Here is a 57,671-nt window from a genome sequence, read left to right as displayed (position 1 = left end):
GGCGGCCGGCTGGTCCTCGACTGGCTCCAACAGGGCACGCACGCCGACCAGTTGCTCGCCGGCGAACTCCTCGGGGCACGCTGCCCGGCGGACGAGCGGCACTACCGCAAGCTGATGGAGGTGGCGCTCTCGCGGCGCAGCGAGGACGTCGAGCCGCTGATCCGGCAGCTCGGCACCGTCCGCTACGACCTGGTGAAGGACCAGATGCGCCGGATCACGGACGACCTGCGGTCCCCGTACTGGAGCACGGGCCTGCTCGCGCTCGCGGCGCACGAGCCGGGGGCGGCGGCGGAACTCCTCGAACGGGTCGCGGCCGATCCGGACGCGGCGCCGGGGCAGCTGTACCGGGCGGCGACGGGCCTCGAAGAGGCGCACCCCGGGCACCGGGAGGCGATCACCACGGCGCTGCGGGCGGTGGCGCTGCATCCCCGGACCGAATCCTTCGACCGGGAGGCGGCGGCCGACGCCCTCGCGGAGGCGGGCGGCGAGCACACCGCGGCGGCCGCGTGGGCGTACCGGGAACTGGCCCGCAGCGGAGCGCCGTTCGAGCAGATCCGCCATGCCGAGGCGCTGGTGCGGCTCGGCGGTCCCCACGTCGCCGCGGCGGCGGCCGTGCTGCGTGCCGCACTCACCGGCGACGGCGCCGGGTGGATGTACCTGGGGAACGTGGCCCGCGCCCTGGCCGAGCTGGGAGCCCCGTACGACGAACAGGCCGCCGAAGCGCTGCTGGCGCTCATCGGCGACCCGGACCAGGACTCGATCACCGTCCGGCATGCCGTCGAGGCGTTGATGGAGCTCGGGGACAGCCACCGGGGCCGCGCCGCGGACCAGCTGCGGGCGGCTGTCGAGGCACGGAAGACCTTCGACTTCGACCGGGAGGCCGCGGCGCGCCTGCTGTCGTGGCTGGGCCCGCTCCACGAGACGCGCGTGGCCGAGGTGTGGCGGCGCGTCCTCCACGACGAGGGCGCCGCCCCCACCGCCCGGATCACGGCGGCCCTCGGCCTGTCGGGTCTGGGCGCGCTGACGCCGGAGACCCAGGACTTCCTGCGCCGGCTCACGGACCGACCCGGGTTCCCGCGCAGACAGCGCTCCCGGGCCCGGCATCTCCTGGGCGGCGCTGTCCCGTTCGAGCTCCGGCCCGAGCGCGACGAGGCGGCGATGCTGGGGGAGGTCCTGCGCGACGCGGCCTTCCTGCGCTCGGGCCGTGCCGCCCGCAGGCTCCGGCGGAGGGCCCGCAAGGACCCGGTCAGGGCCGTCATCGCCGCCCTGGGGGACCGGGACGCCGACCAGTACGACGTGAGGAACCTGCTCTCCCGTCTGCACCGGACCACGGGATCGACGGACTACGTCGTGCGGGCGATCACGGAGGTGCTCGGCGCACCCGACGCCGGATCGCAGGCCTTCCGCGAGAACGCGCTGCGGGCCCTCCTCCGCCTGGAGCCGGACGACTTGCCCACCATCCCTGACGCCCCGGAGCTGCTGCGCGCCCTGCTGCTCGACCCGGATTCCGGGGTCGGCAAGGCCGGCGTGACGGCGCTCCAGCGGCTGGACGCGGCGGGGCAGGAGTCGGCGCTGGCCGGCCTGCGCCGGCTCCTGCGCGCCGAGGACGCCGGGCAGCTGGAACGCAGACACGCGGCGGACACCCTGCGCTTCCTGGGCGCGGCCGAGACCGCGGTGGCCGAGCTGCGCGCGACCGCGGCGGCCGACGCGGAACCCGCCGAGCGGATGTGCGCCGCACGCGGGCTGCTCGCACTCGACAGCAGGCACGTCCCCATGGACGTGGCCGTCCTGCGCCTCGTGGCGGCGGACGAGAACACGGGCCCCGACGAGCGCGTCCTGACCTGTCAGATCCTGGTGGGCCTCGACCGGAGCCTGCTGCCCGAGGCCGCCGCCGAGCTGAAGCGCGTCGTGCTGAGCGCCCCCGCGGCCTACGGCGCCGCGGACAAGGCCGCCACGGCACTCGCCGACTTCGGCGGCCCCTACGTCGACCAGGCGGCACAGGCCGTACGCGAAGTGGCGGCGCGCCGGTCCACCTACGTCGGGGAGGTCCCGGCCCTTGCCGGGCTCCTGGCCCAGTGGGGCCCGGCCCACACCCGCGCGGCGACGGACCTGCTGTGCCGTCGCGTCCTGTCCCGCCGGTCCGCGCGGGCGCAGTGGGCAGGGGCCGTGCCGCTGGTGGCCGACCTGGGCAGCCCGCACACCGACGAGGCCGCGGCGGCCCTGCGCAAGGCGGTCGCGGTCCGCTGGGCCGGCGATGCCGCACGGCGCGAGGCGGCCAGGCTGCTGCTCACCCTGGGCCATGTCCGCCCCGCCGCCGAGATCCTGTGCGGGGTCGTCACCCGCTGGGGCACGGCGGAGTGCGCGGCGGCCCTCAGCGACCTCGGCGAGGAGTACGCGGACAGGGCCCTGGAGGCCTACCGCGCGGGAGCCGGGAAGGGGGGCCGGTACCGACGGGGACGGCACGCCCTGGCGATGGCCGACTTCCTCATCGCCCGCGGCGGCCCGCACCGCACCGAGGCGGCGGCCGTCCTGCGCGGACTTCTCGACGGGTCGAGGGTCGACCCCGCCCATCGCCGTGAGGCAGAGGACAAGCTCCGCGCTCTCTGACAACCAGAAGACCCCGCCGCACCGAAGTGCGACGGGGTCCTTCAGGGCGCAGGGCCGACGTGTCAGTGCACGTCGCCCATGAGCTCCTTGACCTTGTTGCGGTACATGTAGATCGCACCACCGGCGATGACCGCGAGCGCGGCCTCCAGGGCGACGACACCCGTACCGTTCAGATCCACGCCGTAGGTGGAGATCAGGCCGGTGACCGCGTCACCCGCCGTCACGGCGAGGAACCAGACACCCATCATCTGGGAGCCGTACTTCGCCGGGGCCATCTTGGTCGTGACCGAGAGGCCGACCGGGGAGAGCGTCAGCTCACCGACGGTCTGGCAGAAGTAGATCAGGACGAGCCACCACGGGCTGACCTTGCCGTCACCGGCGGCCGTGAGCGGCAGCAGGAAGACGAAGAAGGAGATGCCGACGAGGACCAGACCGAGCGCGAACTTGACGACGGTGCTCGGCTCCTTGCCCTTGCGGGCGAGCGCCAGCCAGATGGTCGCGGCGACCGGCGCGAGCGCCATGATCAGGACCGGGTTGACGGACTGGAACCAGGAGACCGGGAACTCCCAGCCGAACACGCTGGTGTTGACGCTGCTGTCCGCGAAGATCGACAGGGTGGAGCCACCCTGGTCGTAGATCATCCAGAAGACGGCGGCGGCGACGAAGAACCAGATGTAGCCGGAGACCTTCGTCTGCTCGGTGGCGGTCAGCTCCTTGTCGCGCTTGATGCGCGCCAGGACCATGATCGGGACGACCAGACCGATGATCATCAGCGGGACCATGACCCAGTTCAGGGTGTAGGTGCCGGTGCCGACGACGATGGCGTAGAAGACGGCCGCGATGAGCAGCCAGATCATCGACTTCTTCAGCGTGGCGGCGCGCTCGGCGGCGTTCAGCGGCTTGGGGACCTCGCTGGAGACCGGGCTCAGGTGGCGCGTGCCGAGCAGGAACTGGACCAGACCGAAGCCCATGCCGAGCGCGGCGAGGGCGAAGCCCAGGTGCCAGTTCACGTTCTGGCCGACCGTGCCGATGATCAGCGGGGCGGCGAAGGCGCCGAGGTTGATGCCCATGTAGAAGACGGTGAAGCCACCGTCACGACGCGGGTCGTCCGGGCCGTCGTAGAGCTGTCCGACCATCGTGGAGATGTTGGACTTCAGCAGACCCGAGCCGACCGCCACGAAGAGCAGACCGACGTAGAAGATCGCGTCCGACGGGATCGCGAGGAGCAGGTGGCCCGCCATGATGATCGCGCCGGCGATCGCCGTGGTCTTGCGCGGCCCCCAGACGCGGTCGCCGAACCAGCCGCCGGGCATGGCGAGCAGGTACACCGTCGAGACGTAGACGGAGTAGATGGCGATCGCAGTACCGGCGTCGAGGCCGAGCCCTGCGGGCGCGACCAGGTACAGCGGGAGAAGAGCGCGCATGCCGTAGTAGGAGAATCGCTCCCACATCTCGGTCATGAACAGAGTGGCCAGTCCGCGGGGGTGGCCGAAGAAGGTCTTCTCGGAGCCGGGGGTACCGGCCGAGTCCTTCGTCAGGCTGGACGCCATGGTCGTTCCTCGTGGGGTGTCGGGACGCACGTGCGCAGAGCGGTTGCGCGCCCGGTGGGGCGGCCGGCACCGGAGTCCTACCGTCCTCCCCACGCCCGGGGGTTGGGGTACGGCGGACCCGAGATCCACACCTCGCACGCGTCTTCACGCGCGGGGCCCGGCCACAGGTCATTCCTTTCAAAGCTGACGGACGTCAGCCGCACATAAAAGGGACCTTCGGCGGTATTACGCTCCGAAGGTCCCCCGGTAGTGCATCAGGCGTTCGGTCACCATACGACACGACAGTGCGGCATATGGAAGGACTTGAGAGATGGATCACAGGGCTCCGTGGAACCACCGCGCTGATTCGAAGGCCGCTTCCAGGATCGCACCCCACACTTGGAGGGTGTAACCGCGGAGGCAAAGATTCCGTTTCATTGCCCGGGCGGCGCCGGGACCGCTGTTGCCGATCACCCGGCAGTCCTCGTACGGCGCGGACTACCATCACCCCATGACCCGTGTACTGCTCGCCGAGGACGACGCGTCCATCTCGGAGCCGCTGGCCCGCGCCCTGCGCAGGGAGGGTTACGAGGTCGAGGTCCGCGAGGACGGCCCCACCGCCCTCGAAGCCGGACTGCAGGGAAACATCGATCTCGTCGTACTCGACCTGGGCCTGCCCGGGATGGACGGCCTGGAGGTGGCCCGGCGGCTGCGTGCCGAGGGGCACACGGTGCCGATCCTGATCCTCACCGCCCGCGCCGACGAGGTGGACACGGTGGTCGGCCTCGACGCCGGCGCCGACGACTACGTGACGAAGCCCTTCCGCCTCGCCGAACTCCTCGCCCGCGTCCGGGCCCTGCTGCGGCGTGGCGCCGCCGAGCCCAAGGAGGCGCCCGCGACGCACGGCGTGCGTATCGACGTCGAGTCGCACCGGGCCTGGATGGGCGAGGAGGAACTCCAGCTCACGGCGAAGGAGTTCGACCTGCTGCGGGTGCTCGTGCGCGACGCGGGCCGGGTCGTCACGCGCGACCAGCTGATGCGCGAGGTCTGGGACACGACGTGGTGGTCGTCGACCAAGACGCTGGACATGCACATCTCCTGGCTCAGGAAGAAGCTCGGCGACGACGCGGCCAACCCGCGCTACATCGCGACGGTGCGCGGGGTCGGCTTCCGCTTCGAGAAGAGCTGAGCAGATCAAGCCTTTGCCGGGGCCCCTCCCAGCGTTGGCTGGGGGAGATTGAGCAGCGGGGTCCGGGGCGGAGCGCCGTGGCCTTCGCGCCGTAGGGGCTGATGATTCGTTCGCGGCTGCGGCACCGTCGTGGTTGCTCGCGCGGTTCCCCGCGCCCCTGAGGGGGCGCGCCCGCGTATCCGGGACACTAAAGGGATGCGCCGCCGACTGATCAACAGCACGCTCGCCGTCGTCCTGGTCGTGATCGCCGTGTTCGGGGTCTCCCTCGTCATCGTGGAGACCCGGACCATCACCAACAGCGCCCAGGAACGCGTCGAGTCCGAAGCCGTGCGGCTCGCCTCCATCGTGGACAGCAGGCTGCTCAGCGAGGAGCAGATCACCGGCGACATCCTCAGGGACCAGGTCGCCGCCGAGCGGTACGCGGTCATCGAGATGCCGGACCGTGCCCCGATCCACATCGGTGCGAAGCCCGACGGCGACGTCATCAAGTACACCGCCACCGGCGAACAGGGCGAGAAGGTCACCGTCGAGGAGCCCCGCTCGACCGTCACCCGCGAGGTCGGCCGCACCCTGCTGATCATCGCGGGTGTCGCGCTGCTCGCGGTCGTCGCCGCCGTCCTGCTCGCCGTACGGCAGGCCAACCGCCTCGCGTCCCCCCTCACCGACCTGGCCTCCACCGCGGAGCGCCTCGGCTCCGGCGACCCGCGCCCGCGGCACAAGCGCTACGGCGTCCCCGAGCTGGACCGCGTCGCCGACGTCCTCGACGGTTCGGCGGAGCGCATCGCGCGCATGCTCACGGCCGAGCGGCGCCTCGCCGCCGACGCCTCGCACCAGCTGCGCACGCCGCTGACCGCGCTCTCCATGCGTCTCGAAGAGATCACCATGACCGACGACCTGAACGAGGTGAAGGAGGAGGCGACCATCGCGCTCGCGCAGGTCGAGCGGCTCACCGACGTCGTCGAGCGGCTGCTCACCAACTCCCGTGACCCGCGCACCGGTTCGGCCGTCACCTTCGACCTCGACGAGGTGATCAAGCAGCAGCTGGAGGAGTGGCGCCCCGCCTACCGCGGCGAAGGGCGCGCCATCGTCTCGTCCGGCAAGCGCCACCTCACGGCGGTCGGCACCCCCGGCGCGGTCGCCCAGGTGCTCGCGGCGCTGATCGAGAACTCCCTGATGCACGGCGGCGGCACGGTCGCCCTGCGCACCCGCGTCACCGGCAACCAGGCCGTCATCGAGGTCACCGACGAAGGCCCCGGCGTCCCGTCCGAACTGGGCTCGCGGATCTTCGAGCGGACCATCAGCGGCCGGAACTCGACGGGCATCGGCCTCGCCGTCGCCCGCGACCTCGCCGAGGCCGACGGCGGCCGCCTCGAAATGCTCCAGGCCGCACCGCCCGTCTTCGGCCTGTTCCTGTCCCGTACGCCGATGAAGAAGCCGTCGGACGACGACGAGGGCCAGATGATCAGGTAGCTCAGCCGGTCAGGCGGCTCGGCCGGCGCGGGTCACTTCGGCGGCCGGCTCGTCGAGGAACGATTCCGCACTCGCGACGGCCTCCCGCGCGGGCAGCGCCTTGAACACCCACGAGCGGTACGACCAGAAGCGGAACAGGGTCGCGAGACCCATGCCGAGGAACTTGAAGACGTTCGACTGAAGCGGGCTGTCCCAGCCGAAGCCGTACGTCGCCGCGTACAGGACACCGTTCTCGATCACGAGCCCGACGACGCTGAACAGCAGGAACAGGGTGAGTTCCTTGGCGCGGCCGCTCTTGTCGCGGTCGCGGTACGTGAAGTAGCGGAACCCCACGTAGTTGAAGGCGATGGCGACGACCGTCGCGATCACGCTGGCGCGCACGACCTGGAGGTCGGTGCCGTGCCGCATGAGGTTGAACACCGCGAAGTTCACGAGCACGCCGAGCGCGCCCACGACGCCGAACTTGGCGATCTCCCTGGCCAGCGCGTCGAAGCGCAGCCGCAGCGCGGCAAGGCGGGAGGGGGTGGGAGGGGTGTGCGGGCCGCTGGTCCCTGTCATGGTGGTCGCCTCAGCCCCCGTCGTCCCCGTCGTATGGTCAGCCGGTCCGCTCCCGCATCCGCGGAGCGACCGACCCAGCCATGCTAACCAGGGCTCCTCTGCGGCGCCTGTGCGCGGACCGGCCGGATGGGCCGTATGGACTTTCGTACGAGAAGAGGCCCGTGCGGGAACCGGTCAATTGGCCGATACCCTGAGGGAGTGACGTTCCCGGTAGTCGGCATGGTCGGCGGTGGCCAGCTCGCTCGTATGACACACGAGGCAGGCATCCCGCTCGGCATCAGGTTCAAGCTCCTCAGTGACACTCCTCAGGATTCCGCGGCGCAGGTCGTCGGCGATGTCGTCGTGGGCGACTATCGCGACCTCGAGACGCTGCGTGAGTTCGCGCGCGGCTGTGACGTGATCACCTTCGATCACGAGCACGTGCCGACCGAGCACCTGCGGGCCCTGGAGGCGGACGGCATCCCCGTGCGCCCCGGCCCCGACGCTCTGCTCTACGCCCAGGACAAGGGCGAGATGCGCGCGAAGCTCACGTCGCTCGGCGTGCCGTGCCCGCGCCACCGCATCGTGAGCGATGCGGCGGACGTGGCGGCCTTCGCGGCCGAGGGCGACGGGTTTCCCGTCATCCTCAAGACCGTGCGCGGTGGCTACGACGGCAAGGGCGTGTGGTTCGTGCGCTCCGAGGAAGACCTCGCAAACACAGCTGAGCCGTTCAAGGCCGGTGTGGCGGTCCTCGCCGAGGAGAAGGTCGACTTCGTACGGGAGCTGGCGGCCAACGTCGTGCGCTCCCCGCACGGCCAGGCGGTCGCGTACCCCGTCGTCGAGTCCCAGCAGGTCGACGGCGTCTGCGACACGGTGATCGCGCCCGCGCCCGACCTCGACGAGACGCTCGCGGGCGAGGCCCAGGAGCTGGCGCTGCGCGTCGCCAAGGAACTCGGCGTCGTCGGCCACCTCGCCGTCGAGCTGTTCGAGACCCGCGACGGCCGCATCCTCGTCAACGAACTGGCGATGCGCCCCCACAACTCCGGCCACTGGACGCAGGACGGGGCGATCACGTCCCAGTTCGCCAATCACGTCCGCGCCGTCCTCGACCTGCCGCTCGGCGACCCCCGCCCGCGCGCCCCGTGGACCGTGATGTGCAATGTCCTGGGCGGCGACTTCCCGGACATGTACAGCGCGTACCTGCACTGCATGGCCCGCGACCCGCAGCTCAAGATCCACATGTACGGCAAGGACGTGAAGCCCGGCCGCAAGGTCGGTCACGTGAACACCTACGGTGACGATCTGGACGAGGTCCTGGACCGCGCCCGGCACGCCGCCGGGTACCTGAGAGGCACGATCACCGAATGAGTCCTGTGGTTGGAATCGTCATGGGGTCGGACTCCGACTGGCCCGTCATGGAGGCCGCGGCGAAGGCCCTCGACGAGTTCGAGATCCCGTACGAGGTCGACGTCGTCTCCGCGCACCGGATGCCGCACGAGATGATCGCGTACGGGGAGCAGGCCGCCGAGCGCGGGCTCAAGGCGATCATCGCCGGCGCGGGCGGCGCCGCCCACCTGCCCGGCATGCTCGCGTCCGTGACGCCGCTGCCGGTCATCGGCGTCCCCGTGCCGCTGAAGTACCTCGACGGCATGGACTCGCTGCTCTCCATCGTGCAGATGCCGGCCGGTGTCCCGGTCGCCACGGTCTCCGTCGGCGGCGCGCGCAACGCCGGTCTGCTCGCGGCCCGCATGCTCGCCGCCCACGACGAGGAACTCCTCGGCCGTATGCGGGAGTTCCAGCAGGACCTGAACGACCAGGCCACCGAGAAGGGCAAGCGGCTGCGCGCCAAGGTCGAGGGCGCGGGCGGCGGCTTCGGCTTCGGGACCGGCTCGGGTTCGGGGAAGTGAGCGGCGTGCAGGACCGGGTGGCACAGGCCCGCGAACTCCTCGCCGAGTTCCCCGTCGTCGACGGGCACAACGACCTGCCGTGGGCGCTGCGCGAGCAGGTCACGTACGACATCGACGCGCGCGACATCGCCGCCGACCAGAGCGCCCATCTCCACACGGACCTGCGGCGGTTGCGGGCCGGAGGCGTGGGCGCGCAGTTCTGGTCCGTGTACGTCCGTACGGATCTGACGGGTGACGCGGCGGTCAGCGCCACGCTCGAACAGATCGACTGCGTCGACCAGTTGATCGCGCGGTACGCCGGTGACCTGCGCGAGGCGCGGACGGCGGCCGACATGGAAGCGGCGCGCCGCGAAGGCCGTATCGCGTCGCTGAAGGGCGCCGAGGGCGGCCACTCCATCAACAACTCCCTCGCCACGCTACGGGCGTTGTACGCGCTGGGCGTGCGCTACATGACGCTCACGCACAACGACAACATCGCGTGGGCGGACTCGGCGACCGACGAGCCCGGCGTCGGCGGCCTCTCCGCCTTCGGCCGCGAGGTCGTACGCGAGATGAACCGCGAGGGCATGCTCGTCGACCTGTCGCACGTCGCCGCCACGACGATGCGCGCGGCCCTCGACGTCACCGAGGCGCCGGTGATCTTCTCGCACTCGTCCGCGCGGGCGGTGTGCGACCACCCGCGCAACATCCCGGACGACGTCCTGGAACGGCTGCCCGGGAACGGGGGAGTGGCCATGGCCACCTTCGTCCCGAAGTTCGTCCTCCAGGCGGCGGTCGACTGGACGGCGGCCGCCGACGAGAACCTGCGCGCGCACGGCTTCCACCACCTCGACACGTCCCCCGAGGCGATGAAGCTGCACCGCGCCTTCGAGGACGCGCACCCGCGCCCGGTCGCGACGGTCTCCACGGTCGCCGACCACCTCGACCACATGCGCGAGGTGGCGGGCGTCGACCACATCGGCATCGGCGGCGACTACGACGGCACGGCGTTCCTGCCGGAGGGCCTCGGCGACGTCTCCGGTTACCCGAACCTGATCGCGGAGCTCCTCGACCGCTCCTGGTCCCGCGAGGATCTGGCGAAGCTGACGTGGGGCAATGCGGTGCGGGTCCTTGGGGACGCGGAATCCGTGGCCCGGGATCTTCAGGGGCGGCGCGGGCCGTCGAACGCGACGTTGGGGCAGTTGGACGGGTGACGCGGCTGCGGCTTTCGTCGTGGCTGGTCGCGCAGTTCCCCGCGCCCCTGAGATGCGCACCTTCGGTGCGGCATCTCCCCGATGAAGGCTGAGCGGCGAAGCCGCTCGCCTTCAGGGGCGCGGGGAACTGCGCGACCAGCCCCCACTCACCCGCACCCGACGACGAAACACCCCACCTCGTACCCCCGAACGCCCCGCCCACCGAGAAGCCCGGCGCAGCCCGTGGGACGGTGGTCCGAACGCCGCCCCACCGACGTCCGGAGCCTTGCCATGGCCGACCTACAGGACGAACTGCACGCCCCCGCCGAAGCGGGCGTAGTCGACACCCCGGCACAGGCCGTCGACGTACCCCCGGGCGCACCCGACCCGGCCGCCGCCCGCGACCTGCTCGCCCGGCACCCGGTCGCGGACGGCTACTGCGGCCTGCCGGAGACGCTGCGGACCCTGCCGTGGCACGACCTCGAACTCGGTGAGAGCGCCGTCGAGACCGACCTGCCCCGGCTGCGCGCCGGCAGCACCGGGGCCCTGCTCTGGGCGCTGCACGTCGACCCCGAGCACCCGGTCACCACGGCCCTGGAACAGATCGACCTCGTCAACAACGTCGTCGCCCGCTACCCGGACGGCCTGCGCCTGGCCCGCTCCGCGTCCGAGACCGCCGACGCCCGCGCGCACGGCCGCGTCGCCGTCGTCATCGGCCCCGCCCCGGCCACCGCGATCGGCGACTCCCTCGGCACGCTGCGCGCCCTGCACGCCCTGGGCCTGCGCGCCCTCACCCTCAGCGGCACCGCATGGGCGTCCGACGCCGGCCTGAGCCGGTTCGGCGAAGAGGTCGTACGGGAGATGAACCGGCTCGGCATGCTCGTCGACCTCACGGGCGCGTCCCCGGCGACCGCCGTCCGCGCCCTCGCCGTCTCCAAGGCCCCGGCCGTCCTCACCCGCTCCGGCGCCCACGCCCTCAACAGCCACCCGGACAACGTCGGCGACGACCTGCTCGCCGCCCTCGGCGCGGGCAAGGGCCTGTGCCTCGTGCCCTGCTCGGTCGCCCGCACCGGGCTCGCGCTGCGCGACGTGGCCGACCATCTCGACCACGTACGCCGGGTCGCGGGCCCCGAGTCGGTCGGCCTCTCCGGGATGTACGACACCGGCGACCCGCACCCCGAGGGCCTCGCCGACGCCTCCGGCTACCCGGCACTCATCTCCGAACTCCTGGACCGCGGCTGGCCCGAGGCGGACATCGCCCTGCTCACCTGGGGGAACGTCCAACGGGCCCTGCGCGGCGCCGAGTTCACGGCCCGCGCCGCCCGGCAGCGCCGCGGCCCGTCGACGGCGACCCCCGACCGGGACAGGCCCTAGGCGTTGGGCCTGATCAGACAGAAGGGGTGGCCGGCCGGGTCCGCGTAGACCCGGAAGTCGCGGGCGCCGCCCTCGTCGTCCAGGTCCAGCGGGCGCGCGCCCAGCGCGAGCACCTGCTTCTCGGCCGTCTCCATGTCGTCGACGTCGAGGTCCAGGTGGAGCTGCTGCGAGTCGTGGTCGGCGGCAGGCCACTGCGGCGGCTTGTGGTCCGGGACGCGCTGGAACGACATCCGCCCGCCCGGCGTGTACAGGTCGTACCAGTCACCCCTGCCCTGGAAGTTCTCGATCCGGCCGCCGAGCATGCCCGCGTAGAACTCGGCCAGGGCGGCCGGGTCGGGGCAGTCCACGGCGACGGTGCAGATCCTCGCGAAGGCCATGACGGGTCACTCCACTTCCTGTTCGCCCGCTTCGGTTCAGCAGGCGCAGAGGCAGAACGGGTGCCCCGCCGGATCGGCGTAAACCCGCCACGTCCGCGACCGGTCCTCCGCGTCGAGCACGGTCGCCCCGAGCGCCAGGACCTCCTTCTCCGCGGCGTCCAGGTCCTCCACCGTCAGGTCGAGATGGAACTGCTGAGAGTCCCGCTCGGCGGCGGGCCAGGCCGGCGCCCGGAACCCGGGGGCCTTCTGGAACGCCAGCGGCCGGGCCCCCGGCACCTCCAGGTCCACCCAGTCCCCGTCGTCCCCGGTGACGCGGCCGTCGAGCACCGCCCCGTAGAACTCGGCGAGTGTGCGCGGCTCGGGACAGTCCAGGACGACGACGCCCAGTTTCGCGATGGCCATGACTCCTCCTCGGGGTTACCCCTATACGGGGTCTACGGGTAACAACGGCGTTACCGCATGGTCCCGCACAAGCGGTAACGTCGCAACCATGAACGCACGCGAGCCCGCACCCGGCGGCCTGGCCCTGATCGAGGCCCTGGTGAACACGCTGCTCGACATCACGACCGGCGAGGACGCGCTGGACAGCGCCGAGGTCCGCGAGCGCTTCGGCGTCACGAAGTCCGGCCTGGACGACGCCCGCGCCCTGCGCGAGTCGCTCCGCGCGGTCTGCCTGGCCCACGCCGGCCACCCGCCGCACCGCGCGGTGACCCCGCTCGGCGACCTCCTCGCCGACGCGCCGCTACGGGTGGCCGTCGACGACCGGGACGGCTCCGCGACCCTCGTCCCCGTGGACGACGCCCCGCTCGCCTCCCGTGTGGCCGCCGCCATCGCCGACGCCCGCGCCGCCGGCACCTGGTCCCGTCTCAAGGCCTGCGAGGCCGCCGACTGTCACTGGGCCTACTACGACAGAAGCCCCGCAGGCCGCGGTCGCTGGTGCGACATGGCGGTCTGCGGGGCCCGGGCCAAAATGCGCCGTTACAGGGCGAAGTAGCCCGAAAAGAAAGGGGGGTCAGGCCGACGGGCGTCCCATGGCCCGGTACGTCCACCCGGCCTCGCGCCAGACGGCCGGGTCGAGCGCGTTGCGGCCGTCCAGGATCACCCGCTGCGTCGCGGCGGCGCCCAGCTCCGCCGGGTCCAGCTCGCGGAACTCCCGCCACTCCGTGAGGTGCAGCACGACGTCCGCGCCGCGCACCGCCTCCAGCGCCGAGTCGGCGTACCCGAGCGTCGGGAACAGGCGCCGCGCGTTGTCCATGCCCTTCGGGTCGTAGACCGTGACCTGGCCGCCCTGGAGGTGGATCTGCCCGGCGACGTTCAGCGCGGGCGAGTCCCGTACGTCGTCGGAGTCCGGCTTGAAGGTGGCGCCGAGCACGGCGACCCGCTTGCCGAGAAAAGCACCCCCGCCGAGCGCCTCGCGCGCCATCTCGACCATCGCCCCGCGCCGCCGCATGTTCACGGAGTCGATCTCGCGCAGGAACGTCAGCGCCTGGTCCGCGCCCAGCTCGCCGGCGCGCGCCATGAACGCCCGGATGTCCTTCGGCAGGCAGCCGCCGCCGAAGCCGATCCCGGCCCGCAGGAACTTGTGCCCGATGCGGTCGTCGTAGCCGATCGCCTCGGCCAGCTTGGCGACGTCGCCGCCGGCGGCCTCGCAGACCTCGGCCATGGCGTTGATGAAGGAGATCTTCGTGGCCAGGAAGGAGTTCGCGGCCGTCTTGACCAGCTCGGCCGTCGGGAAGTCCGTCACGACGAGCGGCGAGCCCTCCGCGAGCGGGGTCGCGTACACGTCCCGCAGCAGCTTCTCGGCCCGCTCGCTGCCCACGCCGATCACGATCCGGTCCGGGTGCAGCGTGTCGCCCACGGCGAAGCCCTCGCGCAGGAACTCCGGGTTCCACGCCAGTTCCGTGCCCTCGGGCAGCAGCGCGGCGAGCCGGGCCGCGGAGCCGACCGGCACCGTCGACTTGCCCACGACGAGCGCGCCCGGCTTCAGGTGCGGCGCCAGGGAGCCGAAGGCGGCGTCCACGTAACTCATGTCGCACGCGTACTCGCCGTGCCGCTGCGGGGTGTTCACGCACACGAAGTGGACGTCGCCGAACTCCGCGACCTCCTGGAAGTCCATCGTGAAGCGCAGCCGCCCGGTCGAGCCCTCGATCCCGGCGACGTGCTTGCGCAGCAGCTCCTCCAGACCGGGCTCGTACATGGGGACCTCGCCCCGCGTGAGCATCTCGATCTTCTCGGGGACGACGTCCAGACCGAGCACCTCGAAGCCGAGCTCGGCCATGGCCGCGGCGTGCGTGGCGCCGAGGTAGCCGGTGCCGATCACGGTGATCTTGAGGGCCATAGCGGGGCTCCAGAGGTGTGGGTGCTGCGTGCGCTGCCCGAGCATAGTCGGGGCTTCACCGCGCCTCTCACCGGGCAACTTTCCCTCTGTCGCGTAGCTCACGTATCCCCTGGGTGAGCAGACACCTAAAATTCGGGTTACTTAACGGTAATTAGCATCGCTTGGAGCGTGAGACACCTTGGCCGGATCGGCTTCCACCCCGGAGTTCGACCTGTACCGCCCGTCCGAGGAGCACGATCTGCTCCGGGAGACCGTGCGTGCGCTGGCCGACGCGAAGATCGCCCCGCACGCCGCGGCGGTCGACGAGGACGCCCGCTTCCCGCAGGAGGCCCTCGACGCGCTCGTCGCCGCCGAGCTCGCCGCGGTGCACGTGCCGGAGGAGTACGGCGGCGCCGGCGCCGACGCGCTCGCCACCGTCATCGTGATCGAGGAGGTCGCCCGCGCCTGCGTCTCGTCCTCCCTCATCCCGGCCGTGAACAAGCTCGGCTCCCTGCCCGTCATCCTCTCCGGCTCCGAGGAGCTGAAGAAGAAGTACCTCGGCCCGCTGGCCAAGGGCGACGCGATGTTCTCGTACTGCCTGAGCGAGCCGGACGCCGGTTCGGACGCGGCCGGCATGAAGACGCGCGCGGTCCGCGACGGCGACTTCTGGGTCCTCAACGGCGTGAAGCGCTGGATCACGAACGCGGGCGTCTCCGAGTACTACACCGTCATGGCGGTCACCGACCCCGAGAAGCGCTCGAAGGGCATCTCCGCCTTCGTCGTCGAGAAGTCCGACCCGGGCGTCTCCTTCGGCGCCCCCGAGAAGAAGCTCGGCATCAAGGGCTCGCCGACCCGCGAGGTCTACCTCGACAACGTCCGCATCCCCGCCGACCGCATGATCGGCGCCGAGGGCACCGGCTTCGCCACCGCGATGAAGACCCTCGACCACACCCGCATCACGATCGCCGCCCAGGCGCTCGGCGTCGCGCAGGGCGCCCTCGACTACGCCAAGGGCTACGTCCAGGAGCGCAAGCAGTTCGGCAAGGCCATCGCCGACTTCCAGGGCATCCAGTTCATGCTCGCCGACATGGCGATGAAGATCGCCGCCGCCCGCCAGCTCACGTACGCGGCGGCCGCCGCCTCCGAGCGCGGCGACAAGGACCTCACCTTCCAGGGCGCCGCCGCCAAGTGCTTCGCCTCGGACGTCGCGATGGAGGTCACGACGGACGCCGTCCAGCTCCTCGGCGGCTACGGCTACACCCGCGACTACCCGGTCGAGCGCATGATGCGCGACGCCAAGATCACGCAGATCTACGAGGGCACGAACCAGGTCCAGCGCATCGTCATGGCGCGCAACCTGCCGTGACCCCGCGCCTCGTCCGCCTGGTCCCGCTCACCGCAGGACCAGGCAGACGAAGCCGAAGCAGTCCCGGTACGTCCGGAGCCATTCCGTGCGGCGCAGCCCGGCCGTCGCCAGCGCCTCGGCGCTGTCCGGGTGCTCCGGGCGGTCCAGGGCCCAGCCCGCCAGCGACCCCCAGCACGCCCACTCGTACGCGTCCAGCTCCTGCCGCGTACTGATGTGGCCGTGGACCGGCGTCCAGCCGTCGCCCGTGACCTGCTCCACGGTGTCGGCCAGGGGCGCGAGATCCCCGAGCATGTCGATCGCCTCGGGGGAGGGGTCCTGCCCCCAGAACCCGTCGCCGACCAGGACCCGGCCGCCGGGCGCCAGATGCGCGCGGGCCGCCGCGAGGGTCGGCAGCAGCCCGCCGAACGCGTGGGCCGCACCGACGCTGATCACCAGGTCGAACGCCTCGTCCGCCGCGAACTCCGCCGCCGGCCGCTGGTGCAGGGTGAGCCGGCCCTCCACCGCGCGCCCCTTCGCCGCGGACCTCGCCTGCGCCAGCGCGTCCGCCGAAATGTCCACGCCCTCGGCGCGCACCCCCGGATGCGTCTCCAAGGCGCGCAGCAGCCACTCGGCGCTGCCGCACCCGAGGTCGAGGACGCGCTCGTCACCGCGCGGCAGCGCGTGCCGCAGCAGGTCGCGTACGGAGTCGTCGCCGAGCGGCGCCTTGATCGGGTGACCGGAGTGGGCGATACGGGACATCTCTTCTCGCTGCATCGGCGCAGCGTGTCAGCGCCGCGGCTCGCCCGCATCCCCTTTACCGGCCTCCGGCACATGCACCTCGGGCAGCACCGCGAGCGACCCGCCGTCGACCGGCAGGCAGACCCCGTTGACGTACGAGGACGAAGGCCCGGCCAGGAAGGCGACGACCTCGGCGATCTCCCGCGGGGTGCAGATCCGGTCCAGCGGGTACGCGGCCCGGACGCGGGCGCGTTCGGCGGGGTCCCGCCACCGGTGGGCGTTGCGCTCGATGGCGACGAACCCGGGCTCGACGACGTTCGTCCGCACCCCGAGCGGCCCCCACTCGGCGGCCGCCGCCCGCGCCAGCGCCCCGAGCCCGGCCTTCGCCACGGCGTACGCGCCACATCCCGGCGCGGCCCCGCGCGCGTGCACCGAGCCGACGAAAACGATCGAGGCGGGCCCGTCGCCCTTGCGCCGTACGAGCTCCGTGGCGGCCTGCCAGGCGGACACGAGCCCCACGTCGAGCACCCGGTGCCACTGATGCGGCGTCAACTCGCCCAGCGGTGAACGCAGTTCCCACAGCAGCGCGTGCACGAGGACCGACGGTGTCTCGGGCGCCGCGTCGAAAGCCCGGGCGAGCACGGCTGGTTCGGTGGCGTCGCCTTCCAACGCCGCGGCCACGCCCGGGAGTTGGCGCACCCCCGGTTTCAGGTCCACGGCGACGACGCCGACACCGTCAGAGGCCAGCCGCTCCACGACGGCGCGGCCGATGCCACCGGCGGCGCCGAGCACGAGTGCGGTGGTCATCGCCGGAGCCTTCCGTCAGTCGCTGGTGACCGTGACCTTCTCGTCGTTGTTGAACTGCTCGACGAGCTGCTTGACCTTCGTCTTGTCCCAGAGCAGGTTGCCGCCGACCGAGCCGGCCGTCGGCATGTTCATGGACTTGCCGTCACCGCCGGAGACCGACTTCATCGCGAGGAACATCGAGCCGAGGTCCCACAGGCTCATGTCCTTGTCGACGACGAGCGAGTCCAGGCCCGCGCCGAGCGTCGGGTAGAGCTTGAACGGGTTCATGACGGTCGTCGGGGACGCCACCTTGTGGGCGAGCGCCGCGAGGAACGCCTGCTGGTTCTTGGTGCGCTGAAGGTCGGACGCGGCGAAGGCGTGGCGCGTACGGACGAAGGCGAGCGCCTGCTGCCCGTTGAGCGTCTGCTTGCCCGCCTTGAAGTCGGCCCCGGACCACTTGTCCTTGAAGCCGTCCTTCAGGTTCATCTCGACGCCGCCGACCGCGTCCACGATGCTCGCGAAGCCGCCGAAGCCGATCTCCGCGTAGTGGTCGATGTGCAGCCCGGTGTTGGACTCGACGGTGCGCACGAGCAGCGTCGGGCCGTCCTCCGCGTACGTGGCGTTCAGCTTCGTCTGGCGGCCGGTGCCCGGGTACGTCTTGCCGGACTCGGCGCCCTTGTACGTGGGGATCGTCACGTTCGAGTCGCGCGGCAGGGAGACGAGCGTGTCGCCGTTGTCCCCGACGTGCAGGATCATCATCGTGTCCGTGCGCTTGCCCTTGGCGGAGCCGGTGTGCAGCTCCTTCTTCTGGGCGTCGGACATGCCCTCGCGGCTGTCGGTGCCGACGATCAGGTAGTTCGTGCCGTCGCCCGCCTCGGGCCGGTCGATGACCTTGGACAGGTCGACGTCCCGGTGGAGCTTGGAGTCGGCCCAGAAGTACGTGCCGATCGACGTCACGACGAGCACCGAGACCACGGTGATCGCGGTCCACTTGATGCGCTTGCGCCAGTTCGGCGTACGCGCCGGACGCCCGGTCGGCGGCCCGAAGTCGTCACCGCCGCCGGACCCCTGGCCCCGGGCGGGCTGCCCGTAGACCTGGCCCGTGTTGTAGCCGCTGTCGTACCCCGGCTGCGCGGGCTCGCGGCGGTACAGGTCGTCGTACGCGTCGTCGTACGAGGACGGCGGCTGCTGCTGCGGGACGGGGCGCTGCACGTGCGGCATGACACGGGCACCTTCGGGGCGTGCGCTCGCGCTGCCACGGCCGTAGCCGCCGCGGCCGACGCCGCCCTGCCTGTCGCTCCGCCCCTCGGGCCAATCGCTCATTGAGCCAGTGTGCCGTGCTCGGCTGTGTGCCTTACAAGGGCAGGTGGGAAATCGGGCCAGGGCTGTTGCAGAGCTGACACAATCGCGCCGCGCATATGGTGGGTGCCATGACAGACCAGGCCCACGGCACGGAATCAGATATTCCGGGCAAGCCGACTTCCGCTTCCCGCACGACGTTGTCGCACATCATGACGCACAACGACACCAACCTCCTGGGTACGGTGCACGGCGGCGTGATCATGAAACTGGTGGACGACGCGGCGGGCGCCGTGGCAGGCCGGCACTCGGGCGGACCCGCGGTCACCGCGTCCATGGACGAGATGGCGTTCCTGGAGCCGGTCCGCGTCGGCGACCTCGTCCACGTAAAAGCCCAGGTCAACTGGACGGGCCGCACCTCGATGGAGGTCGGTGTCCGGGTCCTGGCCGAGCGCTGGAACGAGTCGACCCCCGCCCAGCAGGTCGGCTCCGCCTACCTGGTCTTCGCCGCGGTCGACGCGGACGGCAAGCCCCGCACCGTCCCCCCGGTCCTCCCGGAAACGGACCGCGACCGCCGCCGCTACCAGGAGGCCCAGATCCGCCGCCAGCACCGCCTGGCCCGCCGCCGCGCGATCAAGGAACTGAGGGCGCAATCGCAGCCCAAATCAAGCCCCTCCGGCGATTGAGGAGCGGGGTCCGGGGCAGAGCCCCGCGACCTCAGCTACATCTCAGGGACACACGACCTGGTCCCCAGTAACGGCCCCGAACTCCCCCTGATACGCATCCTCGGCCCGCACCGCCCGAACCCCCTTGAAGTCCGCCCCGGCAACGACCTTGAGCACAGCCCCCTGCCCCTTCACCGCCTTCAGCTGAGCCCCGGGCAACGCCGTGACCAGCGACTTGGCCGACCGATCCCAGCGCGGGTCATAAAGAACCACCGTCCGCCCGGCGCTACGCCGCTCCGCGTTGACCGGCGCCCCCGTCGTACGGAAGCCGGTCTTCCGCAGCGCCGAGTCGACCTTCTTCCCGAGCCCCGCCGTCATCGTCCCGTTCTGCACCTGGACCCGGATCTGCTGCGGTGAGACCCCGACGACGGTCGCCTTCTTCCTCGGGCGGTGCGCGGCGAGCGGCTTGTCGTCGCGCAGCGCCCGGAAGAGCTTCTCGGACTTCTTCGGGTCCCACTTCACGGTCGACCCGATGCCCTTGACCGGGAAGCTGATGTCCCCGATCGGCACGGTCGTGAACTCCGACGAGGACGGCGTGAAACTGCGCATGGCGCGCGCCAGGTCGACCATCTCGTCCGTCCCGAACCCCTTGTCGGCACGGACCGAGCTGAGCAGCGTACGGGCGACGTCGCGGAACCTGACCGGGTTGAGGAGCACCCCCGACGACGTCGTCTTCGCGATCAGGGACGCCATGAACCGCTGCTGGCGCTGCATCCGGCCCAGGTCGCCGGCGCCGTCGACGTGCCGCGCCCGTACGTACTGAAGCGCCTGCCCGCCGTCCAACTGGTGCGTGCCCACGGACAGGTCGAGGCCGGTGTTGGGGTCCTTGAGCGGGCGGGCCGTGCAGACCTCGACGCCGCCGAGCACGTCGACCGTCTTCATGAAGCTGGTGAAGTCGACCTCCAGATAGTGGTCGATCTTCACGTGCGTCATGTTCTCGACGGTACGGACGGTCAGCTGCGGGCCGCCCTCCGCGTACGCCGCGTTGATCTTCACGGGGTGCTCGTGGTGCTTCTCGCCGCTGTTCTGGTCGGTGTGCGGCGGCATCATCGCGTACGAGTCGCGGGGCAGGGAGACGACGGACGCGCGCTCGTGGTCGTCCGAGATGTGCACGATCATGATCGTGTCCGTGCAGTGGCAGGGGGCGCCGCCGAGCCGGTACTTCTTCTTCTCCTCGGCGGAGATCTTGTCGCGGCCGTCGGTGCCGACGAGCAGCACGTTCATGCCGTGCCCGGCGGCGGGACGGTTCTTCATGTCCTTGAAGGGGTCGATCCGGTCGATGCCGGTGTCGAGCCCCGTGACGAGCGCGTGCCCGATCCCGGCCGCGGCGAGGACCGTGACGGAGAACGTGGTCGCGACCCGCATGGCCCACCGGGGCTTCTTCCTGCGCGGCGGACCCGCCGGGCGGCGGCCCTGCCCCGGCTCCTGGGGACGGCTCGGACGAGGGGGACGGGCAGGGGAGCGGGGCGGCGTGGACACGAGGGGGACACCTCCGCGGCGGCGGGCGTGGGACAGGCCCTGGCACCGTAGGCCGATACGATCTCCTGCCCGCGGTAGCGACCCGGGCGGGGCGCGCTGGTGTCCCCCATTAGCGGTAACGTGACCACCGATGAACGCCAACGCCAACACCGCCGAGCCGCTGCCCGCCGTCTCCGTGATCATGCCCATCCTCAATGAGGAGCGGCACCTGCGCGAGGCCGTGGAAGCGATCCTGGCGCAGGAGTACGACGGCGAGATGGAGGTCGTGCTCGCGCTCGGCCCGTCCAGCGACCGTACGGACGAGATCGCCGCGCAGCTCGTCGCCGAGCACCCCAGCGTCCACACGGTCCCGAACCCGACCGGCCGTACGCCCGCCGCCCTGAACGCCGCGATCAAGGCCTCCCGCCACCCGGTCGTCGTCCGTGTCGACGGGCACGCCGCGCTCTCCGCCGGCTACATCGCGACCGCGGTACGGCTCCTGGACGAGACCGGCGCGATGAACGTCGGCGGGATCATGCACGCCGAGGGGACGAACGCCTGGGAGCAGGCCGTCGCCGCCGCCATGACGTCGAAGATCGGCGTGGGCAACGCGGTCTTCCACACCGGCGGCGAGGCGCAGGAAGCCCTCACGGTCTACCTCGGCGTCTTCCGCCGCGAGGCGCTGGAGCAGCAGGGCGGGTACAACGAGGAGTTCATCCGCGCCCAGGACTGGGAGCTGAACTTCCGGATCCGCGAGGCCGGCGGCCTCATCTGGTTCTCGCCCGACCTGAAGGTCTCGTACCGCCCGCGGCCGACCGTGAAGGCGCTCGCCAAGCAGTACAAGGACTACGGCCGCTGGCGCCACGTCGTCGCGCGCTACCACGCGGGCTCCATCAACCTGCGCTACCTCGCCCCGCCGGCCGCCGTCCTCGGCATCGCCGCGGGCCTCGTGGCCGGCGCGGCCCTCACCCCGTGGGGCTTCGTGATCCCCGGCGGCTACCTCGCGGCGATCGTCGCGGGCTCCGTCCCGGCGGGCAAGGGGCTGCCGCTCAAGGCACGCGCCCAGATCCCCGTCGCCCTCGCCACGATGCACATGTCGTGGGGCTGGGGCTTCCTCACGAGCCCGAAGTCGCTCGCGAAGAAGGTCATCGCGTCGCGCAGGCCCGCGGTTCTGGCGTCCAACTAGCGTGCCGGGCGCGGGAGTTCACCTCCCGCGCCCTCGTTCACGTACGACGCGTGCGGGCTACCAGGTGTAACCCTGCTGCACCTTCATGCACGTGGAGTCGTCGGCGCCGTTCTGCGTCTGCTCCTTGTCCAGGGCCTTGCTCGGGTCGTCCTCGGCCGCGCCCTTCGGGTAGGCGGTGCCGGTCTTCCAGTCGGCGCCGACGGTCAGCGTCACGCTCTTCACGTCCGCCGACTTCTTCACCGAACTCACCGGAATCCCGAGGGACTTGGCGACCGCCCGCGCGTCGCCCGCCAGATCGTCGGACGGGTAGCTGATGACCGTCCTGTCTGCGACGAGCGACTGCGCCTGATCGGCGACCGCCTGCGTGAAGCCCTTGCCGGTGAGGACGCGCGCCACGTCCGAAGCCCGGCCGGGCACCGCCGCGGTCGTCGCCGTGCGCGTGCCGTTGCGCACCTGCACCGCGATCTCGCCGTCGGCCGCCGCCGGATCGTCCGACGCCTCGGCCGTCGGCTTCTTCTTCTTGTCCTTGCCGTCCAGCGCCTCGTCCTCGCGGAGCATGCGCCACAGCGTGTCGGCCTGCGGCGTCGCCTCCACGCGCGCACCCACGTACCGGAACGGCATGGTCGTCATCGTGATCCGGTCCGGGTTGGGCTTCTTCAGCTCGTTGCTCAGGTCGTACAGCTTCTTGATGGTGTCGAGGCCCTCGTCGACCTTGAGCGCGTCCGTCGCCTTCTCGGCGAGCTGGCGCAGCTTGTTGGGGTGGCTGAACGTCGCGTTCTTGCGCAGCTCGCGCACCATCGCGCTCATGTACATGTGCTGCGCCTTGGCGCGCGCGATGTCGGAGCCGTCCTCGAAACCGTGCCGGGTGCGCAGCCATTGCAGGGCCTGCTCGCCCTTGACGTACGTCGTGCCCTTCTCCAGCTTCAGGCTGGTGCCCTCGCCGTTGCTGCTGCGCCCGGAGAAGTTGGCCTTGACGCAGACCGGCACACCGCCGACGGCGTCCGCCATCGACACCACACCGGCGAAGTCGACCATCATGTAGTGGTCGATGTGGATGTCGGTGATCGCCTCCCACATGGCGACCGTGCAGCCCGCGCCGCCGCGCGTCAGCGACTCGTTCACCATCCTCCGGTTGACCGTCGCCTCGTACACCTCGCCGCTCTTCGGGTCGGTGCACTTGGGCAGCACACTGAGGGTGTCGCGCGGCATGCTCACCACCGACATGTTGGTGCGGTCCGCCGACAGGTGCAGCAGCATCTGCACGTCGGCCAGCGGGGCCGCGCCCACGCTCGCCTTGTGGCCGCCGAGCTTCAGGTTCTCCTTGCTGTTCCGGTCGTCGGAGCCGATCAGCAGGATGTTGAGCGGGGTCTGCCCGGCCGCGTTCGGCTTGGCCTTCGGGGCCTTGTGCTCGCCGAGGTTGAGCTTGCCCGTCGTGATGTTGCCGTTCAGATGGCGGTAGTAGAGATAGCCCGCGCCGGCCGTGCCGAGCACGAGGACCGCGAGAACACCCGCGATCCAGCCCAGTATTCGGTGTCTGCGCCGCCTCGGACGACTGCCCTTGCGCCGGTGTCCCCGGGCAGGCCGGTCCGCCGGATCGCCGCCGTCACCGGCCGGCGCGTCCTCGTACAGGGTCTCGTCCCACCCCAGATCACCGGCGCGGGCCGACGTGCCCCCGCTGCCGCCCGGCTGTGAACGCTCCCCGCGCACACCGCTACGCCCCATGTCCTGCCCCACCCTCCCCGCCCCTTGGCCATGACTCGGCCGCCCCGCTGTCACATGGTTAGACAGTCGAGAGGCGGCCGAGGTTGGTCACTGAGCACACACAGACTTGTCCGCTGTTTGTTTGTCGACGGTCGGCGCCTTCGCCGAGGCACCGTCGATGGGTGTCCCCGCACCCTTGAAGTCCTTGCCGAGGATCAGCACGATCGCCGGAAGGCCCTGGTCGTTCGTCTCGCTCTTGCCTTCCTTCATCGCGGAGGCGGGAAGCCCCATGATGTCCGCGAGCCGCCGGGCCTGGTCGGCCTGGTCGGGCGAGTACTCCAGCGTCGTCCTCGCCTGCGTCGGCTTGTTGCCGAGCTGCGCGGACTTGGTGACGCCCTCGCTGTTCTGGAGCCAGGTCAGGGTCGCCTGCGCGGCGCCGACCTGCTCGCTGCCGTTGTACACGTCGACGCGCACCTCGGAGGCGGCCGACTTGGAGCCCTTGAGCTTCGCGGCCTGCGCGGCCTTCTGCTTCTTCTTCGTCTCCGTCAACGACACGTCGTTCTTGATGGCGTTGAAGACCGGCGGCGCGGCCGTCTCGTTCACGACGACGGTGGCGTGCACCTTCTCCGCCGGGTTGTCGATGACGGGCACGGTGACGAACGACAGGTTCTTCGGCGGCACCTTCTTGAGCTCGAGGGCCACGTCCTTGAGCTTCGTCAGACTCCCTATGCCCTGGTCGACCGTGAGCGCCTTCGTAGCCGCTTCGGCGAGACCGGTCAGCTTGCGCGGACTGGTGAGCGTGTCACTCGAACTCATCTTGCGGGCAAGGGAACCGAGGAACTGCTGCTGCACCTTGATCCGGTCCAGGTCGCCCTGGTTGCCGAAGCTGTGCCGCGTCCGCAGGAACGCGAGGGCCTCCTCGCCCGCCAAGGTGTGGTGGCCCTTGGAGAGTTTGAGATGCGAGTCAGGATCGTCGACGTTCTTGGCGACACACACATCCACCCCACCGACGGCGCTGGTCAGCGTCTTCACGGCGTTGAAGTCGGCCATCATGAAGTGATCGGGGGTGATCCCGGTGACGGCCTTGACCGTCTTCATGGTGCAGCCGGCGTCACGCCCGTCCTGCCCGAGACTGGTGTTGAACCGCACCTGACTGGTCCCGGCGATGACGTTGCCGTCGGCGTCCTGACAGTCCGGGACGTCCACGATGAGGTCGCGCGGAATGCTCAACGCGGTCGCGTTCGTACGGTCCTTGGAGACGTGCAGCAGGATGTTGGTGTCGGCGTGACCGACGCTGCCCTTGTCGCCGTACCCCTCGTTCCCCTTACCGGTCCGCTTGTCGGTGCCGATGATGAGGATGTTGAAGGCGTCGCCCTTGCTGAAGCTGTTCTTCGCCTCAGGGGTGTTCGTGACGGTGATGTTGCCGTTCAGGTGCTCGTAGTAGAGATAACCGCCGACCGCAGTGAGCAGCACCACGAAGGACAGCCCACCGGTCGACCACAGCAGCACCTTCTTGGCCGTGGACTTCTTCTTGGGCTTCGAGCGCCGCCGCCCGGGCCCGGAGGCCGGTTCCTGCGCCTCGCGCCGGCGCCGCTGCGGCGGCACGTCCTGCGACTGTCGCCTCGAGGCACCCCGACGGGGACCGGGCACCTGCGACTGCCCAGCGGAGGGGCTCAGTCGCAGTTCGTAGTCACCGGTCTGCGGGTTCAGTACCCACTGGTCTGCGGGGTCGACATTCTCCGCCCGCCCACGGCCTTGCGCGTCCACGGTTTTTTGAGTCCTCCGTCGGGGCCACGCGGCGCCCCACCCCCCTCAAAGCGGGCGCCCGATCAGTCGGTGTGCAGTGCGCGACCGCCCCAACGCAACAGGGCCGGGTGCACCGGATCGCTCACACTATCCGCCCAGTTCAGCGTCGAGCGACGACGGTGACAAATTCCACTCCCCTACAACTGGGCAATCCGGACCATTCCTTTGAACCTCCGGGGCCACTGACAGCTTCTGATGACTTCTTCTTTACCCACAGCTGTCCTGGGCGGCCGTGTTGCCCCGGAAAGTGGGCGCGGGGGAGGGGCTCCCACCGCTCGACGGAGCCCCCGCTTTCCCGTCACTCCACTCGTCGCCCCCGTCCTCATAGCCGTATTCCTCGCCCTCACTCTCACTCTCACTCTCGGCGACGGTGGCCGGCGCGGCGGGAGCCTTCTCGGACACCACGACGGGGGCATCGGTCCGCAGCCGGGTGAAGAGCTCATCGGCGGCGGGCTGCACGAGCTGGTCGCGGTTGGCGTTGTAGACGTACGACTCGCGCGGCACGGTCAGGAACTGCAAGCGGTCGGTGGAGATGCCGCGCAGCCCGCGCACCAGGTCGTACAGGCCGCGCAGGCTGGCGAGCCCGGGGTCGGTGGTGAGCGACGACGTGGCGGCGTCGAGCACGGGATAGAGCCGGGCGGGGTTCAGGAGCACGCCGTTGCTCTGCACCTTCTCGACGAGCGCGCCGAGGAACTGCTGCTGCCGGTCCATCCGATCGGTGTCGCTGCCGTTGCCAAGAGTCTTACGGGCCCGCACATACCCCAGAGCCTGCTCACCATCCAGCAGATGCCGCCCAGCCCCCAGCCGCAGATGCGAATCAGGATCATCAATCGCCTTGTCGAGACACACCTCAACCCCACCCACGGCATCGACCATGCTCTTGAACCCCTGAAAATCAACGACCAAATGATGGTCGATCCGCACCCCGGTCATCTTCTCGACCGTGCGGATGGTGCAGGCCGAACCGCCCACCTCGAAGGCGTAGTTGAACATCGCGAACATGGGTTCGGTGCGCGACCCGTCCGAGGTGCGGCAGGACGGCACGTCCACCATCAGATCGCGGGGGAAGGAGACGGCGGTCGCGCTCTTCCGGTCGGCGGCGACGTGCAGCAGGATCGTGGTGTCCGAGCGCTGGGTGCCGTCGTTGTGGCCGTACTTGCCGTTGTCACCGGCGCGCGAGTCGGACCCGATGAGCAGCAGGTTCTGCGCGCCGTCGACGAGGACGGTGGGCCGCTCCTTCTCGTAGCGCGCGAGCTCCGATGCGGTGTCCGTGTCCTCGTGGATGTTCCCGTTGAGCTTCTCGTACGCGGCCCAGCCCACCCCGCCCACGACGAGCACGAGGAAAGCGGCCCCGATCGCCGTGTAGCGCAGCCATCTCCTACGGCGCCGGGTGCGGCCGGCGCCGGTGGGCGAGGAGCCGTTGCCCGGCCCGAGCACGCCTGCGGAGTCGGACACGTACGTTCCCCCTCATGGTCGAGACATCCGGGCCTCCGACGAAAGAGGACCTCTCTATGACCATGGACTCCCCACCGGCGGGGGGCCGGGAGAGCTGGGCCGAACGGGTGGCTACCGGGCCGTTGCGGTGACCCGCTCGGCCTCGATGCGCTTGGCGAGCGCTTCCTCGCCCACCTGATCGAGCCGCGGACACAACACCACAGACCCCCCGGTCGCCAGAGGCGCGTACAACCCGGCGCTCAGCCCGCGCCAACTCCCGTAAGGAAGACCGGAGAGCAGCCGGGAACCCGGCCCGACAAGCCCCAGCCCCTCGGCATCACCGGCGGCCTTCTCCACCACCTCGGCCCCGGTCCACTCGGCACCGGCGACGACCAGCGCGAGCGTGTCCGGATCGACAGGAGCGAACGGAGCGAACCGATCCCCTTGCCCCGGCACCTCCACGGCGTAATCGACAAACCCGGAGGGCACCTGCGGAAACCGCCCCCCGAGCGGCCGCAACGCCAAAGCAACCCGCTCCCCGGAACAAGCCCGAGCAGCATCAAGCGACTCAGGCCCACTGACCACCACATCGGCAGCGCCAGCATCCCCACCCACATCGGCAACAACCCCGACCGCCGAACAGGCGAGCAGCCACACAGCACTCTGCCAATGGGCGGGCAGCAACAGGGCGAGCCGGTCACCGGGTTCGGCGCCCAGATCCCCCTGGAGCAGATTCGCGGTCTTGGCCACCCAGTTGGAGAACGTGGCAACGGACAGCTCCACACGCTCCCCGGTGGAGTCGTCGTAGAAGGTCACGAGAGGCCGCCCCGGATCAGCGGCGAGAGCGGCGTTCAGCAGAGCGGCGGGGGTACGGGGCGCGGCATTCACGCCCCCAGCGTATGTCTCCGGGGAAACCCACCACGCACCCGCGGTCGCAAGTCAACGGGAGGGGACGTGTCGGGGTGCCCCGCAGGACACCGCAGGCACTCAGCTCGCCCGAACCGACATTGGTCGTCCGGAGACGAGGACACCAATCCGGCCGAGGAGGTACCCCGACACGTCCCCGCCCCGCCCACCGACCGACGGCGAACGACGGCCCCCGACCCCCGACACCCCGTCACCCCCCAACACACGCCCACGACTTCCGGCGGGCACCCGTATGACCCACTCCGATGGCCGGACAGGACCCCATATGCCCACGATCGTGGGCATGCGTGGATTCCTTGCTTCCTCGATCGGCGTCACCTGCGCGGCCGCCCTGGCCCTCCCGCTCACCCTCCCCACAACGTCGCACGCCGCCCCGACCGTGGCGCAGGACGTGCTCCCGGGCAGCACCCAGTCGCTCCCCCTCACCAACCTCACCGCCACCCGAGCCGCGGGCGCGCCCCAGGAACAGGGCCTGCCGCAGCGCGACGTGCGCCCGTTCTCCCTGGTAGGCGTCGTCTGGGACGACCCGAACGTCGAACTCGACGGCCACGTACAGGTCCGCACCCGCACCACGGGCACCACCACCTGGTCCGCCTGGCAGGACGTGGAGTCCCACAACGACGACGCCCCCGACCCGGACACCCCCGAGCGCACCTCGGGCCACGTCCGCGGCTCCACCGCCCCGCTCTGGGTCGGCGACTCGGACGGCGTGGAAGTACGCGTCAAAGCAGAGACCACCCGAGCGGCCCCGCAAGGGGAAGGCGCGGTACTCCCCGAGGGCCTGCGCCTGGAACTGGTCGACCCGGGCGACGAACCCTCGCAGGGCGCCCCCGCCGACGGCCCCCGTGGTGCGGCGCTCACCGCAGAATCCGCCGCCGCCTCCGCCGTGAACGCCGAACTCGCCCCGCTGGGCGCCACCGCCATCCCCGCCCTCACGAAGAAGTCCACCGAGGACGAACTGATCGAGGCCCGCGGCGGCGAACCCGACGCGACCAAGGTCCGCCCCTACGTAGGGGCGCGCCCGCGCATCGTCACGCGCAAGGGCTGGGGCGCGAACGAGAAGCTCCGCGAGCGCGACTTCGTCTACACGAAGACGGTCAAGGCGGCCTTCGTCCACCACAGCGCATCGGGCAACAACTACCGCTGCTCACAAGCGCCTTCAGTCATTCGCAGTATCTACCGCTACCACGTCAAGAGCAGTGGTTGGCGAGACGTGGGCTACAACTTCCTCGTCGACAAGTGCGGCACCATCTACGAAGGCCGCGCGGGCGGGGTCGCCAGGCCGGTCATGGGCGCGCACACCCTCGGCTTCAACACCAACAGCATGGGCATCGCGGTCCTGGGCACGTTCGGCCGCTCCAACCCGCCCAAGGCCGCGCTCAACGCCATCGCGAAGCTCACCGCCTGGAAGCTCGGTCTGTACGGGGCAAATCCGCGCGGTACGACATATCTCAAGTCGGGCGGTGGCAATCTCTACCGCAAGGGAAAGAATGTGCGACTGCATGTAATCTCCGGCCACCGGGACGGGTTCGCAACCGAATGCCCGGGACGCCGTCTCTACAACAAGCTCGGCAAGGCCCGTACCAGCTCCGCCCGCCTCCAGGGCCGCTGAGACCGGCCGGCCCGGGCGCCTCGCACGGTCTGCATACACTGGCCGGCCGAAAGAAAGTTCGGCCGGCCCCAGCAGGAAGCAGAGACGACAGGTGACAGAAGCGATCCTCCTGGTCGGCGGCAAGGGCACCAGACTGCGCCCGCTCACGGTGAACACACCGAAGCCGATGGTGCCGGCGGCGGGCGTGCCGTTCCTCACGCACCAACTGGCCCGCGCCAAGGCGGCCGGGGTCGACCACATCGTCCTCGCCACGTCGTACCTGGCGGAGGTCTTCGAGCCGTACTTCGGCGACGGCTCCCGCCTCGGCCTCCACCTCGAGTACGTCACCGAGGCCGAACCCCTCGGCACCGGCGGCGCGATCCGCAACGTCGCCGAGCGCCTCCACTCCGGCCCCGACGACCCGGTCCTGATCTTCAACGGCGACATCCTGACGGGCCTCGACATCAAGGCGCTCGTCCACGAGCACGAGACGACCGGCGCGGACGTCTCCCTGCACCTGTCCCGCGTCGAGGACCCGAGGGCGTACGGCCTGGTCCCCACGGACGCGACCGGCCGCGTCCAGGCCTTCCTGGAGAAGCCGCAGACGCCCGAAGAGATCGTCACGGACCAGATCAACGCGGGGGCGTACGTCTTCCGCCGCTCGGTCATCGACACGATCCCCACGGGCCGCCCGGTCTCGGTCGAGCGCGAGACGTTCCCGGACCTCCTCGCCTCCGGCGCCCACCTCCAGGGCATGGTCGACTCGACGTACTGGCTGGACCTCGGCACCCCGCAGGCGTTCGTCCGCGGCTCGGCCGACCTGGTCCTGGGCCGCGCACCGTCCCCCGCGGTGCCCGGCCGCTGCGGCGACCGCCTGGTCCTGCCGACGGCGACGGTCGCGCCCGACGCGAAACTCACCGGCGGCACGGTCGTCGGCGACAACGCGCGCGTCGGCGAGGGCGCCAGGATCGCGGGCTCCACGATCCTGTCCGGCGCCGTGATCGAACCCGGCGCGGTCATCACGGACTCCCTGATCGGCAAGGACGCCCACATCGGCGCCAGGACGATCCTCAACGGCGCGGTGATCGGCGACGGCGCGCACGTGGGCGCCGACAACGAACTCCAGACCGGCGTCCGCGTCTGGTGCGAGGCGACGCTCCCCGCGGGCTCGGTCCGCTTCTCGTCGGACCAGTGATTCCGGGCCGGGAAGGGGCGGCCGAGGGGAAGGAACCCCTACCCTCGAACCACACACCCGCCCCACCCGCTCTACCCGCCCCACCCCCCGAAGGACCCCGTGGCAGGCCGCCGATACGTCCCGCGTACGCAGACACCCCCCACCCGCACCACGGTGCGCGGCGGCGATGTCCGCACGCCCGCGGCAGCGGTACCTCCCCAGGCCACGCCCACCACGACGCACACGCGGACGTACACGCACACCCCCGCAACCCCCCTTCACCTGGGCCTGACCCTCGGCCCCCTGCGCAGGGGGCCCGCGGACCCCACCTTCCGCACCACCCCCGACGGCTCCGTCTGGCGGGCGAGCCGCACCCCGGACGGCCCGGCCACCCTGCGCGTCACCGAGCACGGCGACACGGTCCGCGCGCAGGCCTGGGGCCCGGGGGCCGACTGGTTCCTGGCCCGTCTGCCGCACCTGCTGGGCGAGACGGACGACGCGACCCCGTTCGAACCCCGCCACCGCCTCGTCGCCCAGACCGCCCGCCGCCGCCCCGGCCTGCGGCTGACCCGCACGGGCCTGGTCCTGGAGTCGCTGATCCCGTCGATCCTGGAGCAGAAGATCACGACGGACGAGGCGTACCGCGCCTGGCGTCGGCTCCTGCACGCGTACGGTGAACCGGCCCCGGGCCCGGCCGGCCAGGAGCTGCGGATGCGCGTCATGCCCGACCCGCGCACCTGGTCCCTGATCCCGTCCTGGGAATGGCACCGGGCAGGCGTCGACAACAAGCGCGCGTCCACGATCCTGCGCGCGGTCAAGGTGGCCCGCCGCCTGGAGGAGGCGGCGGACATGGCCCCGGCGGCCGCCCGCACCCGCCTCGAACTCGTCCCCGGCATCGGCCCCTGGACCTCCGCCGAGACGGTGCAGCGCACGCACGGCGCGGCCGACGAGGTCACCACGGGCGACCTGCACCTGCCGGGCATCGTCGGCTACGCCCTCGCGGGCAACCGCGACGCGACCGACGACGACATGCTGGAGCTCCTCGCCCCGTACGCGGGCCAGCGCCACCGCGCGGCCCGCCTGATCCTCCTCAGCGGCGTCTCACCGCAGCGCAGGCAGCCGAAAATGCGCAGGGTCGACATCGCGAACTGGTGAAACCCACCGACAGAGAACTCACCGGCAGAGTCCCGACCGGCAGAGAACTCACCGGCAGAAGGCCCACCGGCGGTAGGCCGACCGGCAGAGTCCCGACCGGCAGAGAACTCACCGGCGGTAGGCCCACCGGCGGTAGGCCGACCGGCAGAGTCCCGACCGGCAGAGAACTCACCGGCGGTAGGCCCACCGGCGGAGAACTCACCGGCGGTAGGCCCACCGGCAGAGTCCCGACCGGCAGAACTCACCGGCAGAAGGCCCACCGGCAGAGTCCCGACCGGCAGAAGGCCCACCGGCAAAGACTCCCCACAGAGACCCCCGACAGAGAACCCACCGGCGGAAGGCCCACCGGCGGAAGACCCCCCGGCATCAGCCCCCGTCACCGAACCTCGACGAAGTCCTCCACAACCCGCTCCGGCCGCACCCCAGGCTCCGCCGCCGCATGCCCCACGGCGACGGCCCCCATCGGATCCCAGGTCTCCGGCAGCTCCAGCACGTCCCGGACGACATCGCGGCAGAACATGGTCGACGACACCCACGCGGACCCGAGCCGCTCACCGGCCAGCGCGACCAGGAAGTTCTGCACCCCGGCCCCGGTGGCGACGACGAACATCTCCCGCTCGGCGGCGTCCCGCCGCGGATCCCCGTACGTGTGCGACCCGTCCATCACCAGACAGGGCACGACCAGATACGGCGCGTTGCGCAGCACGTCCCCGCGCCGCACCCGCTTCGCGATCGACTCCTCGCTCTTCCCGTCCCGCCGCAGATCCGCGACCCACGCGTCCCGCATCGCGTCGAGCAGCCGTACGCGCGACTCCTCCGACTCGAGCAGCACGAACCGCCACGGCGTCGTGTGATGGGGGGCGGGCGCGGTGACGGCGGCGGCGACCGCGCGGCGCACGGCCCCGGGATCGACCGGCTCGTCGGTGAAGGCCCGCACGGTACGCCGCTGCGTCACGGCCTCCCGCACCGCCTCCGACGTCCCGAGCCGGAACATGTCGTCCCGCGCGCTGCGCACCAACTCCCGCGCGGAGCCGTCCTGTCGCACGACCACGGCCTCGCCGAGCCCCCGAACGACGGCAACCGGCAGCCCCCCGGACTTGCCCTTCACGAGATCCCCGGCGGCGGCCAGCTCGTCGGCGGTCGCCACGACGGTCGCGCTCAGCGGATTGCCGTACGCGTCCACGCCGCCGCGCAGATCGTCGAGGACCCGCACACCGGCGGCGCCGATGGCCACATCCGTCAGTCCGTTGCGCCAGGGCCGGCCGAAGGTGTCGGTCACGACGACGCCGACCTCGACGCCCAGCGCGTCCCGTACGCCGTCCCGGATCGCCGCCGCCGAGGCGTCGGGGTCCTCCGGCAGCAACAGCACGGTCCCGGCGGGGGTGTTGGACGCGTCGACCCCGGCCGCGGCCATGACCAGGCCCAGCTTGTTCTCGACGATGCGCAGCGTCCCGCGCCGCGCCACGACCCGTACGGTCTCGGCGTCGATCGCGGCCTCCCGGTCGTCCGCACGGACGATCCGGCCCTCGGCCTTGCTGACGATCTTCGAGGTGACGAGGAGGACGTCCCCGTCGGCCAGACCCGGCTCGGCGGCGACGATCAGCTTGGCGAGGTCGTCGCCCTCGCGGACCTCGGGGATCCCGGCGACGGCCCACGCGCGAAAGGACGGAGCGTCCGAGGACGTCACGCGGCCCGCACCTCCTCGGCGAGCTGGAGCGCCGCACGCGCCATGTCGGCGGCGGCGGTGCCCACTTCGGGGTCCGTCATCATCAGCGGCACGGCCCGGCAGCGGATCCCGGCGCTCTCGACGCGCTCCACGACCCCGGCGTCCACCGTGTCGACGAGCCACCCGTCGAGCAGCCCCGAACCGTAGTGCTCGGCGACGGCGGCGGCGCTGGACTCGACGCCCACGGCGGCGAGCACCTTGTCGGCCATGCCGCGCACCGGAGCGTCGCCCACGATCGGCGAGAGCCCGACCACGGGCACACCCGCCTCGGCGATGGCCTCCCGGATCCCGGGCACGGCGAGGATGGTCCCGACGCTGACCACGGGGTTCGACGGCGGGAAGAGGATCACGTCGGCCTCCGCGATGGCCTCGAGCACGCCCGGCGCGGGCTTGGCCTGCTCGGCGCCGACGGGCACCACGGCCTGCGCGTCCACGGAGGCCCGCAGCTTCACCCAGTACTCCTGGAAGTGCACGGCCTTGCGCTCGCCGTCCACGTCGACGGCGACATGCGTCTCCACGCGGTCGTCGGACATGGGAAGGAGCCGCACGCCCGGCTTCCAGCGCTCGCACAGCGCCTCGGTCACGGCGCTGAGCGGGAAGCCCGCCGCCAGCATCTGCGTACGGACGATGTGGGTCGCGAAGTCCCGGTCGCCGAGCCCGAACCACTCGGGCCCGACCCCGTACGCCGCGAGCTCCTCCTTCACCGTGAAGGACTCGTCCGTACGACCCCAGCCCTGCTCCTCGTTGATGCCGCCGCCCAGCGTGTACATCACCGTGTCGAGGTCGGGACAGACCTTCAGACCGAAGAGGTGGATGTCGTCCCCGGTGTTGCCGATGACCGTGATGTCCGCGTCCGGGGCGGCCAGCTTGAGACCGCGAAGGAACCGGGCACCACCGATGCCGCCTGCCAGAACCACAATGCGCATGTGCCCAGCATCGCAGGCACCTCTGACAACGCGTCGGCCGGTCTCAGACAGTGACCTCGTCGGCGACCGCGCAGGCGGCGCTGTGCATCGGCATCTCGGTCAGGCCTGGGTAGTACACGTGGAGGCTGACGGCCGGCTCCAGGGAGTCGTTCACGACCTCGTGGACGTAGCCGGGCGCGAACACGCGCTGGGCGCCGGTGGCGAGGGCGAGGCTGCCGTGCTCCGTACGCTCCGTCAGTTCGCCTTCCAGGAGGGTCAGTACGCCGGAGGAGCGGCCGTGGTCGTGCAGCCCGCTGCCCTGACCCGGCACCCAGGAGAGCAGCCACACCTCGTAGCCGGGGCCGGTGCGCAGCCGGTGGTACCAGCGCGTGGTGGCGTCGTACTCGACGAGGTGCTCCCACTGGGAGCGGTCGGCGGCGATGGCGCGGGCCAGGCCCACGAACTCGGCCACGGTCTCGGGGTGTTCCCGGGCGGGCTGGAGCAGGTGCGGTACTTCGAGGATGTCGCCGGCGATCTGGAGGTCGCTGTCGCTGTTCATCGGGTGTGGGGTTCCTCGGCGGAGAGTGCGGTGCGGAATGCCCGTGAACAGAGGCGTCAGGGGCAGAGGGCCGTACAGAAGAGGAGACGCTCGTCGGTCGGAGCTCGCAGGCTCAACGACTCAACAGCTGGAACAGCAACAGCTGTGGTGCTCGCGGGCAGCGCAGACGGACCCGGCGGTGCGGGTCGTCGTCGGTGCCAAGTTCGCGAGCATGCCCACCAGAACACCGGTTCATGCCTGAGCTGTCAACTCGCTGTCCGGATTGTGGGATATGTTTCACCTCATCCGGTATCTCTGCCAGGCGAAAGGTTTGTTCACCGCCTGACCCGGACATGTGGCGCATCAACCCGGTGCGCAAACGCCGTTGCGATCCCGTGATCCGAATGTGATCCGCTTCGCTTCCGTAGGCGCACAGGAACGAGATCAAACTCCGCGGCGTCCTTCCATGTAGCGGTTTGCGACGGGCAGGACACCCAGATGGGCCGCTGGCAAGTGTCACGGTTTTTGCCGATTTGAACACTTTCCGCATAGCCTTGGTTCCGCAGAGTGAATAAGGGGCCCAATAGCAGATCTCGGCTTGACTGCCCCGGATCGGCACACTTGTAATTTCACTCGTGTCGTTCAGCCGAAATCGGTAACGGCAACATCACGGGGACGCACGGACAGACGAGGGGCGCACTATGACCGAGTCGTTTCAGGATCTGCTGGTCGAGGACGCGGAAGAGGAACTCGGCTGGCAGGAGCGCGCGCTGTGCGCCCAGACCGACCCCGAGTCGTTCTTTCCCGAGAAGGGCGGTTCCACCCGGGAGGCCAAGAAGGTCTGCCTCGCGTGCGAGGTCCGCTCCGAGTGCCTCGAGTACGCACTCGCCAACGACGAGCGCTTCGGCATCTGGGGCGGCCTGTCGGAGCGTGAGCGCCGCCGCCTGAAGAAGGCGGCTGTCTAGTCCCCAATACGCGCAGTACGCAAGGCCCGTCGCGGGTGGGTTGTCCACAGGCGGCGGGCCGCTCTTGTTGGCAGCCGTTAGTGTGGGGCCCCGTCCGAGACGCCACCGCGCCCCCACCGGGCACAGGCGTCCACCGCAGTCCAACGAACCGGGGCCCGTACCTCGATGTCCGTGCACAGCCACTCGGCAGGCCAATTCGGCGCTGCCGCCGCCGCGTTCAACCCGGGGCACGCCGCAGGGCTCGACCCCGGCAGCGCCCCCGAGTTCCCCAGGCATGTCGTCACCGCCGTCGTCGTCTCGCACGACGGAGCGCGCTGGCTGCCCGACGTCCTGTCAGGACTGCTCGGCCAGGAGCGCCCCGTGCAGAACGCCATGGCGGCCGACACCGGCAGCGCCGACGACTCCGCGGCCCTGCTCGCCGGGTCCCTCGGTGACGAGCGCGTCCTGCACCTCGCCCGCCGCACCGGCTTCGGCCAGGCCGTCGAGGAAGCCGTGCGCGGCGCCGGGGTCCTCACCCCGGAAGAGCTGCCCTACTTGAAGCGGCCCAGCGGCTGGGACCCCGTCAGCCGCTCCTGGCGCGACGACGCGTACGACCTTCCCGACCTGCCGCACGGCGAGCCCGAGCAGTGGCTGTGGCTGCTTCACGACGACTGCGCGCCCGAGCCCGACGCGCTCGCCCAGATGCTGCGCGTCGTCGAGATGGAGCGCGAGGCGGGGTCCGCCGTCGCCGTCGTCGGACCCAAGCTGCGCGGCTGGTACGACCGCAGGCAGCTCCTGGAGGTCGGCGTCTCCATCGCCAACTCCGGGCGCCGCTGGACCGGCCTCGACCGCCGCGAGCAGGACCAGGGCCAGCACGACCACGTGCGGCCCGTCCTGTCCGTGTCCACCGCCGGCATGCTGATCCGGCGTGATGTCTTCGAGCAGCTCGGCGGCTTCGACCGCAGGCTGCCCCTGATGCGTGACGACGTCGACCTGTGCTGGCGCGCCCAGGCCGCAGGACACCGCGTCGTCGTCGCCCCCGACGCCGTCGTGCGGCACGCCGAGGCCTCCTCGCGCGAGCGCCGCACCGTCGACTGCGTGGGCCGCACCGCCTCGTCGCCGCACAAGGTCGACAAGGCGGGCGCCGTCTACACCCTGCTCGTCAACGCGCGCGCGGCGGTCCTCCCGTGGGTCCTCGTCCGCCTCGTGCTCGGCACCCTGTTGCGCACGATCGCCTACCTGGTCGGCAAGGTGCCCGGGCAGGCCTTCGACGAGATCGCCGGCCTGATGGCGACGCTGCTGCGGCCGGGCCGGATCCTCTCGGCCCGTAAGCAGCGCGGCAAGGGCACCGTCGATCCCAAGGAACTGCGGCCGCTGTTCCCGCCGCCCGGCGCGACCGTGCGGCTCACCGTCGAGCAGGTCGCGGGGAACCTCTTCGGGGCCGCCGACCCCGAGACCACCACGGCCGGGCGGCACGGCGGCGGCGGTCTGGAGTCCGGAGACGACGCCGAGTTCATCCGGGTCGAGCGGTACGCCCGCCTCAAGCGCATCGCCCGCAACCCCGGCCCGATGCTCTTCGTCGTCCTGCTCTTCGTCTCCCTCATCGCCTGCCGGGCGCTGATGGGCGGCGGCGCGCTCGCGGGCGGAGCGCTGCTCCCGGCCCCCGGCGACGCCTCCGACCTGTGGTCGCGCTACCTGGACGCCTGGCACGCCACCAGCACGGGAAGCACGCAGGCGGCGCCCCCGTACCTCGCGCTCGTCGCCGCGTTCTCGACCGTCCTGTTCGGCTCCACCGGCCTCGCGATCACCGTGCTGCTGGTCGGCTCGGTGCCGCTCGCGGGCTTCGCCGCGTACTTCGCCTCCAGGCCGCTCGTCGAGTCACGGCTGCTGCGCGCCTGGGCCGCCGTCGCCTACGCGTTCCTGCCCGCCGCCACCGGCGCCCTCGCGGGCGGCCGCGTGGGCACGTCGGTCCTCGCGATCCTGCTGCCGCTCATCGCGCGCGCGGGCCTGTCCGCCTCCGGCCTGATGAACGACCGGGGTGCGCGCGGCAGTTGGCGTGCCACCTGGGCGTACGCGCTCCTGCTCACGCTCGCGACGGCCTTCACGCCCATCGTGTGGCCGATCGCCCTCGTCCTCGGAATCGCACTCCTTGTAGTGCGCCGCGGCGACATCACCGCATACGGGCTGCGTTTTCTCGCCGCTCTCGGTACGCCGCTGCTGATGCTCGCGCCGTGGTCCCTCACGCTGCTGCCGTTCGGCTTCTTCCAGGAGGCCGGACTGCCGTACGGGAAGGGCGCCGCGACCGCGCTCGGTCTGCTCGGCGCCTCGCCGGGCGGCTCCGGCACCACCGGCAGCCTGCTGCTCATCGGCATCGTGCTGGCCGCGCTCGCCGCGCTCTTGCGCCAGGAGCGCCGCCTCGCGGTCCTCACCGCGTGGGCCGTCGCCCTGGTGGCGCTGGTCTTCGCGGTCCTGTCGAACCACTCGACGTGGGCCGGCCCCGCCACCCTCGTCTACGGCATCGCGCTGCTCGCCGCCGCCGCGCTCGGCGCCGACGGCGCGCGCTCGCGCGTGGCCGAGCAGAGCTTCGGCTGGCGCCAGCCGGTGGCCGCGCTGATCGCGTTCGCCGCCGCCGCGGGCCCGCTGCTGCTCGCCGCGGGCTGGATGATCGCCGGTGCCGACGGCCCGCTGGAGCGGCGCGACCCGGTCCAGGTGCCCGCGTTCGTCGCCGAAGAGGCCGGCACGCGCGACCAGGCCCGCACCCTCGTCCTGGACGGGAACACGGGCGAGGTCGCGTACTCGCTGGTCCGCGGCGCGGGCGCCCGGCTCGGTGACAGCGAACTGACCGCGGCCGCGGGGGAGAACACCGCGCTCGACAAGGTCGTCGCGAACCTCGTCGCGGGCTCCGGCGCCGACCAGGCCGACCAACTCGGCGGCTTCGCCGTGCGCTACGTCCTCGTACGCGACGGCGCGCCGCGCCAGATGGGCCGCGTCCTCGACGCGACGCCCGGTCTGACCCGGCTCAGCCAGCAGGACGGGACCGCGCTGTGGCGCGTCGACCGGCAGGTCGCGCGGGCGGTCATCCTGCCCACCGCCGACGCCGGTTCGACCTCCGAGCAGGCCAGGGCGGTCGCCGCGGGCCCCGTCGACATCCACACGCAGGTGCCCGCGGGCGGCGACGGCCGCGTGCTGCGCCTCGCCGACCACACCGCCGAGGGCTGGACCGCCACGCTCGACGGCGCGCCCCTGACGAAGACCACCGTCGACGGCTGGGCGCAGGGCTTCGAACTGCCCGCGTCCGGCGGCACGCTGGACGTCACGTACGACGCTCCGCTCACCCACACCGCATGGCTGTGGGCCCAGGGCGGGCTCGCCCTCGTCCTCGTCGTGCTCGCCCTGCCGGGCCGCCGCCGGGAGATCGACGACGACCTGCCGGAGGAGCCCGTCGTGCCCGCACAGGCCGTCGCGGGCGAGGGCCGCCGCGCCCGCCGGCTGCGCGCCCAGGCCGAGGCCGGACAGACCGCGACCGGCGGCGACGGCGGTGACGTCCCGCCTCCTCCTCCGGAGGAGGCACCGGTCCCGATCCCGCAGCAGGAGACGTACGGCGAGTGGGACCAGCCCAGTTACGCGGGCGCCGAGTACGGCACCTACACGGCGGGGGAGCAGCAGTACCAGGGCGCCCCGTACGGATACGACCCGCAGACCCAGCAGGCCGACCCCTACCAGGCGGGCCAGTACGACCCGTACGCCTACGGGGGCACGTACGAGACGCAGGCCCCGTACGACCCGACGTACGAGCAGCACGGCCAAGGCCACGGCACCGACAGTGAGCGTCCCGACGGGAGCCAGCAGTGAACCGCACGACCCTCTCCCTGATCGCGGCCGCGACCGCCCTGGCCGCCGTCACCGGGTTCGCCGCCGCGTCCCGGCCCGGCGGCGAGGACGACACGACGTCCAAGGCGGCGGCCCATCTGCCCGTCGAGCGCTCCAGCCTGCTGTGCCCGGCGCCCAGCCAGTCCGACCTGGCGGAGACCGCCTACACGTCGTACACGCCCGTCACCAAGGACGCGCAGGACTCCGGCAAGGCCGAGCTCCTGCCGGCGCGGACCGGCGCGAGCGACAGCGGTGACGCGAAGGGGAAGACCAAGACGCCCAAGTCGGTCGTCACCCCGAAGGAGCCCGGCAAGCCCGTCGCGGGCGAGGCCTCGGGAGCCGACGAACCGGCCCTGGTCGGCACCGCGGACGGCAGGCTGGCCCCCGGCTGGACCGTCCAGCAGACCACCACCGTGGAGGCGGGTACGGGCCGCGGCCTGCTCGGCGTGGACTGCTCGGCGCCCGACACCGACTTCTACTTCCCCGGCGCGAGCACCGCGAAGGACCGCACCGACTACATCCACCTCACGAACCCGGACGACGAGGCCGCGGTCGTGGACGTGCAGCTGTACGGGCCCGGCGGCGCCGTGAAGTCCGAGGTCGGCGAGGGCATCCAGGTCGGCCCGCACTCCAGCGTCCCGGTCCTGCTGTCGACGCTGACCGAGAAGGAGTACCCGAACCTGACGCTGCACGTGACCGCGCGCAGCGGCCGGGTCGCGGCCGTCGTGTCCGCCGCCGACGACAAGCTGGGCGGCGACTGGCTGCCGGCGTCCGCCGACCCCGCGGGCTCCCTCGTGCTGCCGGGCATCCCGAAGGACGCCACGAGCGCGCGCCTGGTCGTCTTCGCGCCGGGCCAGGACGACGCCGACCTGAAGGTCCAGCTCGCCACCTCCAGCGGCAAGATCGTGCCCGCCGGGCACGACACGGTGCATGTGAAGTCCGGCATGACCAGCGCGGTCGACCTCGGCGAGGTCACGCGCGGCGACGCGGGTTCGCTGATCCTGACGCCCACCGAGGACTCGGTGCCGGTCGTGGCCGCGCTGCGCGTCACGCGCGGCAAGGGCGCCGACCAGGAGACGGCGTTCATCCCGGCCACCCGCGGCATCGGCGCGCGCGCCACGGTCACCGACAACCGTGCCAAGGGCTCCACCCTCGCCCTGACCGCGCCCGGCGCCACGGGCAAGGTGAAGGTGACGGCGTCGCAGGGCACCGGGGGCGGCACCGCGATCACCAAGGAGTACACCGTCAAGGGCGGTACGACGCTGTCGGTCACCCCGCCGGTGCCGGACGGCCTGAAGGGCACGTACGCGCTGACGGTGGAGCCCGTGTCGGGCGGCTCGGTCTACGGCTCGCGGATGCTGGAGGAGAAGCAGGACGACGTCCCTGCGTTCACGATCCAGCTGCTGCCGGACGACCGGGGCACGGTGTCGGTGCCGCAGGCCGGCGAGGACCTGGCGGTGCTCCAGAAGTAGCCGTTTTCAGGGACGGCGGGGCCCATTCAGGAGCCGGACACCGGCTCTCAGTCCTCGCCGTCCTCGAAGTCCCCGTAGCGCGGATCCACCGTCTCCGGGGTGAGCCCGAGTACCTCCGCGACCTGCTCGACGACCACGTCGTGCACGAGCGCCGCCCGCTCCTCGCGGCCCTTGGTGCGGATCTCCACGGGGCGCCGGTAGACGACCACGCGCGCGGGCGCCCCGTCCCGCGCCGCGATCGTGCCGCCGAGCGGCACCGAGTCGCCGCCCCACGCCTCGTCCTCCGCCGTCAGACGCGGCACCTCGAGAACGAGGAAGTCGATCTCGGCGAGCTGCGGCCAGCGCCGCTCCAGACGCTCCACGGAGTCCTGCACGAGGTCCGCGAAGACCTCGGCGCGGCTCGCGGACAGCGGCACCTGCGGTGGCGCCACGGGGCCGCGCATGCCGCGGCCGTGCCGGTCGCGGCGGCGCGGCGGGCGGGGCTCGCCGGGTGCGGGTGCCGGGGCCGGAGCGGCGGCGTTGTCGGGTTGCGCGGGCCTTTCCATCACCGAGGCAGCGTAGTCCTCCCGTGCGCGCGAGGTGGCCGCGCGCGGTCCGGGGCACGGCATGTCGCTTCCTGACCGATCAAGCCATTCTTCAGCCTGATTCCACATCCCTCCCGGACCGTTGATCTCGCGACTATTGACGGCATTTGCCCCGAGTGGTGACCGCTTTCAACTGTTCAGTGGGGCGCACGACCCCGGGTCGCCGCAGGTCACAAGGGCGCCCGCGCGGGCCGGTGTGCGCCGTCTCACACCACGACACGGTGGGGTGACCTCCGGGAGAGTCGTCGCGGCCCGTTCAAGAGTGCGGTACCGTCCAACGTCGTGAGCCCTGTACGTCGCTGTTCGCGCACCGCTTGCGGCCGTCCCGCCGTCGCGACGCTGACGTACGTCTACGCCGACTCGACCGCGGTCCTCGGCCCCCTCGCCACCTACGCCGAACCCCACTGCTACGACCTGTGCGCCGAGCACTCCGAGCGCCTCACCGCGCCGCGCGGCTGGGAGGTTGTCCGGCTCTCCGACAGCAGCGGCCCGGCACGCCCCAGCAGTGACGACCTCGAGGCGCTCGCCAACGCCGTGCGCGAGGCGGCCCGCCCCCAGGAGCGCGAGGCCGGCGGCTCGGGGGCGCGTACCGCGGACCCGATGGAGGTCGCCCGTCGCGGCCACCTCCGGGTGCTGCGCTCGCCCGACAACTGACGCGCCTTCAACTGAACGCGCCTTCACCGGATCTTCGCGGCCAACTCCGTCCCGCACGTTGACGCGAGTTGTTGAGGACACGACTATTTCGCCACCCCGTCGTTGGGAATCCGGGATTCCGGGAGGCGCTCGTGTTCGTCCAGCAAGTGGAGCCCGTAGGCGGCTCGCTCGGCCTGTCCGCCCTCGTCGCGGCCCTGCCCCTCGTCACCGTCCTCGTCCTGCTCGGCGCAGTCCGCATGAAGGCGCACCTCGCCGGTCCGACCGGCCTCGCCGTCGCCGTCCTCGTCGCCTGGCTCGCCTACGACATGCCGCTCGGCCAGACCCTCTCCAGCGGCGCACAAGGCGTCCTGTTCGGCCTCTTCCCCATCATGTGGATCGTCGTCAACGCCCTGTGGGTGTACCGGATGACGGTGCGCACCCGGCACTTCGACATCCTGCGCCGCTCCTTCGGGCGGCTCTCCGACGATCCGCGCATACAGGCGCTCGTCATCGCGTTCTGCTTCGGCGCGCTTCTTGAGGCGCTCGCCGGGTTCGGCGCGCCGGTCGCGATCTGCTCCGTGATGCTCGTGGCGCTCGGCTTCGATCCCGTGAAGGCCGCCGTGGTGGCTCTCGTGGCCAATACGGCGCCGGTCGCGTTCGGCGCCATGGGCACACCGGTCGTGACGCTCGCTCAGGTCACCGGGTTGCCACTGGACTCCGTCGCGTCCGTGGTGGGCCGTCAGACGCCGCTGCTCGCGCTCGTCGTGCCGCTGGTGCTCGTCGGTCTGGTGGACGGGCGGCGTGGTCTGCGCGAGACGTGGGTGCCCGCACTTGCCTGCGGATCCGCCTTCGCTGTCGCGCAGTTCGTGGCCTCCAACTACGTCTCCGCGCAACTCGCCGACATCGGGGCCGCGTTGGTGGGCGCCGGTGCGCTCGTCGCGGTGCCGCACTCCCGCAGGCCGGCCGCCGAACCCGTACGCGCCGCGGTCCTCACCGGCGTACGCAGCGAGGACCTGGACGGGAAGGACGAGCGCTCCGAAGTGCTGCGCGCCTACGCCCCGTACGCGCTCATCGTCGTCATCTTCTCCGTGGCGCAGATCCCCGCGGTCAAGGACTGGCTGGTGCAGGCCAACCGGGGCTTCGACTGGCCCTTCCTGAATGTCGCCAGTCCGGACGGCGAACCTGTAGGAGGCAACGTCTTCACGCTGCCGCTGGTCTCCACCGGAGGCACGCTCGTGCTCCTCGCGGGGCTGCTCACCGCCGTGGTTCTCGGCGTCCACGCGCGCGTGGCCCTGCGCGAGTGGTTCGCGACCGTGCACGAACTGCGGTTCGCGATCCTGACCGTGACGAGCGTGCTCGCCCTCGCGTACGTCATGAACCTCTCCGGGCAGGCCGCCACCATCGGGCACTCCGTCGCCGCCGCGGGCGCGGGACTCGCCTTCCTGTCACCGGTCCTCGGCTGGTTCGGCGTCGCGGTCTCCGGGTCCGACACGTCGGCCAACGCCCTCTTCGGCGCCCTCCAGGTGACGGCCGCCCAGCAGTCGGGTCTGTCACCGGAACTCCTTGCCGCCGCGAACAGTTCGGGCGGCGTGCTCGGCAAGATGATCTCGCCGCAGAACCTCACGATCGCGTGCGCCGCGGTGGGACTCGCGGGCCGCGAGGGCGACTTGTTGCGCAAGGTGCTGCCGTGGAGCCTGGGACTGCTCCTGGTGATGTGCCTGATCGTCTACGCCCAGAGCACGGTGGTGTTGTCGTGGATGCTGCCGTGACCTGTGATGACGCAGTGGCGTGGGTTCTTTGAGTGGAATGAGGGGTTCAGGGTTCGTTGTCGGTGCGGCCAGGTAGTTTGTGGGGTCCGTGCAGGACTTCAGGAGGGCTGGACCGACCGTGGCTGCTGATCTGTCGACGATCGTCAAGGCGTACGACGTGCGCGGAGTGGTCCCGGACCAGTGGGACGAGGAGCTCGCCGCGCTCTTCGGTGCCGCGTTCGTGCGCGTGACCGGCGCCGACGCGATCGTCGTCGGGCACGACATGCGCCCCTCCTCGCCCGGCCTCACCGGCGCCTTCGCCCGCGGCGCCGCCGCCCTCGGCGCGGACGTCACCGAGATCGGCCTGTGCTCCACCGACCAGCTGTACTACGCGTCGGGCGCGCTGAACCTGCCCGGGGCGATGTTCACGGCCTCGCACAACCCGGCGCAGTACAACGGCATCAAGATGTGCCGGGCGGGCGCCGCCCCGGTCGGCCAGGACACGGGCCTCGCCGAGATCCGCCGCCTCGCCGAGGAGTGGAGCGAGTCGGGCGCCCCCGAGCCCGCGGCGACGCCGGGCACGATCACCCGCCGCGACACCCTGGACGACTACGCGGCGTACCTGCGCGGCCTCGTCGACCTCACCTCGATCCGGCCGCTCAAGGTCGTCGTGGACGCGGGCAACGGCATGGGCGGGCACACCGTCCCGACCGTCTTCGCCGGGCTGCCGCTCGACCTCGTACCGATGTACTTCGAGCTGGACGGCACGTTCCCGAACCACGAGGCGAACCCGCTGGACCCGGCGAACCTCGTCGACCTCCAGGCCCGGGTGCGCGCCGAGAGCGCCGACCTCGGCCTCGCCTTCGACGGCGACGCGGACCGCTGCTTCGTCATCGACGAGAACGGGGACCCGGTCTCCCCGTCCGCGATCACCGCCCTGGTCGCCTCCCGCGAACTCGCGAAGAACGGCGGCAAGGGCACGATCATCCACAACCTGATCACCTCCTGGTCGGTCCCCGAGGTCGTGAAGGAGAACGGCGGCACACCCGTGCGCACGCGCGTGGGCCACTCCTTCATCAAGCAGGAGATGGCCACCACCGGCGCGATCTTCGGCGGCGAGCACTCCGCGCACTACTACTTCCGCGACTTCTGGAACGCGGACACGGGCATGCTCGCCGCCCTGCACGTGCTGGCCGCCCTGGGCGGCCAGGAGGGCCCGCTCTCCGCGCTCGTCTCCTCGTACGACCGCTACGTGGGCTCCGGCGAGATCAACTCCACGGTCGCCGACCAGGCCGACCGCCTCACCGCGATCAAGGCCGCGTACGGCACCCGCGACGGCATCACCCTGGACGAGCTCGACGGCCTCACCGTCAGCGCGGCCGACTGGTGGTTCAACGTCCGCCCGTCGAACACCGAGCCGCTGCTGCGCCTGAACGCGGAGGCGCGGGACGCCGCGACCATGGCGAAGGTGCGGGACGAGGTCCTGGCCGTCATCAGAGCCTGAGAGCCCCACCCGGCCCCTCGCCACCCCAGCCCCCGCCCGGCACCCCGGCGGTAGGCTGACCAGGTCACCCCCAAGATGTCCACAGCCCCGAAGGGAACCCCCATGCCGCTCGAAGCCGGCCTCCTGGAGATCCTCGCCTGCCCGGCCTGCCACGCCCCCCTCAAGGAGGCCGACGCCGAGCTGATCTGCACCGGCAAGGACTGCGGCCTGGCCTACCCGGTCCGCGACGGCATCCCCGTCCTCCTCGTCGACGAGGCCCGCCGCCCCGCGTAACCGCAGCTCCCCGCAAGCAGGAGGCCGTACGCCATGTTCGACGAATCGCTCCTGGACGACCCGGAGGCGCTGGCCAGAGCCGACCGCCGAGGCCTGCTGCGCGGCGCCGCCGAAGCGGGCGCCCGCGTCCGCACGGCCGCCCGGCACGCGACGGAGGCCGGTGTCGCCGAGCTGAAGCCCGACGGCCGCCCGCGCGCGGTGCTCATCGCGGGCCCCGGCACCGCGGCCGTCGGCGTCGCCGAATTCATCGGCCGCCTCGCCGGGGCGTCCTGCCCGGTGGTCCGGCTGCGCCCCACCGGCGTCGCCCCCGCGTCCGGCGCCCTGCGCTGGGACCTGCCCGGCTGGGCGGGCCCCGTCGACCTGCTCCTGATCGCCACCCCGGACGGCTCCGAGCCGAGCCTCTCGCTCCTGGTCGAGCAGGCCTACCGGCGCAGCGTCACGGTCGTCGCCGTCGGCCCGTCCGGCTCCCCGCTGACCGAGTCCGTCGCCGGCGCCCACGGCCTGTTCGTCCCGATGGCGACCGCCCCGTACGAGCAGGACGAACCCGACGCGGCCTCCGCGCCCGGCGCCCTGTGGGCCCTGCTGACCCCGCTGCTCGCGCTCCTCGACCGCACCGGGCTGCTCTCCGCGCCGCCCGAGATCCTGGAGAAGGTCGCCGACCGCCTCGACAAGACCGCCGAGCGCTGCGGCCCGGCCATCGCCACGTACAGCAATCCGGCGAAGACCCTCGCCTCCGAGCTCGCCGAGGCGCTCCCGCTGATCTGGACCGAAGGCGCGGCCGCGGGCCCGGCGGGCCGCCGGTTCGCCGCCGCCATCGCCGAGCTGGCCGGGCGCCCCGCGCTCGCCGCCGACCTGCCCGAGGCGATGCCCGCCCACGGCGCGCTCCTGGTCGGCGACCTCGCCGCCGGCGCCGACCCCGACGACTTCTTCCGCGACCGCGTCGAAGAGGTGCAGATGCTGCGCGCCCGCGTCGTCCTGCTCCGCGACCGGCCGACCGGCGGCCTCTCCGCCGCCCCCGCGGCCCGCGAGCTCGCCCTCTCGCACGACACCGCGATCAGCGAGCTGGAGCCCGAGGAGGGCAGCGACCTGGAGACGCTCGCGGAGCTGATCGCCGTCACGGATTTCGCCGCCGTTTACCTGGGCCTCGCCTCCAGAGCGTGATCTGGACCCCCGCCGCCCACCGCCGCACGGAGTAGAAGACCTCATGGACCGCCTCACCAACACCGTCCGCCCCTACGCCTGGGGCTCCACCACCGCCATCCCGCACCTCCTCGGCACCGAGCCGACCGGCGAACCCCAGGCCGAGATGTGGATGGGCGCGCACCCCGGCGCCCCCTCGCACACCCCGCGCGGTCCGCTGAACGAGGTCATCGACGCGGACCCGGCCGCCGAGCTCGGCCCACCGGCCGTGGAGAAGTTCGGCCCCCGCCTGCCCTTCCTCCTCAAGCTGCTCGCCGCCGGCGCCCCCCTCTCCCTCCAGGTGCACCCCGACCTCCAGCAGGCGAAGGAGGGGTACGAGGCCGAAGAGGCGAAGGGCGTCCCGATCAGCGCGCCCGACCGCAACTACAAGGACGCCAACCACAAGCCCGAACTCATCTGCGCGCTCACCGAGTTCGACGGCCTGTGCGGCTTCCGCGCGCCCGAGGAGGCGGCGAAGCTCCTCGAAGGCCTCGGCGTCGACAGCCTCAAGCCGTACGTGGATCTGCTGCGCGCCCACCCCGAAGAGGCCGCGCTGCGCGAGGTCCTCACCGCCGTACTGACCGCCGACCGCGACGAGATGGCGCGCACCGTCACCGACGCCACGGCCGCCGCCCAGCGCATCGGCGGCGCCTACGAGCCGTACGCGGGCATCGCCCACCACTACCCGGGCGACCCGGGCGTCATCGCGGCGATGCTGCTCAACCACGTGCGGCTTCAGCCCGGCGAGGCCCTGTTCCTCGGCGCCGGCGTCCCGCACGCGTACCTGAACGGCCTCGGCGTCGAGATCATGGCCAACTCCGACAACGTCCTGCGCTGCGGCCTGACCCCCAAGCACGTCGACGTCCCCGAACTGCTGCGCATCGTCCGCTTCGAGGCGACCGACCCCGGCGTGCTGCGCCCCGAGGCGTCCCCGGACGGCGAGGAGCTCTACGACACGCCCATCGACGAGTTCCGCCTCTCGCGCTTCGTCCTGCCCGCGGGCGGCGCCGCCCACGACCTGACCGCCGCGACCCCGCAGATCCTGCTCTGCACGGCAGGCACGGTACGGGCGGGCGACCTCGCCCTCGCACCCGGCGAGTCCGCCTTCGTCCCGGCGGGGGAAAAGGCCGAAGTGTCCGGAGAGGGCACGGTTTTCCGCGCGACGGTCGTGGCCTGAGCGAACGATGTGGCGTCCCGTGCTGCAACAATGACCCACCGCTGCACGGGACGTACACCGTACGAAGGGACACCGGGAACAACATGAGTGCTTCAGGCGGAGCAAAGGCGATCGTTGCGGCGCTCGCCGCCAACCTCGCGATCGCGGTCGCGAAATTCGTGGCGTTCCTCTTCAGCGGCTCCTCGTCGATGCTCGCCGAGTCGGTCCACTCGCTCGCCGACTCGGGAAACCAGTTCCTGCTCCTGATCGGCGGCAAGAAGGCCCAGCGGGAAGCGACGCCCCAACACCCCTTCGGCTACGGCCGCGAGCGGTACATCTACGCCTTCCTCGTCTCGATCGTCCTCTTCTCCGTCGGCGGCATGTTCGCCGTCTACGAGGGCTACGAGAAGATCAAGCACCCGCACGAGCTGGAGCACTGGTACTGGCCGGTCGGCGTCCTCGTCTTCGCGATCATCGCCGAGGGCTTCTCGTTCCATACGGCCATCAAGGAATCGAACGTCCTGCGCGGCAAGCTCAGCTGGGGCCAGTTCATCAAGCGCGCCAAGGCCCCTGAGCTGCCGGTCGTCCTCCTGGAGGACTTCGGCGCCCTCATCGGTCTCGTCCTCGCCCTCTTCGGCGTCGGCCTGACCCTCGCCACCGGCGACGGCGTGTGGGACGGCATCGGCACGCTCTGCATCGGCCTCCTCCTGATCGCCATCGCGATCGTCCTCGCGCTGGAGACCAAGTCGCTGCTGCTCGGTGAGTCCGCGGGCCTGGACGAGGTCGCGGCGATCGAGAAGGCGGTCGTCGACGGCGACACCGTCACCGGCCTGATCCACATGCGCACGCTCCACCTCGGCCCCGAGGAACTCCTCGTCGCCGCGAAGATCGCCGTCCAGCACGACGACACCGCCGCCGAGGTCGCCCGCGCCATCAACGAAGCGGAGGCCCGCATCCGCGCCGCCGTCCCGATCGCCCGCGTCATCTACCTCGAACCGGACATCTACAGCGAGTCGGAAGCGGCCAAGGGCCCGGACCCGGAGGCGACCCCCGGCGGCCCGACGCCGACCGCGGAGCACTGAGCGGGTTCTCACAGCGGTACGGGGATGGGGGCGGGGAGTTTCGAACTCCCGCCCCCATCCCCGTACCGCGACCGCTCACGTCACTTCGTCAGCGACCGGCCGGCCGTCCGCAGGCGCGCTTCCCGCCGCCGCGCCGCGCCCGCCGCGATCCCGCAGCAGAGCCCGCCGAGCGCCACGCCGACCCCGGCCAGGCCGCCGGCCACCGCGCCGAGCACCGGCCGCACGAACCCATCCGCGACCCGCCCCCGCACGGCATCGAACGGCACCGATCCGGCGTGGTCGCTCGCGAAGCAGCGGTTGTCGTACGAGTCCACGCGGTGGTCGCCCGTCAGGAACAACCGCCCGCGGGGGAGCCGTACGTCGTACGCGGGCCCGCCGTTCGCCTCGCCGTCCTTCACGTACGGCTCCGCCAGCGCCTTCCCGTTCACGAGGGTGGGCCCCGACAGCCCGCCGCCGTGCGCGACCCGCTCCCCGCCGAGCCCGACGACACGCTGCAACACGGGCTGCCCGCGGTACCGGCCGGGCACCGCGTGGAGCACCACGTCACCGCGACGCACCTCGTCCCCGCCCGCCCGCTCGATGAGCACCCGGTCGCCGGTCGTGTACGTGGGAGACATGCCGGAGCTCGATACGACGACGCTGCCGTACGTCGTCCCCAGCCACACCACGGACACGACAAGCACCGACAACCCCAGCGGCCCCAACACCCAGGCAGCCCAGGCCAGCCGGCGCGCTCTGTCACTCGTACCGTTCCCTCCCCGCACCGCCCGCGGACGGAGCGGCGCGGGGAGAGGCTGACGGCAGCGGACTACTTCACCTCGGCGAGGACGGCCATGATCGCCGCCTCGTCCGGCGCGGACGCGAGCCGCGCGCGGAACTCCGTGTCCATCAACTTCCGCGACAGCAGCGCCAGAATCCGCAGATGCTCATCCCCGGCGGCCGCCTCCGGCACCGAGATCATGAAGATGAGCTTCGCCTTCGTCCCGTCCAGCGCACCCCACTCGATGCCCTCGGCGGACCGCGCGAACCCGACGACCGGAGCCGTCACGGCGTCCGTCTTGGCGTGCGGGATGGCGATCTCCTCGCCGAGCCCGGTCGTCCCCTGCTCCTCGCGCCGCAACGCGGTGCGCACGAGCTCCTCGACGTCGGCGACCTTCCCCGTACGAGCAAGGAGTCCGGCCATCTCACGGATGGCGGCCTCCTTCTCGCCGGCGTCGAGCCGCACCTTCACGGTCTGCTCGGTGAGGTAACCGGAAAGCACCTCGGGCTCGTCCGCCACCGCCGCCGGGGCAGTGACCTGCGCGGCGGCCACGGCACCCTGCGCCGCGCTCCCGGCCGCACCGGCCCCGACACCGACACTCGCGAGCGCGGGCTCCGGACCGGCCGGAACGCTCAGCACGGCCTCGCCGCGCCGCTTGCGCTCACTCATGTCGACCAGCACGACCGTGGTCAGCGCGGTCACGACCGAGCCGATGGCGACAGCCACGAAGAACATCGGTACGCCACCGACCGCACCCAGCACGGCCACGATCGGCCCGCCGTGCGGCACCGCGTCCTCCACACCGGCCATGCCCGCGATGGCACCGGCGACGGCGCCACCGAGCATGTTGGCGGGAATGACCTGCGCGGGCCGCGCCGCGGCGAACGGAATGGCGCCCTCGGAAATCCCGAAGCAGCCCATGAACAACGCCGCGAGCCCGGTCTCCCGCTCCTGCTCGGTGTACAGCCGCTTACGGATCAGCGTGGCGAGCCCCTGCCCCAGCGGCATCACGGGGATGGCGGCGGCGCACATACCCATGACGGTCTGGTTGCCGGTGGCGATGAGCCCGGCGCCGAACAAGAACGCCGTCTTGTTCACCGGCCCACCCATGTCGAACGCGATCATCAGCCCGAGAATCGCGCCGAGCAGGATCGCACTCGTCCCGGTCATCCCGCTGAGCCAGCTCGTGAGGTGCTCGAACACCCACGAGATCGGCTTGCCGATGACGTAGATGAAGAACAGGCCGAGCGCGGTCGTCGACACGATCGGGATCACGATGATCGGCATGATCGGCTGGACGAACTTCGGGACCTTGACCTTCTTGATCCACAGCACCAGGTAACCGGCGAGGAAGCCGGTCACGATCGCACCGATGAATCCGGCGCCCGCCTTGGAGTCGTACAGATCACCGGTGTTGGCGATCCAGCCGCCGATCATGCCGGGCACGAGGGCGGGACGGTCGCCGATGGCGTACGCGATGTAGCCGGACAGGATCGGCACCATCAGCGTGAAGCCGATGACCCCGATCTGGTTCACATGCATCCAGAACGAGTCGGGCGGGATGACGAGCCCGCCCTTGGGGTCGGTGTGGCCGCCCAACGACAGCGAGATGGCGATGAGCAACCCACCCACCACCACGAACGGAATCATGTAACTGACGCCGTTCATCAGCGCCTTGTACGCGAGGCTCCGCTCCTTGCCGCCTCCGCCGGACGACGACAGCGGCGCGGCGCCGCCGCCCCCGCCTCCCGCCCCGTGCACGGGCGCGCTCTGCACCTGCTCGATGAGCCGCTCCGGGTGGCTGATGCCCTCGGACACGCCGACGGACAGCACCCGCTTCCCGACGAACCGCGCGCGGTCGACGTCCTTGTCCGCGGCGATGATGATGCCGTCCGCGGCTTTGACATCGTTGTCAGTCAAAACATTCTCAGCGCCGATGGAGCCCTGCGTCTCCACCTTCATGTCGATACCGGCGGCGTCCGCCGCCTGCTGCAGCTTCTCCGCCGCCATGTAGGTGTGCGCGATGCCGGTCGGACAGGCGGTCACCGCGAGCAGCTTCAACTTCTTGCGCTGCTCAACGGCCCCTCCGCCCGTGTGGGGGTCGGCCGGACTGGTCACGTGGCTCTCCTTTGTGCCTTCGCCTTACAAGACCGCGCAAACGTTCGCGCCCTTTCTCGCATCCTGCAACACGTAGGCACAGGATCAAAAGTTCAAAGGTCCCGAATTGCCCTTACTTGTGCCACTCATGCCGTCACGGATCGGACGACGGAAACCAGCCACGCCCTTGGGCCGCCCCGGCAGGGACGGGGTGGGGCCGACTGGGCCGATCGGTGTAGATTCGTAACGAGCCAGACGTCGCTGCTGATGGCGGTCGGGCGGCCCGCACGACGGGTCGTCCGAGGGAGAGAGGGCCTCCGACGGACTGCGCTGCGAGTATCGGAGGACACCTGTGTCCGACGACGCCCGCAGACCAGCCATGCGCGATCCCGAACCGGGGAACGCGCACGACAGCCCACCTCGACCGACTGCAACTGCACCGAGGAGCAGCTCACTTATGACTTCTGTCGCCAACCGACAGGACCAGGACTTCAAGGTCGCCGATCTCTCCCTCGCGGCGTTCGGCCGCAAGGAGATCACCCTCGCCGAGCACGAGATGCCCGGCCTGATGGCGATCCGCAAGGAGTACGCGGCCACGCAGCCGCTCGCCGGGGCCCGTGTCACCGGGTCCCTCCACATGACGGTCCAGACGGCCGTCCTCATCGAGACCCTCGTCGCCCTGGGCGCCGAGGTCCGCTGGGCGTCCTGCAACATCTTCTCCACCCAGGACCACGCCGCGGCCGCCATCGCCGTGGGCCCGAACGGCACGCCGGACAACCCCCAGGGCGTCCCGGTCTTCGCCTGGAAGGGCGAGACCCTGGAGGAGTACTGGTGGTGCACGGAGCAGGCCCTGACCTGGCCGAACACCCCCACCGGCGGTCCGAACATGATCCTCGACGACGGTGGTGACGCCACCCTCCTCGTCCACAAGGGCGTCGAGTACGAGAAGGCCGGCAAGGTCCCCTCGGTCGACACCGCCGAGTCCGACGAGCACCGCGTCATCCTCCAGCTCCTGAACGACACGATCTCGAACGGTTCGCAGAAGTGGACCCAGCTCGCTTCCGAGATCCGTGGTGTGACGGAGGAGACCACGACGGGTGTTCACCGTCTGTACGAGATGCAGCGTGAGGGTTCCCTCCTGTTCCCCGCGATCAATGTGAACGACGCGGTGACGAAGTCGAAGTTCGACAACAAGTACGGCTGCCGTCACTCGTTGATCGACGGCATCAACCGCGCCACGGACGTTCTCATCGGCGGCAAGACCGCGGTCGTCTGCGGCTATGGCGATGTGGGCAAGGGCTGCGCGGAGTCGCTGCGGGGCCAGGGTGCCCGTGTGATCGTCACGGAGATCGACCCGATCTGCGCGCTGCAGGCGGCGATGGACGGTTTCCAGGTCACGACGCTCGACGAGGTCGTCGACAAGGCGGACATCTTCGTCACGACGACCGGTAACAAGGACATCATCATGGCGTCCGACATGGCCAGGATGAAGCACCAGGCGATCGTCGGGAACATCGGTCACTTCGACAACGAGATCGACATGGCCGGCCTGGCCCAGATCCCGGGCATCGTGAAGGACGAGGTCAAGCCGCAGGTCCACACGTGGACGTTCCCGGACGGCAAGGTCATCATCGTGCTGTCGGAGGGGCGTCTGCTGAACCTGGGCAACGCGACCGGTCACCCGTCGTTCGTGATGTCCAACAGCTTCGCGGACCAGACGCTGGCCCAGATCGAGCTGTTCACGAAGCAGTCCGAGTACCCGACCGACGTCTACGTGCTGCCCAAGCACCTGGACGAGAAGGTCGCCCGTCTCCACCTGGACTCGCTCGGCGTGAAGCTGACGACGCTCCGCCCCGAGCAGGCCTCGTACATCGGTGTCGAGGTCGACGGCCCGTACAAGCCGGACCACTACCGCTACTGAGCACCACGCTCACGGCACCGCAGCACCCCGTCGGCCCCGCCGCTGACGGACGCTGACTGACAGGACAGGCCCCCGCACCCCCGTGCCGGGGGCCTGTCCCGTACCCGGTCGCACCGCTGGCTACGGTGGACACGTCCTTCGACGCCCGCCCGCCCCGCACACGGTCACGTGCCCGCGCCGGTGGCGGCCGTCATCAGGCCAGACAGAGGACTCCACGAACCCCATGCCCCGCGGCCGATATTCGCTCCACGATCCGCACGATCACACCCCCCTCGGCGAAGAACACTTCCACTGCGCACCCGGCCCTTCCGGCTGGCGCTACGTAGCCCAACGCACCACCCCCTCCGGCGATCACTCCGGCTCGATCGACCTGGCCCTCGACGAACTCGGCCGCCCCATCCGTCTCGAACTCAACGCCGCGAGCTGGCAGGTGAGGGGCGCCGCCCTCGACGGCGTCACCTGGGTACGCACCGACCCCACCGGCGCCCACGCGACCGAAGGAAACGCCCCCGCGCACGCGTTCACCGGCACGTCCCCCGCGTTCCTCATCGCCACCACGCGACTGCTGAACCTCACCCCCGCTTCCCCCTCGACCCGCGTCCGCCTCGTCGCTCTCACGGATCCCGTCCTGGCACCCCGCACCCTGGACCAGTCCTGGACCTTGCTGAAAAGCGAAGCACACGCCACTGACAACGGACCCCTGGTCGTGGACGAATACCAGGTCACAGCCCTGGACACGGGGGAGCAGCACACCGTTCACATCACCGGCGACGTGGTCCTGGCGGCCCCCGGCATCGAGCTCGAACACCTCGAGACCCCGCCGTCGACGTTCACCTGACGCCGCCGCCCGGCCCCCGCCGCGCTGTCACGCCGGCGGCACGAACCCGGTGCCCGACGGCTCCGGCCCCTCAGGCCGCGGAGCGGGGGAGGGCGCGGCTGCCGGCGGCGCGTAAGGGGGGAACGGCGTCGGGGCAGCAGTCGCCGGAGGACCGTACGGTCCCGTACCCGGAGCCGGCGGAGCCGCCGCAGGAGGCACAGGCGGCACCGAACCGCCGTAGGCCCCGGCCCCGAACGCCCGCTGGGCCTCACGGGCCTGCCGCTCGTGCATCACGGCGGCCAGGAACGCGGCGGGCGGTACATCGGCCGGAGCCGGGGCACCGGTGTGCGCCGCGAGATCCGTCGCGAGCCGGGCCGCCATCCCCCATCCCACCTGCGGATCCAGCTGCCCCATCCGCGTGAGGTACTGACGCACCGCGAGCCACAGCCCCTCCGGCACGGCGGACAGATCCAGCTCCGCGAACCGCCCCACCAGCCACGGCGGCGGAGGCGGCACGAACGCGGTCTGCCCGGTCGGCACCCGCTCCCGTACGACGAGCGTCCCCGCGAACACGTCGCCGACCCGCCGGCCCCGCGCGGAGACCAACGAGGCGATGCACGCCACGACCCCGAACGTCATCAGGATCTCGACGACCCCGACAGCCCCTCGCACAAGCGCATGCCGGAACCGGATCGGCCCACCGTCGTCCCGCACGACTCGCAGCCCGCACGCGAGCTTCCCCAGAGACCGCCCATGGCTGAGCGTCTCCACGGCGATCGGAATCCCGACGAGCACCAGCAGGAACGTCGCCACGGCGATCGCGGCGGCAGCGGCGTCGTCCAGCGACGCGGTGGCCGCGACGATCCCCAGCGTCACGACGATGTACACGACGAACGCCACCACGAGGTCGATGAGCACGGCGAGCGCCCGGCTCGGCAATTTCGCGGGCCGCAACTCGAGGGCGACCGCCTCACCCGTCACCAGCTCACTCACGCCGGCCACCCACCCTTCCCTGACCTGCCCTAGGAACCGCCAGTCTGCCAAGCTGAAGGCACATCGCGCCGCACAGGTGCCGGAAAGCGAGGAGCAGCAGACCGGATGGACCTCGACGTCTTCGTGTCCGCCCACCGGGCGGAGTGGGACCGCCTGGACGCCCTGCTGCGCCGCCGACGCCGACTCAACGGCGCCGAAGCGGACGAACTGGTGGCCCTGTACCAACGCACGGCCACCCACCTCTCCCTCGTCCAGTCCAGCGCCCCGGACCCCCGCGTGATCGGCCGGCTGACCCAACTCGTCGCACGCGCGCGCAGCGCGGTCACCGGCACCCGCCGTGCTTCATGGCGCGACGTCACCCACTTCCTCACCCAAGGATTCCCGGCAGCGGTCTACAAGGCCCGCCACTGGTGGGTCCCCACCGCGCTCCTCTCCACCGCGATAGCCGCCCTGATCGGCTGGTGGATCGGCACGCATCCTGAAGTGCAGGCCTCCATAGCCGCCCCGGCGGCGCTCCGGGACATGACCCGCCCCGGCGGCCAGTACGAGACGTACTACTCGAGCCACCCGGCGGCCTCCTTCGCAGCCCAGGTCTGGACGAACAACGCGCAAGCCGCCGCGATGTGCCTGGTCCTCGGCATCTTCCTGGGACTCCCGGTCCTGTGGATCCTGCTCCAGAACATGCTGAACGTGGGGGTGGGCATCGGCCTGATGACCTCCGCGGGCCGCCTCGACACCTTCCTCGGCCTGATCCTCCCGCACGGCCTTCTGGAGCTGACGGCCGTCTTCGTAGCCGCGGGCACGGGCCTCCGCCTGGGCTGGACCGTCATCGATCCCGGCCCGCGCACCCGCCGCACCGCCCTGGCCGAAGAAGGCCGCGCGGCCTTGGGCATGGCCATCGGCCTGGCTCTGGTCCTCTTCATCTCCGGCGCCATCGAAGGCTTCGTGACCCCGTCGGGCCTCCCCACCTGGGCCCGAATCGGCATCGGCATCGCAGCGGAACTCGCCTTCCTCGCGTACGTCTATGTCCTGGGCGGCCGAGCCGTGCGCGCCGGCGAAACAGGCGACCTCGAAGCAGTAGAACGCAGCGCGTCTCTCCCCACAGCGGCTTGATGTGCAGTCACGGCGTCTGACCTGCTAGTCTCCTCTTCGCCCCGGAAAGGCCGTTGACACGGTCAGGACGGGGAGGTAGATTCGAACAGTTGCCCCGAACTCGACAAGCTCGGCTGCAACGGTTAGCATCTAGCGCGCTTCACGAAATAACATTGATTCGCGAAGCCCCCGATTAATCGGAAATCGAGAGCCGGTCAGACCGGCCCAAAACTTCTGATAAAGTCGAAACCGCCGAAAGGCAAAGGCCCTCCAACGGCCACCGGAAATGAATTCCGAACCGGAAACGGAACGGAAAAAGGATCTGGTAAGGTTGGAAACGCAAGACCGAAGGGAAGCGCCCGGAGGAAAGCCCGAGAGGGTGAGTACAAAGGAAGCGTCCGTTCCTTGAGAACTCAACAGCGTGCCAAAAATCAACGCCAGATATGTTGATACCCCGTCTCCGGCCATTCGGCTGGGACGAGGTTCCTTTGAAAAAGTCCTGCCGGTCTTCACCGGTCGGTAGGCGCACAGCGAGGACGCTGTGAACCGGGAGATTATTCCTCTCCTGGTTCC

The 57,671-nt window shown here is 71.2% G+C and carries 47 protein-coding genes (1 of these 47 running past the window's edge); 27 read left to right on the top strand and 20 right to left on the bottom strand.

The window, feature by feature from the left end; all coding sequences use genetic code 11:
- Positions 1–2,607, top strand: partial view of a trypsin-like peptidase domain-containing protein gene (locus tag AB0L37_RS22120; RefSeq protein WP_365507941.1) — the 3' portion only. It extends 2,199 nt beyond the left edge of the window; 2,607 of the gene's 4,806 nt are visible here — the last part of the coding sequence; its start codon lies off the left edge, out of view; it ends in the stop codon at positions 2,605–2,607.
- 62 nt (positions 2,608–2,669) lie between these two features.
- Here AB0L37_RS22120 and AB0L37_RS22115 read toward each other — a convergent pair whose 3' ends face one another.
- A complete protein-coding gene (locus AB0L37_RS22115) occupies positions 2,670–4,157 on the bottom strand; it encodes an oligopeptide:H+ symporter (RefSeq protein ID WP_365507938.1) in 1,488 nt (495 codons plus the stop codon).
- 490 nt (positions 4,158–4,647) lie between these two features.
- On the opposite strand from AB0L37_RS22115, the gene AB0L37_RS22110 reads away from it, so the two are divergent.
- Both AB0L37_RS22110 and AB0L37_RS22105 read left to right on the top strand, forming a co-directional pair.
- The gene (locus AB0L37_RS22110) at positions 4,648–5,325 is read left to right on the top strand and encodes a response regulator transcription factor (RefSeq protein ID WP_365507936.1); all 678 of its coding nucleotides are present in this window, start codon (positions 4,648–4,650) and stop codon (positions 5,323–5,325) included.
- 195 nt (positions 5,326–5,520) lie between these two features.
- Complete coding sequence (locus AB0L37_RS22105; protein WP_365507933.1) at positions 5,521–6,795, top strand: ATP-binding protein; 1,275 nt, start codon at positions 5,521–5,523, stop codon at positions 6,793–6,795.
- 9 nt (positions 6,796–6,804) lie between these two features.
- Here the strand turns inward: AB0L37_RS22105 and AB0L37_RS22100 are convergent, their stop codons facing one another.
- On the bottom strand, positions 6,805–7,353 hold the full coding sequence (locus AB0L37_RS22100) for a GtrA family protein (RefSeq protein ID WP_365507931.1): 549 nt from the start codon (positions 7,351–7,353) through the stop codon (positions 6,805–6,807).
- 126 nt (positions 7,354–7,479) lie between these two features.
- Between AB0L37_RS22100 and AB0L37_RS22095 the strand changes: the two genes are divergently transcribed.
- The 4 genes from AB0L37_RS22095 (at position 7,480) to AB0L37_RS22080 (ending at position 11,785) form a co-directional block, all read left to right on the top strand.
- Positions 7,480–8,700 (top strand): 5-(carboxyamino)imidazole ribonucleotide synthase, encoded by a 1,221-nt coding sequence (locus AB0L37_RS22095; RefSeq protein WP_365507928.1) that lies wholly within the window; start codon positions 7,480–7,482, stop codon positions 8,698–8,700.
- Positions 8,697–9,239, top strand: a complete 543-nt coding sequence (gene purE / locus AB0L37_RS22090) for a 5-(carboxyamino)imidazole ribonucleotide mutase (protein ID WP_365507926.1) — start codon at positions 8,697–8,699, stop codon at positions 9,237–9,239. Before AB0L37_RS22095 ends, purE begins: the two co-directional genes overlap by 4 nt.
- 5 nt (positions 9,240–9,244) lie before the next feature.
- Entirely contained in the window at positions 9,245–10,432 is a 1,188-nt protein-coding gene (locus AB0L37_RS22085; protein WP_365508283.1) for a dipeptidase, read from the top strand.
- A gap of 270 nt (positions 10,433–10,702) precedes the next feature.
- Positions 10,703–11,785: a dipeptidase gene (locus AB0L37_RS22080; protein WP_365507923.1), complete on the top strand. Its 1,083-nt coding sequence runs from the start codon at positions 10,703–10,705 to the stop codon at positions 11,783–11,785.
- Here AB0L37_RS22080 and AB0L37_RS22075 read toward each other — a convergent pair.
- Both AB0L37_RS22075 and AB0L37_RS22070 read right to left on the bottom strand, forming a co-directional pair.
- Entirely contained in the window at positions 11,782–12,162 is a 381-nt protein-coding gene (locus AB0L37_RS22075; protein ID WP_365507920.1) for a VOC family protein, read from the bottom strand. The genes AB0L37_RS22080 and AB0L37_RS22075 overlap by 4 nt on opposite strands.
- 36 nt (positions 12,163–12,198) lie before the next feature.
- The gene (locus AB0L37_RS22070; RefSeq protein WP_365507917.1) at positions 12,199–12,564 is read right to left on the bottom strand and encodes a VOC family protein; all 366 of its coding nucleotides are present in this window, start codon (positions 12,562–12,564) and stop codon (positions 12,199–12,201) included.
- Positions 12,565–12,652: 88 nt separating this feature from the next.
- Between AB0L37_RS22070 and AB0L37_RS22065 the strand changes: the two genes are divergently transcribed.
- Positions 12,653–13,156: a CGNR zinc finger domain-containing protein gene (locus AB0L37_RS22065; RefSeq protein WP_365507914.1), complete on the top strand. Its 504-nt coding sequence runs from the start codon at positions 12,653–12,655 to the stop codon at positions 13,154–13,156.
- A gap of 18 nt (positions 13,157–13,174) precedes the next feature.
- On the opposite strand, the gene AB0L37_RS22060 is transcribed toward AB0L37_RS22065, so the two are convergent.
- On the bottom strand, positions 13,175–14,500 hold the full coding sequence (locus AB0L37_RS22060; protein ID WP_365507911.1) for a UDP-glucose/GDP-mannose dehydrogenase family protein: 1,326 nt from the start codon (positions 14,498–14,500) through the stop codon (positions 13,175–13,177).
- 178 nt (positions 14,501–14,678) lie between these two features.
- On the opposite strand from AB0L37_RS22060, the gene AB0L37_RS22055 reads away from it, so the two are divergent.
- The gene (locus AB0L37_RS22055; RefSeq protein WP_365507908.1) at positions 14,679–15,845 is read left to right on the top strand and encodes an acyl-CoA dehydrogenase family protein; all 1,167 of its coding nucleotides are present in this window, start codon (positions 14,679–14,681) and stop codon (positions 15,843–15,845) included.
- Between the two features lie 27 nt (positions 15,846–15,872).
- On the opposite strand, the gene AB0L37_RS22050 is transcribed toward AB0L37_RS22055, so the two are convergent.
- The 3 genes from AB0L37_RS22050 to AB0L37_RS22040 are packed head-to-tail and all read right to left on the bottom strand — an operon-like array spanning position 15,873 to position 18,671.
- Positions 15,873–16,598, bottom strand: a complete 726-nt coding sequence (locus tag AB0L37_RS22050; RefSeq protein WP_365507906.1) for a class I SAM-dependent methyltransferase — start codon at positions 16,596–16,598, stop codon at positions 15,873–15,875.
- Positions 16,599–16,610: 12 nt separating this feature from the next.
- The gene (locus AB0L37_RS22045) at positions 16,611–17,369 is read right to left on the bottom strand and encodes an SDR family oxidoreductase (protein WP_365507904.1); all 759 of its coding nucleotides are present in this window, start codon (positions 17,367–17,369) and stop codon (positions 16,611–16,613) included.
- A 15-nt stretch (positions 17,370–17,384) separates the two neighbouring features.
- Positions 17,385–18,671 (bottom strand): LCP family protein, encoded by a 1,287-nt coding sequence (locus AB0L37_RS22040; RefSeq protein ID WP_365507902.1) that lies wholly within the window; start codon positions 18,669–18,671, stop codon positions 17,385–17,387.
- A 107-nt stretch (positions 18,672–18,778) separates the two neighbouring features.
- Between AB0L37_RS22040 and AB0L37_RS22035 the strand changes: the two genes are divergently transcribed.
- Positions 18,779–19,333: an acyl-CoA thioesterase gene (locus tag AB0L37_RS22035; protein ID WP_365507900.1), complete on the top strand. Its 555-nt coding sequence runs from the start codon at positions 18,779–18,781 to the stop codon at positions 19,331–19,333.
- A gap of 42 nt (positions 19,334–19,375) precedes the next feature.
- On the opposite strand, the gene AB0L37_RS22030 is transcribed toward AB0L37_RS22035, so the two are convergent.
- Positions 19,376–20,737, bottom strand: a complete 1,362-nt coding sequence (locus AB0L37_RS22030) for an LCP family protein (RefSeq protein WP_365507897.1) — start codon at positions 20,735–20,737, stop codon at positions 19,376–19,378.
- A 244-nt stretch (positions 20,738–20,981) separates the two neighbouring features.
- Here AB0L37_RS22030 and AB0L37_RS22025 point away from each other — a divergent pair, with 244 nt between their 5' ends.
- The gene (locus AB0L37_RS22025) at positions 20,982–22,016 is read left to right on the top strand and encodes a glycosyltransferase family 2 protein (protein WP_365507894.1); all 1,035 of its coding nucleotides are present in this window, start codon (positions 20,982–20,984) and stop codon (positions 22,014–22,016) included.
- Between the two features lie 57 nt (positions 22,017–22,073).
- On the opposite strand, the gene AB0L37_RS22020 is transcribed toward AB0L37_RS22025, so the two are convergent.
- The 4 genes from AB0L37_RS22020 to AB0L37_RS22005 form a co-directional block, all read right to left on the bottom strand.
- On the bottom strand, positions 22,074–23,738 hold the full coding sequence (locus tag AB0L37_RS22020; protein WP_365507891.1) for an LCP family protein: 1,665 nt from the start codon (positions 23,736–23,738) through the stop codon (positions 22,074–22,076).
- 87 nt (positions 23,739–23,825) lie between these two features.
- On the bottom strand, positions 23,826–25,484 hold the full coding sequence (locus AB0L37_RS22015; RefSeq protein ID WP_365507889.1) for an LCP family protein: 1,659 nt from the start codon (positions 25,482–25,484) through the stop codon (positions 23,826–23,828).
- A 246-nt stretch (positions 25,485–25,730) separates the two neighbouring features.
- Positions 25,731–26,978 (bottom strand): LCP family protein, encoded by a 1,248-nt coding sequence (locus tag AB0L37_RS22010; protein ID WP_365507886.1) that lies wholly within the window; start codon positions 26,976–26,978, stop codon positions 25,731–25,733.
- A 111-nt stretch (positions 26,979–27,089) separates the two neighbouring features.
- The gene (locus AB0L37_RS22005; protein ID WP_365507883.1) at positions 27,090–27,845 is read right to left on the bottom strand and encodes a TIGR03089 family protein; all 756 of its coding nucleotides are present in this window, start codon (positions 27,843–27,845) and stop codon (positions 27,090–27,092) included.
- A gap of 322 nt (positions 27,846–28,167) precedes the next feature.
- On the opposite strand from AB0L37_RS22005, the gene AB0L37_RS22000 reads away from it, so the two are divergent.
- The 3 genes from AB0L37_RS22000 (at position 28,168) to AB0L37_RS21990 (ending at position 31,804) form a co-directional block, all read left to right on the top strand.
- Positions 28,168–29,496, top strand: coding sequence for a peptidoglycan recognition protein (locus AB0L37_RS22000; RefSeq protein WP_365507881.1), 1,329 nt, complete (start codon positions 28,168–28,170; stop codon positions 29,494–29,496).
- 91 nt (positions 29,497–29,587) lie between these two features.
- The gene (locus tag AB0L37_RS21995; RefSeq protein WP_365507879.1) at positions 29,588–30,670 is read left to right on the top strand and encodes an NDP-sugar synthase; all 1,083 of its coding nucleotides are present in this window, start codon (positions 29,588–29,590) and stop codon (positions 30,668–30,670) included.
- A gap of 99 nt (positions 30,671–30,769) precedes the next feature.
- Entirely contained in the window at positions 30,770–31,804 is a 1,035-nt protein-coding gene (locus AB0L37_RS21990) for a DNA-3-methyladenine glycosylase 2 family protein (protein WP_365507876.1), read from the top strand.
- Positions 31,805–32,180: 376 nt separating this feature from the next.
- Here the strand turns inward: AB0L37_RS21990 and AB0L37_RS21985 are convergent, their stop codons facing one another.
- The 3 genes from AB0L37_RS21985 to AB0L37_RS21975 are packed head-to-tail and all read right to left on the bottom strand — an operon-like array spanning position 32,181 to position 34,994.
- A complete protein-coding gene (locus AB0L37_RS21985; protein ID WP_365507873.1) occupies positions 32,181–33,491 on the bottom strand; it encodes a coenzyme F420-0:L-glutamate ligase in 1,311 nt (436 codons plus the stop codon).
- Positions 33,488–34,456 carry a 2-phospho-L-lactate transferase gene (gene cofD / locus AB0L37_RS21980; protein ID WP_365507870.1) on the bottom strand — a complete coding sequence of 323 codons (969 nt, stop codon included), beginning with the start codon at positions 34,454–34,456 and terminating at the stop codon, positions 33,488–33,490. Before cofD ends, AB0L37_RS21985 begins: the two co-directional genes overlap by 4 nt.
- 43 nt (positions 34,457–34,499) lie before the next feature.
- On the bottom strand, positions 34,500–34,994 hold the full coding sequence (locus AB0L37_RS21975) for a cysteine dioxygenase family protein (protein ID WP_365507867.1): 495 nt from the start codon (positions 34,992–34,994) through the stop codon (positions 34,500–34,502).
- A gap of 680 nt (positions 34,995–35,674) precedes the next feature.
- Here AB0L37_RS21975 and AB0L37_RS21970 point away from each other — a divergent pair.
- From AB0L37_RS21970 to AB0L37_RS21960, 3 genes are all read left to right on the top strand, one after another.
- Positions 35,675–35,938, top strand: coding sequence for a WhiB family transcriptional regulator (locus tag AB0L37_RS21970; protein ID WP_127831770.1), 264 nt, complete (start codon positions 35,675–35,677; stop codon positions 35,936–35,938).
- 165 nt (positions 35,939–36,103) lie between these two features.
- A complete protein-coding gene (locus tag AB0L37_RS21965; protein WP_365507864.1) occupies positions 36,104–39,769 on the top strand; it encodes a glycosyltransferase in 3,666 nt (1,221 codons plus the stop codon).
- Complete coding sequence (locus AB0L37_RS21960) at positions 39,766–41,259, top strand: DUF5719 family protein (protein ID WP_365507862.1); 1,494 nt, start codon at positions 39,766–39,768, stop codon at positions 41,257–41,259. Before AB0L37_RS21965 ends, AB0L37_RS21960 begins: the two co-directional genes overlap by 4 nt.
- A 47-nt stretch (positions 41,260–41,306) precedes the next feature.
- Here AB0L37_RS21960 and AB0L37_RS21955 read toward each other — a convergent pair whose 3' ends face one another.
- Complete coding sequence (locus tag AB0L37_RS21955; protein WP_365508280.1) at positions 41,307–41,804, bottom strand: metallopeptidase family protein; 498 nt, start codon at positions 41,802–41,804, stop codon at positions 41,307–41,309.
- A gap of 321 nt (positions 41,805–42,125) precedes the next feature.
- Between AB0L37_RS21955 and AB0L37_RS21950 the strand changes: the two genes are divergently transcribed.
- The 7 genes from AB0L37_RS21950 (at position 42,126) to AB0L37_RS21920 (ending at position 49,418) form a co-directional block, all read left to right on the top strand.
- Positions 42,126–42,497 carry a DUF3499 domain-containing protein gene (locus tag AB0L37_RS21950; protein WP_365507859.1) on the top strand — a complete coding sequence of 124 codons (372 nt, stop codon included), beginning with the start codon at positions 42,126–42,128 and terminating at the stop codon, positions 42,495–42,497.
- A 131-nt stretch (positions 42,498–42,628) separates the two neighbouring features.
- On the top strand, positions 42,629–44,245 hold the full coding sequence (locus tag AB0L37_RS21945; RefSeq protein WP_365507857.1) for an L-lactate permease: 1,617 nt from the start codon (positions 42,629–42,631) through the stop codon (positions 44,243–44,245).
- Between the two features lie 118 nt (positions 44,246–44,363).
- The gene (locus tag AB0L37_RS21940; protein WP_365507854.1) at positions 44,364–45,728 is read left to right on the top strand and encodes a phosphomannomutase/phosphoglucomutase; all 1,365 of its coding nucleotides are present in this window, start codon (positions 44,364–44,366) and stop codon (positions 45,726–45,728) included.
- A 102-nt stretch (positions 45,729–45,830) separates the two neighbouring features.
- Positions 45,831–46,001, top strand: coding sequence for a Trm112 family protein (locus AB0L37_RS21935; protein WP_018533654.1), 171 nt, complete (start codon positions 45,831–45,833; stop codon positions 45,999–46,001).
- A 33-nt stretch (positions 46,002–46,034) separates the two neighbouring features.
- Positions 46,035–47,162 (top strand): SIS domain-containing protein, encoded by a 1,128-nt coding sequence (locus tag AB0L37_RS21930; protein WP_365507851.1) that lies wholly within the window; start codon positions 46,035–46,037, stop codon positions 47,160–47,162.
- Positions 47,163–47,205: 43 nt separating this feature from the next.
- Positions 47,206–48,357, top strand: a complete 1,152-nt coding sequence (gene manA / locus AB0L37_RS21925) for a mannose-6-phosphate isomerase, class I (protein ID WP_365507849.1) — start codon at positions 47,206–47,208, stop codon at positions 48,355–48,357.
- Between the two features lie 83 nt (positions 48,358–48,440).
- On the top strand, positions 48,441–49,418 hold the full coding sequence (locus tag AB0L37_RS21920) for a cation diffusion facilitator family transporter (protein ID WP_365507846.1): 978 nt from the start codon (positions 48,441–48,443) through the stop codon (positions 49,416–49,418).
- Between the two features lie 80 nt (positions 49,419–49,498).
- On the opposite strand, the gene lepB is transcribed toward AB0L37_RS21920, so the two are convergent.
- A complete protein-coding gene (gene lepB / locus AB0L37_RS21915) occupies positions 49,499–50,101 on the bottom strand; it encodes a signal peptidase I (RefSeq protein ID WP_365507844.1) in 603 nt (200 codons plus the stop codon).
- A gap of 125 nt (positions 50,102–50,226) precedes the next feature.
- Positions 50,227–52,296 carry a fructose-specific PTS transporter subunit EIIC gene (locus tag AB0L37_RS21910; protein ID WP_365507841.1) on the bottom strand — a complete coding sequence of 690 codons (2,070 nt, stop codon included), beginning with the start codon at positions 52,294–52,296 and terminating at the stop codon, positions 50,227–50,229.
- A gap of 436 nt (positions 52,297–52,732) precedes the next feature.
- Here AB0L37_RS21910 and ahcY point away from each other — a divergent pair, with 436 nt between their 5' ends.
- Both ahcY and AB0L37_RS21900 read left to right on the top strand, forming a co-directional pair.
- Positions 52,733–54,196: an adenosylhomocysteinase gene (ahcY, locus tag AB0L37_RS21905; RefSeq protein ID WP_365507838.1), complete on the top strand. Its 1,464-nt coding sequence runs from the start codon at positions 52,733–52,735 to the stop codon at positions 54,194–54,196.
- A 223-nt stretch (positions 54,197–54,419) separates the two neighbouring features.
- A complete protein-coding gene (locus AB0L37_RS21900; protein WP_365507836.1) occupies positions 54,420–55,034 on the top strand; it encodes a hypothetical protein in 615 nt (204 codons plus the stop codon).
- Between the two features lie 27 nt (positions 55,035–55,061).
- Here the strand turns inward: AB0L37_RS21900 and AB0L37_RS21895 are convergent, their stop codons facing one another.
- Positions 55,062–56,006 (bottom strand): RDD family protein, encoded by a 945-nt coding sequence (locus AB0L37_RS21895; RefSeq protein WP_365507833.1) that lies wholly within the window; start codon positions 56,004–56,006, stop codon positions 55,062–55,064.
- Between the two features lie 105 nt (positions 56,007–56,111).
- Here AB0L37_RS21895 and AB0L37_RS21890 point away from each other — a divergent pair, with 105 nt between their 5' ends.
- A complete protein-coding gene (locus tag AB0L37_RS21890; protein ID WP_365507830.1) occupies positions 56,112–57,119 on the top strand; it encodes a stage II sporulation protein M in 1,008 nt (335 codons plus the stop codon).
- Positions 57,120–57,671 lie beyond the last annotated feature (552 nt).

Origin of the sequence: Streptomyces sp. NPDC052225, from assembly GCF_040679615.1 — a bacterium.
Lineage (GTDB): Bacteria > Actinomycetota > Actinomycetes > Streptomycetales > Streptomycetaceae > Streptomyces.
Note: the sequence above shows the minus strand (reverse complement) of the source record. Positions and strands in the feature narration are given on the sequence as shown.

Bases quoted from the DNA above. Each gene is read 5' to 3' on its own strand.
- AB0L37_RS22050 (WP_365507906.1), bottom strand. From the start codon at position 16,598: ATGCAGCGAGAAGAGATGTCCCGTATCGCCCACTCCGGTCACCCGATC.
- purE (WP_365507926.1), top strand. From the start codon at position 8,697: ATGAGTCCTGTGGTTGGAATCGTCATGGGGTCGGACTCCGACTGGCCC.
- AB0L37_RS21935 (WP_018533654.1), top strand. From the start codon at position 45,831: ATGCCGCTCGAAGCCGGCCTCCTGGAGATCCTCGCCTGCCCGGCCTGC.
- AB0L37_RS22065 (WP_365507914.1), top strand. From the start codon at position 12,653: ATGAACGCACGCGAGCCCGCACCCGGCGGCCTGGCCCTGATCGAGGCC.
- AB0L37_RS21970 (WP_127831770.1), top strand. From the start codon at position 35,675: ATGACCGAGTCGTTTCAGGATCTGCTGGTCGAGGACGCGGAAGAGGAA.
- AB0L37_RS22070 (WP_365507917.1), bottom strand. From the start codon at position 12,564: ATGGCCATCGCGAAACTGGGCGTCGTCGTCCTGGACTGTCCCGAGCCG.
- AB0L37_RS21890 (WP_365507830.1), top strand. From the start codon at position 56,112: ATGGACCTCGACGTCTTCGTGTCCGCCCACCGGGCGGAGTGGGACCGC.
- AB0L37_RS22000 (WP_365507881.1), top strand. From the start codon at position 28,168: ATGCGTGGATTCCTTGCTTCCTCGATCGGCGTCACCTGCGCGGCCGCC.
- AB0L37_RS22095 (WP_365507928.1), top strand. From the start codon at position 7,480: ATGGGCCGTATGGACTTTCGTACGAGAAGAGGCCCGTGCGGGAACCGG.
- AB0L37_RS22115 (WP_365507938.1), bottom strand. From the start codon at position 4,157: ATGGCGTCCAGCCTGACGAAGGACTCGGCCGGTACCCCCGGCTCCGAG.
- AB0L37_RS22035 (WP_365507900.1), top strand. From the start codon at position 18,779: ATGACAGACCAGGCCCACGGCACGGAATCAGATATTCCGGGCAAGCCG.
- AB0L37_RS22045 (WP_365507904.1), bottom strand. From the start codon at position 17,369: ATGACCACCGCACTCGTGCTCGGCGCCGCCGGTGGCATCGGCCGCGCC.
- ahcY (WP_365507838.1), top strand. From the start codon at position 52,733: ATGACTTCTGTCGCCAACCGACAGGACCAGGACTTCAAGGTCGCCGAT.
- AB0L37_RS22075 (WP_365507920.1), bottom strand. From the start codon at position 12,162: ATGGCCTTCGCGAGGATCTGCACCGTCGCCGTGGACTGCCCCGACCCG.
- AB0L37_RS21965 (WP_365507864.1), top strand. From the start codon at position 36,104: ATGTCCGTGCACAGCCACTCGGCAGGCCAATTCGGCGCTGCCGCCGCC.
- AB0L37_RS22105 (WP_365507933.1), top strand. From the start codon at position 5,521: ATGCGCCGCCGACTGATCAACAGCACGCTCGCCGTCGTCCTGGTCGTG.
- AB0L37_RS22025 (WP_365507894.1), top strand. From the start codon at position 20,982: ATGAACGCCAACGCCAACACCGCCGAGCCGCTGCCCGCCGTCTCCGTG.
- AB0L37_RS22020 (WP_365507891.1), bottom strand. From the start codon at position 23,738: ATGGGGCGTAGCGGTGTGCGCGGGGAGCGTTCACAGCCGGGCGGCAGC.
- AB0L37_RS22110 (WP_365507936.1), top strand. From the start codon at position 4,648: ATGACCCGTGTACTGCTCGCCGAGGACGACGCGTCCATCTCGGAGCCG.
- AB0L37_RS21900 (WP_365507836.1), top strand. From the start codon at position 54,420: ATGCCCCGCGGCCGATATTCGCTCCACGATCCGCACGATCACACCCCC.
- AB0L37_RS22080 (WP_365507923.1), top strand. From the start codon at position 10,703: ATGGCCGACCTACAGGACGAACTGCACGCCCCCGCCGAAGCGGGCGTA.
- AB0L37_RS22100 (WP_365507931.1), bottom strand. From the start codon at position 7,353: ATGACAGGGACCAGCGGCCCGCACACCCCTCCCACCCCCTCCCGCCTT.
- AB0L37_RS21930 (WP_365507851.1), top strand. From the start codon at position 46,035: ATGTTCGACGAATCGCTCCTGGACGACCCGGAGGCGCTGGCCAGAGCC.
- manA (WP_365507849.1), top strand. From the start codon at position 47,206: ATGGACCGCCTCACCAACACCGTCCGCCCCTACGCCTGGGGCTCCACC.
- AB0L37_RS21955 (WP_365508280.1), bottom strand. From the start codon at position 41,804: ATGGAAAGGCCCGCGCAACCCGACAACGCCGCCGCTCCGGCCCCGGCA.
- AB0L37_RS22060 (WP_365507911.1), bottom strand. From the start codon at position 14,500: ATGGCCCTCAAGATCACCGTGATCGGCACCGGCTACCTCGGCGCCACG.
- AB0L37_RS21975 (WP_365507867.1), bottom strand. From the start codon at position 34,994: ATGAACAGCGACAGCGACCTCCAGATCGCCGGCGACATCCTCGAAGTA.
- cofD (WP_365507870.1), bottom strand. From the start codon at position 34,456: ATGCGCATTGTGGTTCTGGCAGGCGGCATCGGTGGTGCCCGGTTCCTT.
- AB0L37_RS21920 (WP_365507846.1), top strand. From the start codon at position 48,441: ATGAGTGCTTCAGGCGGAGCAAAGGCGATCGTTGCGGCGCTCGCCGCC.
- AB0L37_RS22030 (WP_365507897.1), bottom strand. From the start codon at position 20,737: ATGCGGGTCGCGACCACGTTCTCCGTCACGGTCCTCGCCGCGGCCGGG.
- AB0L37_RS22040 (WP_365507902.1), bottom strand. From the start codon at position 18,671: ATGAGCGATTGGCCCGAGGGGCGGAGCGACAGGCAGGGCGGCGTCGGC.